Source organism: Bacillus cereus group sp. Bc061, from assembly GCF_027715825.1.
GTDB classification, from domain to species: domain Bacteria; phylum Bacillota; class Bacilli; order Bacillales; family Bacillaceae_G; genus Bacillus_A; species Bacillus_A paranthracis.
Map to the genome: position 1 here is coordinate 1 of NZ_JAQFTZ010000014.1, position 57,671 is coordinate 57,671.

Here is a 57,671-nt window from a genome sequence, read left to right on the forward strand (position 1 = left end):
CATCAGATGTACAACCAGAAACAACACCACTTTGTGTGGGAGTCATTATCGGGTTAACAACGTCAATTAAGATTTGTAAATAAAATAAAAAACCAAAACGAGAGGATGAATGAAATGTCAAAAGGATACAAGTTCACAAAAGAAGAGTTAGTAGAAGCGTGGAAAGATCCACAAGTAAGAGAGAAGTTAAAAGATTTACCAAACCACCCATCTGGAAAAGCGTTAAATGAATTAAGCGAAGAAGAACTAGCGGAAATTCAAGGGGCATCAGATGTACAACCAGAAACAACACCGCTTTGTGTGGGAGTCATTATAGGAATAACGGCATCAATTAAAATTTGTAAGTAGATAGGTTTCATTCGAAAGGGGTGTTCATCTCCTTTTGAATGAAACAGATTCCAATATTCGAATGTGAAAAATCGAATGTTGGAATCTGTTTCTCCTGAAGGGGGACCGATTTATTGGAATATGGATTTTAAAATAAGGAAGGGGATTAAATTATTATGTTAATTCACTCATATATAAATGAAAAGGCATTTGCGAAGAGTCTTAATTTGAAAGAGCGTTATAAAACGCTAATGAGTAGAAGAGATTTATTATTATCGGAAGATTTAAATTTGGCCCAATTAAATAAATGGATAGATAAAATGTTTAGAAGTAATAAAGCTGATTTTGATTTTAAATTAAAGATGAATGAAATGACAAAAGAAGATTTTGCGAGTTTAATTGAGAAAATTCCTGAATCCAAAGAGCATTTATATATAGATGAATTAAATGAACATGTGAATTTGCGCGTGTTAGAAATGGGAATAGAGTTGTGTGATAGTAAGCCATTAAGTGCAGAGGAAGATTTAGGGTTTATAGAATTTGTTAGGCCGTTTGCACTTTATGCAGCCGAAATGATAGATAGTTCGTTGAAATATAGATTAAATAAGATATGTTATGAGCATGAAGAAATTAAAGAAATGCTAGTACGATCTTTAGTAGAAGAGTTATTAAATAATGCGGTGCGCTCACTAGTCTTAGAATTTAATATTGCAAAACTAAGGGAGGAACTGATAGGGGAGACTCCAGAAGAGCGATTTCTTTCCTTTGTCAGAGAGAAAGCTAGGAATAAGGAGAATTTAATTGCGTTCTATGAGGAATACGCAACATTAACGCGAAGGTTAATTTTGAGAACAGAGTATTTTATACAAAATGTTCAAATGTTACTATTTCGTTTGAATGAAAATTGGCTACAATTACAAAAAGAATTTCAATTGCAGGATGCGTCATTAAGCGAAATTAAGGTTGGATTAGGAGATACACATCAAGAAGGAAAAACGGTTGTTCAGCTTGTATTCTCTTCAGGTAAAGAAATTTTATATAAGCCAAAGTCTATGGAAATTACGAAATCGTACCATGCGTTTTTAGAATGGATGAATGAGGTAAGTGGAAGTATACAACTTCCATCATATAAAGTTTTAGACTGTGGTGAATATGGATGGGAAGAGAAAATATTGTATAAACCGTGTTCTTCTAAAGAAGAGGTAGAGCGCTACTATTCACGTTTTGGTAAGTTGATTGGTTTAATGCATATGTTAAAGGGTGCGGATTTGCATTTTGAAAATATAATTGCTCATGGAGAGTATCCATACATTATTGATTCGGAGACGATTTTTCATCAATATCCAAAACTGAATTTTCCAGATAGTGCGGAAGTAAAATTGAAATATGAACAAAGCGACTCAGTGATAGGATCTGGATTGCTGCCGCAAGCTATGTTTCAAAATATCGATGGAAAAGGTATCGATTTAAGTGCTTTAAATGGAAAAGAGCAAGATTTGCCGTTTAAGGTGTTGGCTTTAAATCAAAATAGTAAAGATGAAATGGAATTTACTATGAAAGAAGCCAAAAGTCAAAGTGCTAAAAATCTACCGAAACTTGGAGTAGAAGAGATTTATGTAGAGGATTATTTGAACTTTATTATTGATGGTTTTCAGGAAATGTGTAAATTTTTTATTGAGTATAAGGATGAGATTTTATCAGAAAGAGGACCTTTAATTACATTTAAAGAAAATAAAATTCGCATTGTTGCTAGGGCTACTCAACAATATTGTAATTTCCTACAAGAGTCTACACATCCAGACTATATGAGAGATTCAATTTTATTGGAACAATTATTTGAAAGAGTATGGTATTACCCATATGAAAATAAGGAACTAGTCATTCATGAGATTCAAGACTTATTACGTGCGGATGTTCCTATATTTACGACTTTTACAGATTCACGAGATCTATATAGTAGTACAGGTGAAAAGATGGAAGATTTTTTTAAGGAGAGCGGTTATGAGCAAGTATATAATAGAATTTATCATTTTGATGAGAAGGAATTGGAAAAGCAACGAGGATGGCTGAAGTTGGCAATACAGGGAAATAGAGAAATTGATATTAAAGTGAGAAGGAAAGAGAGTTACAGAAGTGAATTATTAGAAAATCATCAGGAGACAATCTTGCAGGAAGCAATAAATATCGGAGAGTCTTTAGTAGAGAATGTAGTATTATCTGATGATAAAACAACAGCTTCATGGTTACAAGCAAATGTTATTCACGACAAGTGGTATGTTGCCCCTATGAAACAAAATTTATATGACGGTTTAGGTGGCGTAGCACTATTCTTATTGTATCTAAATAAAGTTACAGGAAACGAAAAATATTTAGAGGTTGCTCATAAGGCGTTGAAATCAGCGATGAACCCTTTATCGAAAGCGAAGGGGCTGCTATCGACCTTCTTGGGTAAATATTCATTGTTATATCCATTAGCACATTTTCAATCTATAAGTCCTAGAAAAGAATATCAGGATTTTTTAGAAGAAATAAAAGTAGAATTAAAAGAAAGGCTCAAAGAAGAAGAAGAGTTTGATTTGTTAAGTGGCTCAGCGGGAGTTATTCAAGTGGCCCTTAATGTATTTGAAATGACAAAGGATCAAGATTATTTAGATCTTGCTGATATGTATAGTAAGCATTTGGCGGAAAATGTATCAATATTAGAAAATGGAGTAGCGTGGAAGAATAAACATACTAACAGTTATTTAGGTGGTTTTTCTCATGGAACGAGTGGTATCGCTTGGAGCTTATGGCGTTCGGGGATTATGAATAGGAATCAAGAATATATTGATTTAGCTAAAAAAGCGCTTGCTTATGATCGATCATTGTTTGATAAAGAAGAAAGTGCGTGGAAAGACACGAGAGAGAGTGAGAAGAAGTGCTTACATCAATGGTGCCACGGTTCCACCGGAATAGGATTGAGCAGGGTTTTAGTAAGAAGCTATGAAGAAGATGTAGAAATGGACGAAGAAATTCGAGTAGCTGTAGATAATGTACGAAAGTATGGATTTAAAAATAATGATACATTATGCCATGGGAATATGGGGGACACGGAATTACTATTGGCTGTTTCACAGTTATATGGTAATAAAGAATTGTATGAACAGGCGATACAAATTGGCATACAAGTTATTAATAATTATAGAGAAACAGGTAGTTATCAATGTGATGCACCAGATGATATTCAATCATTCGGCATGTTTGTAGGAATAGCAGGAGTTGGTATGCAGTTATTAAGACTATTACAACCGAATGAAATTCCATCTGTTATGACATTAGAAAATGTAAAAGGATAAATGAAAAGACATTCTACCTTTTGGTAGAATGTCTTTATTATACATTTACATTTATTATACCTTTTCGAACAGCTTCAGCTAGCGCTTCAGAACGAGAACTCACCTTGAACTTTTTAAATAGTTTCGTTAAATTATATTCAACAGCCCTAGAACTCATATATAATTCATCTGCAATTTGTTTATTACTTTTTCCTTTCGCAATGGATTCAAGAATTTCTAATTCTTTTTGTGTAATTGTAACATGGCTTGATGCTCTTTTCGTATCTAAGTTATCAACAGTCATATCTTCAACTCGAAGTTGTCGCAATAGAGAAATTGGGATTAAAGTATACCCATTTAAGACAGCACGAATAGCCATTAATAACTCTTGTTGTGATGCTGATTTGCTAACAATACCGCTAATACCAGAATCTATTAATAAATTAAATTGAGATAAATATTCGAAGCCTGTGTAGAGAATGATTTTTGCATCTGGTTGTATGTGTAAAAGTTTTTGAGCCACATCAAGTCCACTATAATTAGGCATGTTCATGTCTAAAAGATATATGTCAAAAGGTGTTTTTGAACTTTGAGAAATTGCTTCCTGTTCGTTTAAAATGTATGTTGCCTGAATATCTGCTTCTAATTCGATCATATTTTTTGTGCCTTCACCAACTATTTGGTGATCGTCTACAATCAAAACGTGTATCATTTTATTCACCTCGGTATAGTAATATTTACTTGTAGTCCATTTCCAATTTCTGAAATAAGTTGAATTTCGCCTCCTATTCCTTGAACACGCCCTTTAATCCCAGATAAACCCATATGTTTATTTGAAGAATAGGGGACTTGTGTATTAAAGCCGATGCCGTTATCACGATAATCTAGATAAATACAATTATTCTCCTCCCATAAGAATATATTAATTAAAGTTGCATTAGAGTGCTTATCAGCATTGTTTAATAATTCTTGGATAATACGATAAATAGATAGAATTTTATCAAATTCGTAATGATTCTCCTGTATTGAGTCGTATTCAAATTGAATTCGGAAATTAGTACGTAGTTGCATTTGTGCTAATAGCTCTTTAAGCGCACCTATAAGACCAATTTCAGATAGAAGAGCAGGTTTTAATTCATTACAAGTGTCACGAATTTGTTGAATAACATCTAACATACCGAATTTTATTTTTTCTAATTGTCCCTGCAATTCACCTGGTACAGTATGCTCTTTTAATACGGTTTCTAGTTTACGATACCAGACAATTTGGTCTTGCAGGGCAGCGTCGTGAAGATCTGCAGCGAGTCGACGCCTTTCAGTCTCTGAGATTTGAAATAGTAGGCGTGAAAGAGTTGCTGAGTGTGTTTTATTTGCTAGGCTTTCTTTTTCTAAAGATTGAATGATTTGGTTAACTGAATTTAGGTTTTCATAAACGAGACGTACATATTTGACGATAGCGATAAACCAAGTCTTTTCATTGATATTAAATTTAATATTGTTGGTTTTATTTCCAACCCAAATGTAATGCTTTGTATTTTGAGTAGAATATAAATAAATACCGATACATCCGTCATCTTCTAATAAATCATTTATATATCCCGATTCCATTCCCCATTGTTTCTTTTTCGAAAGATTAAATTTTTCTGTTTCCCCGTAACTCTTATAACAATTATATGTATTTTGTTTTATATCAAATTCAATAAATTGTATAAAACACGGTTTTAGTAGGGAGATAATTTCATTCATAAATTTCTTCTCTAAATCTTTTACTTTCATAATGGAAGAAAGTTGTTGTGCGAACTGATCAATACTTACATGTAGATTGGTTTTGTTTCTGAATAATTGATTGCGAAATGTGAAATCTAATCGTTCCTTTATTACAAGAAACAGTATGTTTAAAGGGAAAATGATAATAAAATTTTGCATGAGTCTAATTAAGAAGCGTTCGTCAGGATTAATACCCCAGCTTATAATTAATGTAATAATGATAGTTGGAATTAATGAAAGCATAGAGTAGTAACGAACACGATCAAACATAAAATCAATATCAAAGATTTGCTTTGTTAATATTAAATAAAAGTAGCCAATTGGAATGCAAAATAGGAATAAGGCTGCAATATCAGCTCTAATCATGGCTGCATTTAATAATATCCTTGGAAGCGCATATAGCATGATAAATGGCCCGAAAGAAATACATTGGATAACTAACATAAATTTAAAAAAAGGTCTGTGTAAAGTATTTCTATATTTTATGTATCCTTTTAAAAGAAAATATACACTTAAAAGAATACTAAAGCATAAATAAGCTAAATCTGTGTAAGCAGAGACTTGTTGCAAATTTGGAAAAAAGGTAACGGATAATAAGCCAGTAGTAACAACGGTCATGTATAGACAAATGTGAAATCTAACCAAATTTTTATGTATAATAATAATTTCCTTCCGCTTAAACAGCTGATATAAAAATAAAGTAAGAAATAAAGATACACTTTGAAAAGAGATACTTATAATCAAGAGTCCGCCAAAATCAGATTTACTAGATATAGAAGAGGCGGAAAGGCTAATAGAGGTTGCTAATAAAAAAAGCATAAAATAACGCTCTTCTCGCCTTATAGCTTTATTTCTATAGAGAATAAAACATAAGCTTAGAATGGTTAGAGAAAAAATCATTGGTAGATATAATGTAATAAGTAGCTCTTCGTTGTCTGAAGTAGCTGCTGTACTATAAGTAGAAATCTTATCATTCTTTATAGATTGAATTTCGGTTGCATTTAAAAATTGATTTTGGTACCGCTTGAAAACCCCTAAATAAGGATTCTCCCCATCTACTTTGTAGATTTCATCGCCTACTTTTAATGCTGTTTTTGCAGCCCAACCCGACGTATCAATTTGACTGATTGTATATGTCTTCTCGTTTTCTTTAGAAGCGATAATGCCACTGTAAGGCTGATAAAATTTGTAGAGGATGTAACTTTGTATGATTAAGTAAAAAATTATTAATGAAATTACGAAATAAATTGGACGTTGTTTAATCATTGCTAGAAATACCTCACTATCATATATAATTTCGGAATCCCGCAATAGGATTGCGGATAATAGCAAAAGAATATGTAATAATATAAAGCTATAAAAATTGGTGGGGTGAACGATATATGATTAGGGAATTAGTTGAACGTATATTAGAAGATATTCAATTTAAAAATGTGTGTAGTCAAGGAACCATAGCCATTGATGGTATATCAAAACAAGAATTAGAAATTATATTAGGTACTTTAGATAAATCGACTTTACTTAGTAAAGCTGCTGAGACATGGAAGTAAACTAAATTAGAGTATCAATTAACCTATCCTTATTTGCTTGACTGATTGAAAGTTGTTCGATGTATCTTTGACATTTGTATACATATAGGTTTTGCATAACAGAGCAATACTCCATCGATCCACCGTATAGTAATATGTGTTTTAAAGTTTCTAATGTTTGATTATTTAATTCGTTATATTGTATCTCCTGATTAAAGAATTTTTTTATAAGTATAAAGTTATCATTTTTACTATTTAAATAATATAGTATTGGTAAAGTTTTCTTTAAATTAAGAAAATCATTTTTCTTATCCCATTGCATAATATCACGCATATCGTTTTTTATTTGATTAATAACGCCTATACATATTGCGTAGTTTTCAATTAAAGAACGCTGGATAGGGTTAATATTCCCTGTTCCTAATAAGCATGCAAGTTTAATTAGATACCCAGATTTGTGAGTTACCATATCAATATAGTCTTTCTCAGAATGGATTTCATTTTTAAGATCTAGCTGTTGTCCATTAATGGAGTTTAAAATACAAGAGTGTATTTCGTTTTTGAGCCAGTTTTTCATTTGAATTGAAAGGGAAGATTTGTCAACTTCTTGCAAACAAATAAGTAAAAATCCCATAATTATATTGAGATTTGTGGCAATTGGATGTTTTGTCCAAGGTCCTTCTAAGAAATCTTCATCTTGAATATCATCCATAATATCTAGAGAGAGCATAAGTAATTCTATAATTGTTAGCAGTAATTGTTTTTCTTCTTCATTTTGGTTATCTTGAAATATTTCATAATGTACGAGAGTGATGTTGGCAAAACGAGTAGAATCATTGAATTTGTATTCAATATATTCTGAAGAACATTGACGTAATGTAGATTCGAAAAAATGTCCATAAACCAGTTTTTTTGCACGCAAAATTAATTCATTTTGTAATGAATAAATCACTCGCAGCTCCCCTTTTGTAAAAATTCGGAATATTCCAATTGTAACATAAGAGGGAGATCTTCACAATTAAGCATATCGCAAATGCGATATGTTTTTTTTATGAAGATGTTGCGGAGAATCCCGCTAATTGGTTTGCGGTAACTACAACGTGCATTGCGGACAATAACGTTTAAAAGAAGGATATGATAGGAGTACAGATTAAGACAACACAGTTTAATAAACGAGAAAAAAATAATCTAATATGGATTGAGAATAAAGGAGGAGAATGATGAAGAAAGTTTTAAGTGATCGAGAAAAAGAAGTAGCTGTGTTGATTGCACGAGGTTTGAAGGATGTTGAAATAGCAAGGGAGTTATTTATTAGTAGAAGGAGGGTGGGGGAATTAGTAGCCTCAATTAAAAGAAAATTAGAGATACATTCAAGGGTCCAAATTGGAATAGCTGCATATTTTTTAGGATTAATTACATTTGAATTTAATTTTAATCATGGTAACCATGAGGGTGTTGCTATGATTAATAGTTAAAGAGATAGGGGGGAATAAAAATGGCAAAAGTGCCCTTTATAGAGCAGATGGAACATAGCGAATGTGGATTAGCCTCATTAGCGATGATTTTTAGTTTTTATGAAAAGCATGTTTCTTTAGCTGAATTACGAGAAGAGTTTGGTGTTCCAAAAGGTGGGACATCTTTATATCAGCTTATGCATATTGCTAGAAAAAATGGTTTTCATGTAAAAGGATATAAAGCTGAATATGAGGCTTTAAGTGAAGTTAAATTACCAGCAGTTATCCATTGGGAGCATAAACATTATGTAGTTCTGGAGAAATTGACAAAAAAGGGGGCTATAGTTATAGACCCTGCTTACGGAAGAAATAAAATCTCTAAAAAAGAAATGGAGGAAAAGTATTCTGGATTTGTATTAACACTGGAACCAGATGATTCATTTCAAAAACAAAAAGGTGTCTCTCATTTGCAATTCTTTTTATCGTTTGTGTTAGGGAAAAAGAAATTAATAGCTTTAATTGTATTAGCTTCTTTGATAATTCAGGCTTTTGCGCTGGTGATTCCATTTGTAACAAGTTGGATGACTGACCACGTAATTGTTCCGAGAGATCCGAGTTATATGAATATGATAGGTTACAGCATTTTAGTATTGCTAATAAGTTATCAAGTATTTGCTTCGTTAAGAGGCTTTCTAATAGCGAAATTGCAAACGGCAATTGATATGTCTTTAATGCAAAGTTTTATAGAAAAACTACTAAGTCTTTCTTATAACTTTTTTGAGAATCGATCCATGGGAGAACTGTTATTTAGAGCAAATTCCAATGTATATATTAGACAAATATTATCTACTAAGGTAATTTCCTTTCTTATAGATGGAATTCTGCTTTTCACTTACTTATTCTTCATGTTTCGTTATTCGACTTTATTAGGACTCGTTGTGTTAGCAGTTGGGATTGTTATATTCGCCTTACTTGTCATGAGCACGACTGTTTCTAAGAAGTTAGCTGATAAAGAGGTTTCGGCTCAAGCTCAAGTTCAAAGGATTTTGTCTGAGAGTATTAATGGGATTAGTGATGTGAAGGTTATGGGATTGGAAAAGCAAGTGTATAAAGAATGGAAAGAACGCTTTGGTTCTCAACTTATTCATGCAGAGAAGAGATCTATATGGACGGCATTGATGAATACATTAGCGGGTTCTATTCAATTTATCTTACCGTTGTTTCTACTTTGGTTCAGTGGACAACAGGTGCTAGCTGGAAATATGACATTAGGAAGTGTACTCGGCTTTAACGCGTTAGCGATTTCGTTTATAACACCGATTATTTCCATTGGGAGTGGCTATGGTGAATTGATTTATATTAGCTCTTATATTCAGCGGATTTACGATGTAATGCATGCGAGATCGGAGAGAGAGGTAAATCAATTTTCAGGAATTAAGAAACTGAATGGTGATATTGAGTTTGACAACGTTTCTTATCGTCACAATTATTTCAGTGAAGATGCAATTCAGAATGTTTCATTTAAAATCAAAGCTGGTGAGAAGGTCGCAATTGTTGGGGCGTCCGGTTCTGGAAAAAGTACAATTGTAAAGATGCTTCTCGGACTATATACACCAACGAAGGGGAAAATCCGATTTGATGGGATTGAAAGTGAAAAGTTAAATTTGAAATTTTTAAGGAAATCAATAGGCGTTGTTTTCCAAGAAGCGAGATTGTTTAACAAAACGGTAGGAGAAAATATTATTGCACAAAGGAAAGGTGTACCTCCAAATGGAGTAATTGAGGCATCAAAGCAAGCAAATATATTAGAAGATATTATGATGCTACCATTAAATTTTCAAACGATGGTATCTGAATTTGGAGTTAACTTCTCTGGTGGGCAAAGGCAAAGGTTAATATTAGCTAGAGCATTGGTAACAAACCCATCTATTTTAATATTGGATGAAGCGACAAGTGCACTCGATACATTGTCTGAAAGAGTTATTGATGAGAATTTAACTGATATGTTATGTACAAGGATTGTCATTGCACATAGATTAAGCACGGTTAAGAATGCAGATAAGATTATTGTTATGGATAAGGGAGCAATTGTAGAGATAGGATCACATACAGAGCTACTTGAGAAGCAAGGATATTATTATCAATTGTCAAAAGCTCAGGAAGTAAAAGGAGGGATTAAAAGTGAAAGATTGGCTTAAATATCGAAACACAATAGCGAAAATAGGTGCTGGAATTACTGTGGGATTATTATTAAACCTTCCTATAGTTGGAGTTAGTACGATAAGCGCTGAAGAAATGAAACATAATCAAATTAAAGAAAATTCGTATGTGTTTACATTGAGGCAAGGTGAAAATACGGATGAGATGATAAAGGAAATTAGAGATAAATATCCCGATTTAAAGCTAGAAGTAATAAAAGAAATTAAGATGCTGAATATTGAAGGTGATAATTTAGAAAGAGTACAAGAAGCGAAGCAGCATTTATTAAAAAATTATAAAGGGATAATTGAAAAAGCAGGTAGAGAGGATGTAGTGGAATTAAAGCCGCCCACTATAGTAAAGAATCCTTCAAATAAAATAAAATACGCACCTTCACAATTAGAACAAGAAGAGGCCGATTATAGCAAATGGAAATGGGATGTCGATAAGGTAACAGAAAATGGGGAGAGCTATAAAATTGAACAAGGAAATCATAGTGTAAAGATTGGTGTTATTGATAGTGGGATTGATGTAAATCATCCTGCGTTAAAGGGAAATATAGTTAGTCAGGGGAAAATTTTAGTTCCGAATGTAGAATCAATTGAAGATAATATTGGTCATGGAACAATGATTGCGGGGTTAATAGCTGCTGATGGGAAAATAAAGGGGGTAGCGCCCAAAATTGGGATTGTACCATATAAAGTATTTCAAGGTAGTTCTGCAGATTCAAGTTGGATTATTAAAGCTATTGTAGAGGCTGCAAATGATGGTATGGATGTTATCAATTTAAGTTTAGGAACATACAAGTCCATTAAAGACCCAGAAGAAGGAGCTGTGTATTTAGCTTACAAAAGAGCAATAGAATATGCGAATAGTAAAGGGAGTTTGCTAGTGGCTTCCTCTGGAACAGAAGGATTCGATATTTCAAATCCTTTTCAATTAGCTAAGCAAAGAGGATATGAAAACGACTTGCAACTTCATATGCCTGGGGGGTTACCGGGGGTAGTCACTGTTGCGGGAACAAATAAAGAGGATCGATTATCTTATTACTCTAATTATGGAACAAATGTTGATATTGCTGCTCCATCAGGAGATTATGGATCTTTGTGGGAAAGTGAAAAAGTGGGAGATGAAACAGCTATGGTATTAACCACGTATCCTACAAATCTTCCACAATCTCAACTAAGTGAATGGTTAGGATTTGATAGAGGATATGAGCTGATGATTGGAACGAGTCTAGCAGTTCCTAAAGTATCTGCTACAGCTGCACTTGTAATTGCGGAATATAAAGAAAAGTTTAGGCTGAAGCCTAGTAATGGATTTGTTAAAACGAGGTTATATCAGGGGGCTAAACCGGCATTGGGTGACGGGAAAAAATACTTTGGAAAAGGCATTGTAAATGCGAAGGGTGCACTTGATTTTCGAAATACAAATTTTAAAAAATGGGAGAGATAGGGATGAATTTTAAAAAGTTTTTACTTATGATTGGCGGAATTGCTTTAGGAATGGCAGTTATTTACTTTATTAAACAGTAAAAGGGGATGTTATATATGGCATTTGAAATTCAAGGTTTAAATAAAACATTTGGTGAATATAAAGCTGTTGATGATTTAAATATACGTGTAGAAGAAGGTGGAATTTTAGGGATGTTGGGCCGGAATGGTGCTGGTAAGACGACAACAATTCGTATGATCTTAGATTTAATCAAACCGGATAGCGGCCAAATTCTATGGAATAATCGCCCTTTTTCAAAGAAAGACTTGTCTATCGGCTATTTACCAGAAGAGCGTGGATTATACCCGAAAATGAATGTAGTGGAGCAATTAGTGTATTTCGGCAAGTTAGAAGGAATGCCAGCAAATCTTGCAAAAAGGCATGCGTTACAGTGGCTAGAAAAATTAGAAATGACACCACATTTAAAGAAGAAAACAGAGGAATTGTCAAAGGGAAATCAACAAAAAATCCAATTGATTTCAGCGATATTGCATAATCCGGAATTCATCATACTAGATGAGCCATTTAGTGGATTGGATCCTGTAAATGCAGAGATGTTAAAAAATGTTGTACTTGAGTTAATCGCGCAAAGAAAAACGATTATCTTTTGTAGTCATCAAATGGACAGTGTAGAAACGTTCTGTGAGGAAATTTGTATTATGAAAAACGGTCAAATTGTATTATCGGGTGCCTTGTCAGATATTAAGAAAAGTTATCAATATAAATATATGACGTTGCAAACGGAAGGGGATATTGAACCGATTCTTAAGAAGAAAAATTTCAATTTTGAAAAAGTTAATCGTACGTTCATGATTAAAGTTAATGATGGAGAGGATGCATTTTCGCTGCTTGAAGATATTAAAACGAAACAATATATCCGAGACGTTTCTATTAAAGAACCTTCTTTACATCAAATCTTTGTTGAAAAGGCGGGTGCATAAGTAATGAGGAATTTCTGGATTGTTTTAGGGCAAACGTACTGGGATCGTGTGAGGACGAAAATATTTATTGGGATGACATTGTTATTAATAGGAGGAGGGATATTCTTATTCTCTTTTCCAACTTTAGTACAAAAGTTTTCTGGAGAGAAAGAAAAAGCAAAGGTTGTATTTATTTCTGAAGCACCTAATGTTACGGTGGATCAATCTAATCTTAGTAAAGCTCTTCCGGAATGGGATTGGTCTTTAGGAGATGAAACAAAATTAAATCAATATAAGCAAGAATTGTTAGATAAGAAAATCGAAGCGCTCTTTATATTAAAAGAGGGCGTGGGCGCTGAACCAGTATTAGATTACTTTATGAAGCTGGATAATCCGAAGTTGATTCAAAGTGCACAGGTATTTGTACAAAATCAGTATTTTCAAAGTGCGGTAGTTAAACAACAGTTATCAGAAGAGGCTGTGAAATCACTGACGATGAACGTGCAAGCGAAAAAACAAAACTTAAATAACGAAGAAACAAGTTCGTTCTTACTAGTATATTTATTAGTAGCGATTATGTACTTAGCGATCACTTCATATGGAAATGCTATCGCGACAGCAGTTGCGTCAGAGAAGGCCTCACGTGTTATGGAAGTGATGGTCACAAAAGTATCTCCTGTCCATATGGTTTTCGGGAAAATTTTAGGAGTCGGTCTTGCTAGTTTGACACAGTTATTTATTTTCTTCCTTAGTATGGCGCTATATATTAAATCTGGAATTTTTAAGGTGTCGGATTCGTTTTTTGGAGTGAATATTGATGTGAATTTGATTACAGGTGAGCACGCTGCATATTTCTTGTTATATTTTGTTCTCGGTTACTTCGTTTATGCGGCACTTTTCGCAGTGTTTGGTTCGATGGTAAGCAGGCCAGAAGAATTATCCGGAACAACGATGCCAATCACCCTTATATTGATGGGAAGCTTAGTGGTGGAGTTATTAGTAGTACTTGATAACCCTGAAGGGCTAGTATCAAGGGTGACATCATATGTACCGTTTACAGCTCCGATTAGTATGGTAGTTAGGATTATTAATGGATCGGTTGGGAATTTAGAAATTATTACATCTATGGTTGTATTATTGGCTAGCATCAGCTTAATTGCTATGTTTGCAGCGAAGGTCTATCCAAAAGGTGTATTAAGAAGTGGTAAGAGCCTTAAATTTAGTCAATTGTTAAAAAATAATTAATTGTAGGGGGAATAAATAATGAGATTTTTTTCGAAAAGAAAACAAAAAATGATGGATAGTAGTGGCGAGAGAAGTGCGAAGAAAATAGTTGAGTTATCTGTGGAAGAGATGAGAGGAATTCAAGGAGCGTCTAGTGAATCGAACGATTATCTCTATGATTCCTATGTAATTAGGAATCAAAGTTCCTTAGCTTTAAATAAGAGGTTTCTTCCTTAATAGTAATCATAAAAGAGTAGTTAGGCATAGTGAAGAGTCACTATACCTAAACTGCTCTTTTTATTTTGGGATTGAAAAGAGATAAATTTAATGTTGTTATATATAAAATTAAAAGTTACTATTAGTACGTGGTAATAAAAAATAAGTTTAATATTTTCTTTCAATATTATTCAAATTTCGGTTGTAAGTTGTAAATCTCATTAATACATATAAATTAATAATATTTTGGAATGGGTGTCTGTGATAGCATTCTCCTTTTACCAAACTTATTGTACAATAGAAACAAGGGGGAGATTAGTTTGAAGGCAAGTCTTTTACAAGAACAAAGCTTACGTTTGGCAATGACACAAGAGTTAAGGCAAGCGATTACAATGCTCCAGTATAATGTACAAGAATTATCGGAGTTTTTGTATGAGCAATCGTTAGAGAATCCCCTTATTGAGTTAGGTGGTTTTGAGAGGGAGAAGAAAAAGAGCTCTAACACAAGTAAAAGTACCAGCAAACAAGTCGAGAATCAGATGGAAATCTACAGTGTGGATTCTACAACGATTCAGCAACATTTATTAAATCAAATACAGTATTATAAAATAGAGGAAGAAGAGCGAAAAGTAGCTTCTTTCATTATTATGAACATGGATGGAAATGGGTATTTACAAGAAACGAATGAAGAGTTAGCAAATCTTCTTTCCGTACCACTTCATGTAGTCGACCGCTCTGTAGAGCTTGTCCAATCACTGGAGCCAGCAGGGGTAGGAGCGCGTAATATTCAGGAATGTCTAACCTTGCAATTGAAGCGCTTACAAAGGCGGAATGGATTAGCAGAAGAGGTTGTAGAAGACCATTTCGCTTATTTCGTGAAGAAAGATTGGCGAAAGCTCGTTCAAGTGTTGAAGTGTAGTAATGAGGAATTGCAATCGGCGGTGAACTGTATTACGTCATTACAGCCGAAACCAGGTCTTGCGTTTTCTTCTGATAAACCACTTTATATTGTGCCTGATATGGCGGTGAAAAAAGATGGTGATCGTCTCGTTTTACAAATGAATGAGAGAAATATGCCGAGAATTGAAATTCATTCTGAATATAGTGCGCTTCTTAATAATAGTGAAAGTGAAGTAGCATCTTACGTTTCAGAAAAGTATCAGCATGTGCAGTGGATTATGCGTAGTTTGAAACAGAGAAAACAAACGCTTTTGCAAGTAATGACCATTATTATGGAAAAACAACGTGATTTCTTCTGGAAAGGTCCGGAGTATTTAAAGCCACTTGCTTTAAAAGAAGTAGCTGAAGAGTTAAGTGTGCATGAATCGACAATTAGTCGCGCAACGCGAAATAAATATGTGCAAACACCACACGGTTTATTTGAGATGAAATCGTTCTTTAGTAATGCCGTTTCGACTACTGAAGATGAAGCAGTCTCTACAAAGCGTGTAAAACAATTTATTCAAACGCTTGTTGAGGCAGAGAATAAGAAAAAGCCACTTTCAGATCAAAAGATTTCAAAATTGTTAGAAGAAGAGCATGAAATCGTTATTTCTCGAAGAACAGTGGCGAAGTATAGAGAGCAAATGCACATCCCAGCGTCGTCATTACGAAAAACGATCGGATAGGTGAAGAAGATGAAAGTTGTACTGTATACAAAAAATGATTGTGGCCTTTGCGTTAAGGCGAAACAAGTTTTACAGGAAGTACAATGTGAATATTCTTTTCAAATTGAGGAAATAGATATATATGAAGATAATGACCTTTTAGAAAAATATCATCTAATGATTCCGGTTGTAGAAATAGACGGAAAACAAGTAGAATATGGTAACATTCACAAAGGTGTCATAATAAACTATATAAAGAATGCAGTTAAGAGTTGAATAAGTTTCTATCTCCTGTTACAATAATACACGTAGCAGGGATTATTTTTTTAACCTATGTGGGACACAAAATGTCACTACGGGACGTAAAGTGACCATGAGGGAAAATGAACCGATGTAGTGAGGAGAAAAGATATGCGCTCATGGATTCAGAACACAAAAAAATTATTACCTGATCTGCTACCTGTTATGCAAACGAGAATGCAAATTCTTCAATACATTAGGCTTATGCAGCCGATTGGAAGAAGAAATTTATCAGCAAGTCTCGGTATGACAGAACGAGTATTGCGAAGTGAAGTTCAAGTTTTGAAAGAACAAAACTTAGTTCACGTCGCTTCTTCTGGAATGACTTTGACAGAAGAAGGAACAGCTTTAGTTCTTGCTTTGGAAGACTTTATGAAAGAAATTTCCGGGTTAAAGGTTTTAGAAAAGCAACTTAAGGAAACATTAGACTTGGATGAAGTTTTCGTTGTCCCTGGTGATAGTGATGAATCACCTTGGGTCAAACTGGAGATGGGCCGTGCTTGTGTGACTTGTATAAAAGACCGTCTGACAGCGAATAATATCGTTGCTGTGGCTGGAGGAACTACGCTAGCTGCTGTTGCGGACATGATGCAGCTTGATTGCAAAGATTTACATATGCTATTTGTCCCAGCACGTGGTGGAATTGGAGAAGGCGTCGAGTTAGAAGCCAATACTATTTGTGCCAAGATGGCGCAAAATACGATGAGTAATTATCGCTTATTGTATGTTCCAGACCATGTTAGCAGCGAAGCATATGCGTCTATTGTGACAGAGCCTTCCGTGAAAGAAGTTCTTGAGTTGATTCGATCTTCCAATATCGTCATTCATGGAATAGGTGATGCGTTAACAATGGCACGTCGCAGAAATACTTCAGAAGCAGATTGGTTAAAGATTCAGGCAAGCGAAGCAGTTGGCGAAGCTTTCGGTTACTACTTTAATGAACAAGGAAATGTTGTTCATAAAGTAAGAACAGTTGGTATGCAACTAGAGGATTTACAAAATGTATCTCACGTTGTTGCAGTCGCTGGAGGTTCTTCAAAGGCAAAGGCAATACAGGCTGTAATTAAACAAGGGCACACTTCAATTCTAATTACAGATGAAGGTGCAGCAAAACAGTTAACAAAGGGTATTACCCTTTAATATAATCCCCCAAGGAGGAAATTCAAATGACTAAAATTGGTATTAATGGATTTGGACGTATCGGACGTAACGTATTCCGCGCAGCACTTAACAACCCAGAGGTAGAAGTAGTAGCAATCAACGACTTAACAGATGCTAAAACTTTAGCTCACCTTTTAAAATATGACACAGTTCACGGAACTTTAAACGCAGAAGTATCTGCTAACGAAAGCAGCATCGTTGTTAACGGTAAAGAAATTAAAGTTATCGCTGAGCGTGACCCAGCACAATTACCATGGAGCGACTACGGAGTAGAAATCGTAGTAGAATCTACTGGCCGTTTCACTAAAAAAGCAGACGCTGAAAAACACTTAGGTGGATCAGTTAAAAAAGTTATCATCTCAGCTCCAGCTTCTGACGAAGATATCACTGTAGTTATGGGTGTTAACCACGAACAATACGATGCAGCTAGCCACAACGTAGTATCTAACGCTTCTTGTACTACAAACTGCTTAGCTCCATTCGCTAAAGTATTAAACGAAAAATTCGGCGTAAAACGCGGAATGATGACAACAATTCACTCTTACACTAACGACCAACAAATCTTAGACTTACCACACAAAGATTTACGTCGTGCTCGTGCAGCAGCTGAAAACATGATCCCAACATCTACTGGTGCAGCTAAAGCAGTAGCATTAGTATTACCAGAACTTAAAGGTAAATTAAACGGTGGCGCTGTACGTGTTCCAACTGCTAACGTTTCTCTAGTTGACCTAGTTGTTGAACTTGACAAAGAAGTAACAGTTGAAGAAGTAAATGCAGCATTCAAAGCAGCAGCTGAAGGCGAATTAAAAGGTATCCTTGGATACAGCGAAGAGCCATTAGTATCTATCGACTATAACGGATGTACAGCTTCTTCTACAATCGATGCATTATCTACAATGGTAATGGAAGGTAACATGGTTAAAGTACTTTCTTGGTACGATAACGAAACTGGTTACTCTAACCGCGTAGTAGACCTAGCAGCTTACATGACTTCAAAAGGTCTTTAATTCTTAATTATATAAGTTATCAATGACAAAACGAGGGAGAGGGTTTGTTCCCTCTCTCTCTTCTTTCGTTTTAAAAGCAAATGTGTTAAGCTTTTGAGTGGGTTTTGTCAATCCTAACTAGTAGTCGGAGGGAAATCCAATGAACAAAAAATCAATTCGTGACGTAGATTTAAAAGGTAAGCGTGTATTTTGCCGCGTTGACTTCAACGTACCTATGAAAGAAGGCAAAATTACAGATGAAACTCGTATCCGTGCAGCTCTTCCTACAATTCAATATTTAGTAGAGCAAGGTGCGAAAGTTATTTTAGCAAGCCACTTAGGCCGTCCAAAAGGTCAAGTAGTAGAAGAATTACGTCTTACTCCAGTAGCAGCACGTTTAGGCGAGCTTCTTGGTAAAGACGTTAAAAAAGCAGACGAAGCATTCGGACCAGTTGCACAAGAAATGGTTGCAGCAATGAACGAAGGCGACGTATTAGTTCTTGAAAACGTACGTTTCTATGCGGGCGAAGAAAAGAACGATGCAGAACTTGCGAAAGAATTTGCAGCTCTTGCTGACATCTTCGTAAACGATGCATTCGGTGCAGCTCACCGTGCTCACGCTTCTACAGCAGGTATCGCGGACTACCTACCAGCAGTATCTGGTTTACTAATGGAAAAAGAGTTAGATGTTCTTGGAAAAGCACTTTCTAACCCAGATCGTCCATTCACAGCTATCATCGGTGGGGCGAAAGTAAAAGATAAAATCGGTGTAATTCGTCATCTATTAGACAAAGTAGATAACTTAATCATCGGTGGCGGACTTGCTTACACATTCGTTAAAGCTTTAGGTCATGAAATTGGTCTATCTCTATGTGAAGACGACAAGATCGAACTAGCAAAAGAATTTATGCAACTTGCAAAAGAAAAAGGCGTAAACTTCTACATGCCAGTTGATGTTGTAATCACTGAGGAATTCTCTGAAACTGCAACAACTAAAATCGTTAATATCGATTCTATCCCTTCTAACTGGGAAGGCGTGGACATCGGTCCTAAAACACGTGAAATTTATGCAGATGTAATTAAAAACTCTAAGCTTGTTGTATGGAATGGACCAATGGGTGTATTCGAAATGACTCCATTCTCACAAGGTACAAAAGCAGTAGGACAAGCATTAGCAGATGCAGAAGGTACATACTCTGTTATCGGCGGTGGTGACTCTGCAGCAGCTGTTGAAAAATTCGGTATGGCTGATAAAATGAGCCACATTTCTACTGGCGGCGGTGCGTCATTAGAATTCATGGAAGGTAAAGAGCTTCCAGGTGTAGTTTGTCTTAACGACAAATAAGTAGCAGCCAAAGAAAAAGGACGGTGCAAAGCATGCGTAAACCAATTATCGCAGGTAACTGGAAAATGAATAAAACTCTATCTGAAGCAGTTAGCTTCGTAGAGGAAGTTAAAGGTCAAATCCCAGCAGCTTCAGCTGTTGATGCAGTAGTTTGCTCTCCAGCTCTATTCTTAGAGCGCCTTGTAGCAGCGACTGAAGGAACTGATTTACAAGTAGGTGCACAAAACATGCACTTCGAAAAAAATGGTGCATTCACTGGCGAAATTAGCCCAGTAGCACTTAGCGACTTAAAAGTAGGCTACGTAGTACTTGGCCACTCTGAGCGTCGTGAAATGTTTGCTGAAACAGATGAGTCAGTAAACAAAAAGACTATCGCAGCATTTGAACATGGTTTAACACCAATCGTATGTTGTGGTGAGACTTTAGAAGAGCGCGAAAGCGGAAAAACATTTGATCTAGTAGCAGGTCAAGTGACAAAAGCACTTGCAGGTTTAACTGAAGAGCAAGTTAAAGCAACTGTTATCGCTTATGAGCCAATCTGGGCTATCGGTACAGGTAAATCTTCTTCTTCTGCAGATGCAAACGAAGTATGTGCGCACATCCGTAAAGTTGTTGCAGAAGCTGTTTCTCCAGCTGCTGCAGAAGCTGTTCGTATTCAATACGGCGGTAGCGTAAAACCAGAAAACATTAAAGAGTACATGGCACAATCTGACATCGACGGCGCTTTAGTTGGCGGTGCTAGCTTAGAGCCTGCTTCGTTCTTAGGTCTTCTGGAGGCGGTAAAATGAGAAAGCCAACAGCTCTAATTATTCTTGACGGTTTCGGACTTCGTGAAGAAACTTACGGGAATGCTGTAGCACAAGCTAAGAAACCTAATTTTGATGGTTACTGGAACAAATTCCCTCACACAACGCTTACAGCTTGTGGCGAGGCAGTAGGTCTTCCAGAAGGTCAAATGGGTAACTCTGAGGTTGGTCACTTAAATATCGGTGCTGGCCGCATTGTATATCAAAGCTTAACACGCGTAAACGTTGCAATTCGTGAAGGTGAGTTCGATAAGAACGAAACGTTCCAAAGTGCAATTAAAAGCGTAAAAGAAAAAGGTACTGCACTTCATTTATTCGGTTTACTTTCTGACGGTGGTGTGCACAGTCACATGAACCACATGTTTGCTCTTCTTCGCTTAGCAGCTAAAGAAGGCGTTGAGAAAGTATACATTCATGCATTCTTAGATGGCCGCGATGTTGGACCAAAAACAGCACAAAGCTATATCGATGCAACAAATGAAGTAATTAAAGAAACAGGAGTAGGACAATTCGCGACTATCTCTGGTCGTTATTACTCCATGGACCGTGACAAGCGTTGGGATCGCGTAGAAAAATGTTACCGTGCTATGGTGAATGGTGAAGGACCTACTTATAAATCAGCAGAAGAGTGTGTAGAAGACTCTTATGCAAATGGTATCTACGATGAATTCGTATTGCCGTCTGTAATTGTTAACGAAGATAACACGCCAGTTGCAACAATCAATGATGATGATGCAGTTATCTTCTATAACTTCCGTCCAGACCGTGCAATTCAAATTGCTCGTGTATTTACAAACGAAGACTTCCGTGAGTTCGATCGTGGTGAAAAAGTACCTCACATTCCAGAATTCGTATGTATGACACACTTTAGTGAAACAGTAGATGGTTACGTGGCATTCAAGCCAATGAACCTTGATAACACTTTAGGTGAAGTTGTTGCGCAAGCGGGATTAAAGCAACTTCGCATCGCGGAAACTGAAAAGTATCCGCACGTTACATTCTTCTTTAGCGGTGGTCGTGAGGCTGAATTCCCAGGAGAAGAACGTATCTTAATTAACTCACCGAAGGTTGCAACGTATGACTTGAAACCTGAAATGAGCATTTACGAAGTAACGGACGCTTTAGTAAATGAAATCGAAAATGATAAACATGATGTTATCATTCTTAACTTTGCGAACTGTGATATGGTTGGCCATTCTGGGATGATGGAACCAACAATTAAAGCAGTAGAAGCAACTGACGAATGTTTAGGAAAAGTTGTAGAAGCGATTCTTGCAAAAGATGGTGTAGCACTTATTACTGCTGACCATGGTAATGCTGACGAAGAATTAACTTCTGACGGAGAGCCAATGACAGCTCATACAACTAACCCGGTTCCTTTCATTGTTACTAAGAACGACGTAGAATTACGTGAAGGTGGTATCTTAGGTGATATCGCTCCAACTATGCTTACACTTCTTGGTGTTGAGCAACCGAAAGAAATGACAGGTAAAACAATTATTAAATAATTTGCTTATATAAAAAGGAGAGAATTTATTATGTCAACAATTATTGATGTTTATGCTCGCGAAGTCCTTGACTCTCGTGGTAACCCAACTGTAGAAGTAGAAGTTTACACAGAAAGCGGCGCTTTCGGACGCGCTATCGTACCAAGTGGTGCATCTACTGGTGAACACGAAGCAGTAGAATTACGTGACGGTGACAAATCTCGTTACCTTGGTAAAGGTGTTGTTAACGCAGTAAACAACGTTAACGAAATTATCGCTCCAGAAATCGTTGGTTTCGACGTAACTGACCAAGCTGGTATCGACCGTGCTATGATCGAATTAGATGGCACTCCAAACAAAGGTAAACTAGGCGCTAACGCTATCCTTGGTGTATCTATGGCAGTAGCTCACGCAGCAGCTGACTTCGTAGGTCTTCCATTATACCGTTACCTTGGTGGATTCAATGCAAAACAATTACCAACTCCAATGATGAACATCATCAACGGTGGTTCTCACGCTGATAACAACGTAGACTTCCAAGAGTTCATGATCTTACCAGTTGGTGCTCCAACATTCAAAGAATCAATCCGTATGGGTGCTGAAGTATTCCATGCACTTAAAGCTGTATTACATGACAAAGGTCTTAACACTGCAGTAGGTGACGAAGGTGGATTCGCTCCAAACCTTGGTTCTAACCGTGAAGCATTAGAAGTAATCATCGAAGCTATCGAAAAAGCTGGTTACAAAGCTGGCGAGAACGTATTCTTAGGAATGGACGTTGCTTCTTCTGAGTTCTACAACAAAGAAACTGGTAAATATGACCTTGCAGGCGAAGGCCGTACTGGCTTAACTTCTGCAGAAATGGTTGATTTCTACGAAGAGCTTTGCAAAGACTTCCCAATCATCTCTATCGAAGATGGTTTAGACGAAAACGACTGGGATGGTCACAAATTATTAACTGAGCGTCTTGGAAGCAAAGTACAATTAGTTGGTGACGATTTATTCGTAACTAACACTCAAAAACTTGCTGAAGGTATCGAAAAAGGTATCTCTAACTCAATCTTAATTAAAGTTAACCAAATCGGTACTTTAACTGAGACTTTCGAAGCTATCGAAATGGCTAAACGTGCTGGTTACACAGCAGTTGTATCTCACCGTTCTGGTGAAACTGAAGATGCTACAATCGCTGACATCGCAGTTGCAACTAACGCTGGCCAAATCAAAACTGGTTCTATGAGCCGTACTGACCGTATTGCTAAGTACAACCAATTATTACGCATCGAAGACGAACTAGGCGAAATCGCTGTTTACGATGGTATCAAATCTTTCTACAACATCAAACGATAATTGTAGAAAATAACGACAGACCGTGAGAAATCACGGTCTGTTTTTTTATGCTAAAATTGTTCCCCCGTCATAAGTGACATGAAATGTTTAAAGAAACTGTTATAATCAAAATCAATTGCAATTTGATGACCCGGCCAATCAATAAATGGCTTTTGGTTCACTAAAGAACGAAATTCCCCTATGCTTGCTCCTTGTGCAGAGGATTCTGTCATGACAACGATAGGGGATTTGTGATACGTAAACATAGAGTTATCAAGTAAAGCGAGTATTGGCATTGTGTCATGGAAGGGGCTACCCTTTAAATGTGGTAGAGCATTTTTATAATAGCCGTAGTAATAATGATCGAATAACGGTTTGACGAGTGGGGCTTTTCCTTTTGCTTCAATATATTCAGCCATTTCTGGTGTAATGATGGAATATTGGGTGACGTTTAATGGATAGATGTACATGTTAGGTGAGGATTGAAGGACTATATTAGCGGCAGTAGGGTCACCATAAAAGTTTGCTTCAGAAATAGGGGTGACATTACCAGGATGTAAAAAGGCACCGCCCATTACGTAGTAAGATTTAATTTGTTTCATTAACTGTTTGCACATGATAAATAAAATTGCTAGAGAGGTAAGTCTTCCTAAACTTACAATAATTAATTCATCTTTATACTGTTCAATAAGAGGAATCACTTCAAAGAAATTCTCCATTTCTCCGTTAGTCACATTCCCATTTGGAATAATTGGCCCAAGTCCTTGTTTCCCGTGTACATCTGTAAAAAAAGCAGGCGGGGCACCAGTAAGAGGGCGTTCTGAACCACCAAATATCTTAATATTTCTATTCCTTGTTTCATTCTTAAGAAAATGAGCATTTTGTACGGCCATCTCTTTTGGAACATTGCCGTAATCAGCAACAATACCGATGATTTCTATTTCATCGATAAAGAATGCTAAGAGGAGAGCCATCGTATCATCAATGCCAGGATCACAAAAAATAAGAACTTTTTTGGGCATATGTTCACCACCTATCTTGTTTATCCCACTTTAATGGGCAGTAAGACCCCCACCTCAAAATTCAGCGAAAGCAAAGAATTTAGGTGGGGTCGGGCTGCCCATAAAAGTCCGATTGGTGAGGGCTGATAATCAGTGAGGGATAAAGAACTCCCCACTGATTAAAGTTTCACTTTATATATATGTAAGCTTAAAGGTAAAAAGATTATTTTATTGAAATAACAACCTTTAAAATTCAGAAAATAAAAACTTCTTATATTAGGTCAAGGTTTTTGACTTAATTTTCTTTTAGAAATGTAGTCATATCAAGGTTGTAAGCGTATAACATAGGCGTTTTTTGATGTCAAGTTGATAAATTGCAGCTTTTTACAATTTATACTATGATAAAGATATTAACAGAAGATCGTATAAACAAGAGGGATGATGAACATGAAATTTACAAAGATTCTTGTCCAAATTGCTGCTCTTTACGTTTTTTATATGGTTGGAACTTGGTTACAAGAAATGTTAAATATTCCGATTCCAGGAAGTTTGATTGGAATGTTCCTCTTACTTGTTTTACTTAGCCTAAAAGTTCTTCCAGTGAAATGGTTCGATTTAGGAGCAGAAACACTCGTTGCTATTATGCCGTTTTTATTAATTCCGCCAACGCTTGGCCTAATGAATTACGGTGCTTTTTTTATGAGTAAAGGAATTTCTCTTTTCATTACAGTTGTAGCGAGTACATTTTTAATCATTATTGTCGCAGGACATACAGGACAATATCTTGCGAATAGAAAGGAAAGAGAGTCGCGATGAGTCAAATATTAATCGGGATCGGTTGGGTTCTTTTTACGGTGCTATTATATCAATTATCTAAAAAAATCTATAAATTATTTCCAACACCATTCACCATTCCAATGCTTGTAGCAACAGGATTAATGGCTTTCTTATTGATCGTGCTTGATATACCATATCAACATTATATGGAAAGTGGTGGCGGCTGGATTGCAAAACTGCTCGGACCCGGTGTTGTAGCATTTGCAATTCCTCTTTATAAACAACGTCACGTTCTGCAAAAGTATGTTGTACCGATTGCCGGTGGTGTATTAGTAGGTACAACAGTTGCTATTGCAAGTGACTTTGCTATTGCCTCACTTATGGGAACAGATAAAAGCTTAATTTTATCTTCTTTACCAAAGTCAGTGACAATGCCAGTTGCGATGAGTGTTTCAGAGCAAGTTGGTGGTGTACCGTCATTAACAGCAGCTTTCGTTGTTATTGCAGGTATTACTGGAACAATTACTGGACCGCTTTTATTAAAATGGAGCCGTGTTACAAACTCAGTTGGTAAAGGGATCGGATTTGGATGTGCTTCTCATATTATGGGCGTGATGAGAGCGATGAAAAATAATGAACATGAAGGTGTTATTGGATCGGTAACAATGACATTAACAGCCATTTTGACATGTTTGCTCGGACCGTTATTTGCAATGATGTTTATGTAATGGAAGAAAAGCGAGAGCGCCTCTATAGCTCTCGCTTTTCTATAGAATTTATGCTACAGTTACAATAACTGAATCTTTGTAGGAGGTACGCCAAGTGCATACGTTATTATCCGTTTTACTTATTATTGTATCGATTTTAATGATTGTTATGGTACTTATGCAGTCTAGTAATAGCTCAGGCCTTTCAGGTGCAATTTCAGGCGGTGCAGAGCAATTATTTGGTAAGCAAAAAGCACGTGGAATTGAAGCGGTATTAAACCGTATTACAATTGTTTTAGCTGTATTGTTCTTCGCATTAACAATTGGTGTTACGTACTTAAACTTATAGAATTGAAAGAAGAAGCGTTAGTAGGATGTACTAATGGTTCTTCTTTTTTTGTTTTGCCATTTGAAAGATGTTTCTAATTAGATTATAGAAATATAAATATGGTACACTAGATATAGAAAGAATACGACTAGATTACAGAAGAGAAAGAGGAGAAGTACATGATGAAATTAGCATCTCCGAAACCATTTACATTTGAGGGTGGAGACCGCGCTGTTTTATTACTACATGGATTCACAGGAAACTCAGCTGATGTACGTATGTTAGGGCGTTTCTTAGAAAAGAAAGGCTACACTTGTCATGCGCCAATTTATAAAGGGCACGGTGTACCACCAGAAGAGCTTGTTCATACAGGTCCTGAAGATTGGTGGCAAGATGTAACGGAGGCATATCAGCTTTTAAAAGATAAAGGGTTTGAGAAAATTGCTGTCGTTGGATTGTCACTTGGCGGAGTATTTTCTCTAAAATTAGGTTATACAGTACCGGTTTTAGGTGTAGTACCAATGTGTGCACCGATGTATATTAAGAGTGAAGAAACGATGTACCAAGGTATATTGGCATATGCCCGCGAATATAAAAAGCGTGAGCAAAAATCACCAGAGCAAATCGAACAAGAAATGTTGGAATTCCAAAAGACACCGATGAATACATTAAAAGCATTACAACAATTAATTGCTGACGTACGTAACAATGTGGACATGATTTATGCACCAACATTTGTTGTACAAGCGCGTCATGATGAAATGATTAATACAGATAGTGCGAACATTATTTATAACGGTGTAGAATCAACGTTAAAAGACATTAAATGGTATGAAGACTCTACGCATGTCATTACACTTGATAAGCAGCGTGACGAGCTACATGAGGATGTATATAACTTCTTGGAGCAACTAGATTGGTAAGATCTAGTTGCCTCTTTTTTTCATAAGGAATTTTTTGTGAAAACTGTAAAAATCATAAGGGGAGTATTGAAGTTTCGCTTTATACATCCCCTATCTTTCGGATACACTAAATAATATAAGGTTTTAAAGGAGGTATTTTTGCTTGGAAGAAATCATACAAGAACATATTGATAAGTTGTTATTATTTATGAGAGAAGAAGCGTATAAACCGCTAACGATACAAGAGTTAGAAGAGGCATTTGGGATTGAAGGTTCTGAGGGCTTTAAAGATTTCGTAAAAGCACTTGTAACGATGGAAGAAAAGGGACTTGTTATTCGTACTCGTAGCAACCGTTACGGTCTTCCTGAAAAGATGAATTTAATACGTGGTAAGTTAATTGGACATGCACGTGGCTTTGCATTCGTTGTACCAGACGAAAAGAAAACAGGAGATGATGATCTTTTCATCCCGCCTACAGAATTAAACGGTGCACTTCATGGTGATACAGTATTAGCACGCCTTAGTTCCCAATCAAGTGGTTCGCGTCAAGAAGGTTCCATTGTACGTATTTTAGAACGCGGAACGAAAGAGTTAGTTGGTACATATACAGAATCGAAAAACTTTGGATTTGTTATACCTGACAATAAACGCTGGACAAGTGACATTTTCGTATTGAAAAGCGCATCAATGGGTGCTGTAGAAGGTCATAAAGTAGTTGTGAAAATTACGAGCTATCCAGAGAATCGTTTAAGTGCAGAAGGTGAAGTTATTCAAATTCTAGGTCATAAAAATGACCCAGGAGTAGATATTTTATCTGTTATCCATAAACATCATTTGCCTTTAGCGTTCCCTGAAGAAGTGATGGAACATGCAAACAGTGTACCAGAAACGATTTCAGAAGAAGATTTAAAAGATCGCCGTGACCTGCGTGACCAAATGATCGTAACGATTGACGGTGCAGACGCGAAAGATTTAGATGACGCTGTTACAGTAACGAAGCTTGAGAACGGTAACTATAAGCTTGGTGTTCACATTGCGGACGTAAGTCATTACGTTCAAGAAGGTTCTCCAATTGATGTAGAAGCAGCGGAAAGAGCGACGAGTGTATATCTTGTTGACCGTGTAATTCCGATGATTCCGCATCGTCTATCTAACGGTATTTGTTCATTAAATCCGAAAGTAGACCGTCTGACGTTATCTTGTGAAATGGAAATTAACAATTTAGGTGACGTTGTAAAACACGAGATTTTCCAAAGTGTGATTAAAACGACAGAGCGTATGACGTATGCTGACGTAAGAAGCATTTTAGAAGATGAGGACGAAGAGTTAATTAAACGTTATGAGCCGCTCGTACCGATGTTTAAAGAGATGGGGCAATTAGCACAAATTTTACGTGAAAAACGTATGCGCCGCGGGGCAATCGACTTTGACTTTAAAGAAGCGAAAGTATTAGTAGATGAAGAAGGAAAACCGACAGATGTTGTCATGCGTGATCGTTCTGTATCAGAGAAGTTAATTGAAGAATTTATGCTTGTTGCAAACGAAACAGTAGCAGAGCATTTCCACTGGATGAACGTACCGTTTATGTACCGTGTCCATGAAGAGCCGAAAGAAGATAAGCTAGAGCGTTTCTTTGAGTTTGTAACGAACTTTGGATATGCAGTAAAAGGACGTGCGAATGAAGTACATCCTCGTGCGTTGCAACAAATTCTTGAAATGGTTCAAGGGCAGCCTGAAGAAGTAGTTATTTCAACAGTAATGCTTCGTTCAATGAAGCAAGCGCGTTACGATGCGGATAGCTTAGGACATTTCGGTTTATCAACTGAGTTCTACACACATTTCACATCACCAATTCGTCGTTACCCAGATACGATTGTTCATCGATTAATTCGTGAATACATCATTAACGGTAAAGTCGACAATGAAACACAAGCAAAATGGCGTGAAAAATTACCTGAGATAGCAGAGCATTCTTCTAATATGGAACGCCGTGCTGTTGAAGCAGAACGTGAAACAGACGAGCTGAAAAAAGCAGAATATATGCTTGATAAGATCGGCGAAGAGTATGATGGTATGATTAGCTCTGTAACAAACTTCGGTTTATTCGTAGAGCTTCCAAATACAATTGAAGGTCTTGTACACGTTAGTTACTTAACGGATGATTACTATCGTTATGATGAGCAGCACTTCGCAATGATTGGAGAGCGTACAGGTAACGTATTCCGCATCGGTGACGAAATTACAATTCGCGTTATTAACGTAAACAAAGACGAGCGAGCAATCGACTTTGAAATCGTTGGCATGAAAGGTACGCCTCGTCGTAAGTTCAAAGATCGTCCAGTCGTGATCGAACAGCCAAGAACAGGCAGAAAGAAACGCGGCGGACGTAGCGAACGCAGTAATGAGCGCGGCGGAGAACGTGGCACAGGTAGAAAATTTGACCGTGGTGGCAAAGGTAAAGGAAGAGGATCTGCATCCGCGTCCGCTAGCCAACCAGGGAAAAAAGATGGTAACGGCAAGAAGAAAAAAGCATTCTTCGAAAACGTACCAGGATTCAAGAAGAAGAAGAAAAAGCGTAAGTAAGAAAAGGATGGCTTCGCTTTGATAAAAAGCGGGGCCTTTTTCTTTTTATTGGTGACTTGAGAGCGAGCCACTTTCGCTTTTTATGGAATCCAGCTCCAGTGGCTAGAATGTTCGGCGGCTTCGCTTCTTCTCTAGAGGCAAAGAACGCCTCAAGGTCAGAAGCTCCATCCATCTCACATTCTGGGCGAGCCACTTTCGCTTTTTGTATAATCCAGCTCCAGTGGCTAGAATGTTCGGCGGCTTCGCTTCTTCTCTAGAGGCAAAGAACGCCTCAAGGTCAGAAGCTCCATCCATCTCACATTCTGGGCGAGCCACTTTCGCTTTTTGTATAATCCAGCTCCAGTGGCTAGAATCTGTTGGCCATTTCACTCCCTCGGACGAAGCAAAAAGCGCTTCTCTGTCGGGAGTTCCAATGTCCAAAGATTCTAAGCGAGCCACTTTCGCTTTTTGTTTACATTTGTTACAATAGTAAAAATAGAGGAGGGACGTTATATGCCAAAAGGTTCAGGTAAGGTTATTGCACAAAATAAAAAAGCTTTTCATGATTATTTCATCGAAGAAACATACGAAGCAGGGCTTGTCCTTCAAGGAACGGAAATTAAGTCAATTCGCGCTGGACGAGTGAACTTGAAAGATGCGTTTGCACGTGTACATAATGGTGAAGTATGGGTTCATAATATGCATATTAGTACGTACGAACAAGGAAATCGTTTCAACCACGATCCGCTTCGTACGAGAAAGTTACTTCTGCATAAAAAAGAAATTGATAAATTAGCAGGAGCTGCAAAAGAAACGGGTTACGCACTAGTTCCACTTAGAATCTATTTGAAAAATGGATTTGCGAAAATGGCACTTGGTTTAGCAAAAGGTAAGAAACAATATGATAAGCGTCACGATTTAAAAGAGAAAGAAGCAAAACGTGAAATTGCACGCGCGTTCCGTGATCGTCAAAAGATGTAATACAGATATTTACATTTGTAAAACGGCGCGCGTATGTTATAATAACTTATGTAAGGTTGTTGCACATTGAAAAACAGCTCTTAGTAGCTATCACGAAATTTTCTTCGTATGCTCCATTTTTATCATGGGGACGTTACGGATTCGACAGGGATAGTTCGAGCTTAGGTTGCGAGTCGAGGGGATCGGCCTCGTTAAAACGTCAAAGCCTATAATTGGCAAACAAAACAATCTTTCTTTAGCTGCTTAATTGCACTAAAGGTTCCTCCCTCCATCGTCCATGTGGTAGGGTAAGGGACTCAAACTAAGTGGACTACGCCGGAGTTCGCCGTCTGAGGACAAAGGAAGAGAACAACCAGACTAGCAACTTGGAAGCCTGTCGATAGGCTGAAGAGTTCGCGAAATGCTAATATATCGACTACACTCGTAGAAGCTTAAGTGCCGATATTTTTGGACGTGGGTTCGACTCCCACCGTCTCCACCAATACATATTTGGTGGTTTTTTATTTTGTTGTGATTTGAACCATAATTTTGCCACTTTGGCAAAGTTATGGTTCTTTTGATTTATGGCAAACTTATGGTTCGAAAATAGAGCATATCTATTTCTATGTATGCAATTCATTTGAATTTTTTAATGAATATTTTTATCTTGATAAATCTCGATATTCCATGTAGGATAAAAAACTATACTATATTTTAGTATGAAATTAGAGGTGAATCAGTATGTATTTAGCTCCATTATTTGAAAACGATGTACCAGTAGCACTTTTCCGCTCTTAATAGAGAGAAAGTGACTACATCTCTCCGTTAGGGGCTTTATAGACCTATAGAAAAAGCGGAGGGTACAAAAAATGAAAAACACCTTATTAGGTTCTTTATATTTAATTTTAGCTTCTAGTATTTGGGGCGGCATGTATGTTGTTGTTAAAGTATTAGTATCGGTCATTCCACCATTAGAACTTGTATGGTTGCGCTATTTAGTGGCTATTGTTGCGCTTCTTATTATTGGATTTGTAACAAAACAAAAATGGCGCATTGAAAAGCGTTACTTTTTAATAATCATAACAATTGGTGTAATTGGTTATGCTATTTCGATTGTTACTCAAGAAACGGGTACAATGCTTTCTTCAGCACAGATGGGAGCCGTTATAACTTCTTCAACACCAGCGTTTATGGTGTTGTTTGCTTGGTTAATACTTAAAGAACGTTTGACTTTTAAAAAAGGTATATCTGTTTGTTTAGCGACAATTGGAGTCATTATTATTGTCGGAATTGGTGACTTGAATACGTCAAGTGTGCTTGGCGGTATTTCTCTTCTTATTGCGGCTTTAACTTGGGCGCTTATGTCTGTTCTTGTAAAACGTCTGCCAAGTGATTATTCGCAAATTGTGGTAACCACTTATTCCACCTTGGTAGCTTTAATTGTGTTAACTCCTTTTGTTTTACCAAGGTTACATGCAATTGATATCTCTCAGCTCACTCGACCAACTATTTGGGGAGGACTTTTATATTTAGGAATTATCTCAACAGCCGTTGCATTTTTACTTTGGAATCGAGGATTACAAATGCTCAATGCTTCAAGTGGAGGATTATTTTTCTTTTTCCAACCTGTTGTTGGAACATTACTTGGATGGCTTATTCTTGGAGAAAAGATAGGTGCAACATTTTGGGTAGGTTCTGCCTTAATTTTGATAGGAGTTCTATTAGTTATTAGAGAGAAACAAAATTAATTAAAGATTACTTCATTAATAAATAATTGTTTGTAGAATGATAATTTTTCAGGAGGAATAAATATGGCAACCTTTGATGATTTCCAAAAATTAGATATGCGTGTAGGAGAGATTATCCGTGCAGAAGAATTCCAAAAAGCAAGAAAGCCATCATACAAGCTTTGGGTTGATTTTGGGGATGAAATAGGAATTAAACAAAGTAGTGCGCAAATAACTGAATGTTATGAGCTATCCGATCTTATTGGTAAACAAGTACTTGGTGTAGTAAATTTCCCACCAATGAGGGTTGCTGGTTTTAGTTCGGAAGTATTAGTGATGGGTGTTTATGCAGAACAAGGTGTTGTACTGATAGAACCTCAACAAAAAGTAAAAAAAGGGGACCGATTGGGTTAAATAGCTGTCACATTTATGTGTGTTAACATGACGTTTCTAGGTAAATAGTAAACAAAAAGGACAAACTTATACTAATTAGAGTTTGTCCTTTTTTATTTTTTAATCTGTCTGTAATTAGAGACAGATTAAAAAGCAATTTGGATTCCTTAATGAAAAAGGAAAATATCATTACTTTAATTCGCATTATTTTTTAGGCAAACTTATGGTTCCAAAGATAGGAATCCAATAGTGAAAATGCATACCTTTATTTTATTAGCTTGATAGCGATATGATGCTATCCTTACATGTTCTGAATAAGAATAAGTAAAAAAAGAACCCTAAGGTTCTTTTTTTGTTTATGTTATTGTTTGTTATTTATAAGTAGAATTATTTTTTATTTAAAAAGCATTGGCAAAAAACCTAAAATATCGAAAACAAAGTGGCAAATCCAACTTACCCAAACACTCTTTGAATTTTTCCATATATAATTTAGTGCTAATCTAGCTGGGATTATAGTTATTAATAACTGCAGTGGTACGAAACCATAGGCAGGAATATGCCACAAAGCAAATAAAACACTACATATTATTGATGCTGTACCAAATTTCAATCCTAATTTTTGTAATGCAATAATTATATTCGTGCAAATCAACTCTTCGCCCATTAACATAAATGGTACACGGAATAAAATCATAGAAATACTTATTACTTCAGCGACAGAATTTTGAGTTGCAGGTTCAAAAAGGTAGTTGAATATTGAGGTGGAACCCATACCCACGATAATCGTTAAAGGTATCCCCCAAAGTAATGTCTTAAAATTAAAATGTTTAAATTGCTCTAATGATATTTTACCTAAAAAATAGTATCCAATAATTCCACATAATATAAGATTCCATGAAGCTTCAATAATCATTCTTAATAATCCAGGTATACCCCCTACAAATGAAAAAAGTTGATATACAATGCCGGAAATGATTAATAACTCCAAAGCCAAAAGAGATTTTGAATCAATTTTCTTCTCAGTTTCTATAATCCTTGTTTCCACAATAACACCTTCTTTCTTATTGTTTTGTGAATTACAAATATATAGTAACATATATCCCTCCTAATTAATGGTGATTACAACGAGTACAATAATTTTTGTTTAATATCGTTTTATAATTGCGATAAATTTATGGTTCTAAATTCAAACAATTTTTCACTTCAGTATACAGCTACTATAAAGTTAAGGATTTCTTAAGAAAAACAAAAAAAAATAATAAGAAGATTATTTTATTATGAAAAAAAACGAAATGAGGATTATTCATTGTGCAAAAAGAAAGAATTAGAATAATAGATGCTTTAAGAGGTTTTAGTTTATTAGGGATTTTATTAGCCAATGTTGTAATTTACAGTTATGGTCTCTTAGATACACCTAATGATCAAGTAAAAAAAATTATTATGATTCTAACGGAAGGTAGTTTCATGCCGATTTTTACATTTCTATTTGGATATTCCCTTATAAAACTAGTGGATTCTTTAAAAAGAAGAAACAAGCATGTAAGATGGCATTTAACCAGAAGATTTGCAATGCTAATATTACTAGGTATCCTTCACGCTACTCTATGGCAGGGAGATATTCTTCTCACGTATGGTATCATTGGCTTTTTGCTGTTGTTCATAATTGAAAAGAAACCAAGAACTTTAATAATTATCGGAATTTCTTTATTTTTACTATCAATACTTATTTATTCACAAACAATGCCACTATTCTTATTTGGCATGGCTGCTGCAAAAAAGAATGTATTTGTGTGTTTAGAACAAGAATATGTATGGTATAAAAGAGGACTTATTTTAATTCCAATCGCTTTGAGTATGAAATATGTTAGTATTATGATTTTTGAAAATAAGTGGTCATTATACGTATTAAATATTGGATCATTACTTTTAGCAATAGGCTATATTGCAGCTTTTTCTTTGATATTTATTCATTTCTCTAAAATGAAAATTTTTAAATGGTTTGAAAATGTCGGAAAAACTTCATTAACAAATTATATTATGCAAACTGTTATTTTTGTATGTGGATATCATATTGGGCTATTCAAAAATTTAGATTCAATCAGTTTGATTTTTGTTGCGTTCATAATCTATTCTATCCAATGTTCTATTAGCTCATTATATGTAAAGAAATATAAATATGGACCATTGGAGAACTTACTTCGAAAATGGACTTATTGGTCGTGGAAAACATCATCTAAAGTTTCTTAATTAATAGAAGAGATCTTTAAATTGATGCTACGTTAAAAACAAAATATATATCTGAAACAAAAAGGTGAAATTCGGATAAAGAATTTCACCTTTTTATTTTGTAACCCTAAGGTGAGATACTAACATTTTTGCACCAAAGGTGAACTTATGCCTAATAAATGTTTTCTGACAATGCTATCTTCAAATGATACAAGTTGGTTCTTATAAGGTAGAGTTGTATATTCTTTTAAGAAAATCTTAAGAATCCTCCTCGATATTTGTTAAGAAATAAAATTTATACTGAAATCTACTTCACACCAAATCAAATGATCGAGGAGATAGAGATGCAATTTATTACATTTTTAAGTGAATTTATAAAACACCCAAAAAACACAGGTGCAATTGCACCAAGCTCTAATATATTAGCAAAAGCAATGGTAGATGCAATCGATTTTGAAGTGGCAAAATGTATTGTAGAATTAGGGCCCGGAACAGGATCTTTTACGAAAGAGATTATGAAGAGGAAAAAGAAAAGAACAACATTTATTCTAATTGAAATTAATGAAGTATTTTTCAAAAAGTTACAGAAGCAATATGAGGATGATACAAGTGTCGTAGTCATACATGGGTCAGCTGAAAATATTCAAAGGTATGTGGAAGAGTTACAAATAAAAGGTGTGGATTATGTATTATCAGGATTACCTTTCACTTCCTTGCCAAAAGAAGAATCATCACGTATTTTAAATAACGTAATGGAGTCGTTACGTGAGAATGGTAGGTTTATTACCTTTCAATATTCACTTGTCAAAAAAGGATTTATTGAAGACTTTTTTCCAGATATCCAATTAAAAAAAGTTTGGTTTAACTTCCCACCAGCCTATGTCTTTAGCTGTAAAAAATCGGTGAGGGGAGCATATGCATAATGGAATTACATGAATTATTGTCTTATATTGAGCAGTATGGTTATACCGCTTTATTCTTCTGTTTATGGCTCGGCATTGTTGGTATGCCAATTCCAGATGAAATGATTGTTATGAGCGGTGGTTTTGTATCATCAGTGGGTATATTAAGTGTAATTCCAGCCTTTTTGTTAACTTATTTAGGAGTTGTCTCTGGACTTTCTTTAGGTTATCTATTGGGCAAAGTATTCGGTACCAAGGTACTTGATAAATTAATGAAAAAGAAAAAGGCAAAGTATTTGCTACAATCACAAAAAATGATTGATAAATACGGACATTATGCATTAGTAACCAGCTACTTTATACCTGTCGTTAGACACATTATCCCTTACTTAGTAGGCATGAACAACATGTCCTATAGAAAATATGCTCTATATTCATATACCACGGGGTTTGTGTGGACACTTGTTTATTTTTTACTTGGTTCCTTATTTGGAAATCATATAGACACAATTGTAAAAATCACAACAGAATACGGTATTTATTTTGGTGGTATTGTCCTTATCGTTGCTTGTATTTGGTATGTATATATACAAAAACGAAGTACTACGGTAAGTAAATAGAGAAAAGCATAAGTTTTGGAAATTACATCGGAGGAGATTTTATGAGTAAAGAAACAATAATGGTAGTGGATGATGAGAAGGAGATTCGAGAACTCATCGCCATCTATTTAAAAAATGAGGGCTATAGGGTCTTGCAAGCTGAAAATGGAGAAGAAGGGTTAGAACTACTAAAGAAAAACGAGGTGCACTTAATTGTCCTTGATATTATGATGCCCAAAATTGATGGTATCCACATGTGTATGAAGGTGCGAGAAATAGCAGAAATGCCTATTATTATGTTATCTGCAAAAACGCAAGATATGGATAAAATTTTAGGGCTAACAACGGGTGCAGATGACTATGTTACAAAGCCTTTTAATCCATTAGAACTCATTGCTCGAATTAAGTCACAGCTTAGAAGATACATGAAAATGAATGGTGGAATAAGCGTACAAAATGAAAACGAAGTTGAAATTGGAGATATGAAAATCAATATAACGACACATAAAGTAACTATCGCCGATCAAGAGGTAAAATTAACTCCGAGGGAGTTTGCTATTTTAGAATTACTTGCTCGCAATCAAGGGATGGTAATGAGTGCAGAACAAATTTATGAAAGAGTGTGGAAAGAGGAAGCTTTTCAATCTGATAATACCGTAATGGTACATATTCGGAAAATACGTGAAAAAATTGAAGAAAACCCGAGAAAACCTCGGTACGTTAAAACTGTTTGGGGAGTAGGATATAAAATTGAAAAAGATATTTAAATTATTTCATCCTTTGAATAATAACATTAAAAGGATGTTTAAAAAATTGCAATGTTATATTTTAAAAAGTATTAGAATACAGCTCATTACAACCTTTTTTCTCTGTGCATTACTAGGGTTTGTTGTATCAAGGGCCGTAGCTCCACTTGCTGAAGGGGCAAATTCAACAGCTTATGTTGACTACAGTACGGGTATGCAGAATATTAACTTTCAAGCAAAGCAAATTGCTGAAAAAGCAATAAGTGAGAATAAAATAAATAGCCTGCAAGAAATAATTAATAGTAAGGCTGAAGAGGATACAACTCCTTTAAAAGTATTAATTACAGATGAAACTGGAAAGGTTTTATATAAAACGAAGCAGGCACAAGAAGTAGAAATTAATTTGCATAATACAATTAGTAATGTAATGAATTTTGCAGTAAATCAAGTTGAATTTAATAAAGATGCTTCAAATACAGAGGAAATACGTAAAGAGTTCCTCACCTTTTATCCAATTACGGTTGAAGGTAAAAATTTATATATGTTTGTAAGTGGGATCCCAAAAGGATCTATTACTTATGATATAAAAGAGGGAGTTTTCCCAACACTTTTGGGAGTTATTGTATTTATTTTTTCTTTCTTTTATATTACTAAGAAAAAAATGAAAGAGATTGAAGTGATGGTACAAGGTGTAAATGAAATTGCAAAAGGAAACTTAGCATATCGAATTGAAGAGAAGGGACAAGACGAGATGGCTTTGTTAACAAAAAATATTAATCAAATGGCCGAAGGACTTATGGTGAATATAGAAAAAGAGAGGGAAATTGAACGACAAAAAAATGAATTGATTACAAATGTCTCGCATGATTTACGCACACCGCTTACTTCCATAATGGGATATTTGCGTTTATTACAAGATGCAAAGTATGAAAACAGAGAACAATATGATGAGTATATAAAAATTGCTTTTTCAAAATCTGAACAACTCAAAAATTTAATAGAAGATTTATTTGAGTATACAAAATTAACGAATGAGAATATTGTGTTAGAAAAACAAGAGATATGTATCAATGAAATGTTAGATCAATTAATTGAAGAATTGGTTCCACAAGCTGAAGAACATGGTCTTTCAATTACGAAAGAGTTTCCAGAAGAACGAATACATGCTGTAGTTGATCCAGAGAAAATTGTTCGTGTATTTGATAATTTATTAATGAATGCAATTAAATACAGTAAGGATGAAGGAGAAATTAAAGTTTCTCTACAACGACAAAAAGAAACAATTCAGATTTCTGTGAAAAATCCAAGTGAAGAATTTACAAAAAAAGAGCTGGAACATTTATTTGAACGCTTCTATAAGAAGGATCAGTCAAGAAGTAGAGTCTCGGAGGGGTCTGGCCTTGGACTAGCGATTGCTAAAAGCATAGTTGATATGCAGGGTGGGGATATTCGAGCTGAATATGAAGATGGACTGGTACAATTTATTATTACGTTACCTATTGCTGCAGAATAATATCGTTTTTTTATTTTTTTCAAGAAAACCGAAACACATTAAATATGTAATTGTATTAAAAAAAAAGAGCCCTTATAAAAAGGGTTCTTTTTTTAAAATGTGAAATTTTTTGTTAAGAAAAACTTAAGAAGCTACCTCACTTTTTGTTAAGAAACGCTCTTTATACTAAAAAATGTGTTACAGAGTATATCCATTCTAAAAGAATAGATGATATCAAAATAAATCATATAAGAAAAGAAAGGTGGAAAAGAAAATGAAAAAAGCATTGCTTGCAGTTTCAGGATTAATTGTTGTAGGAGGTGGATTATTAACTTATGTAGGAGGAGATACAATAGATAGATTTAATCCACTAGTGAAAGAAAAAGATGTATACGTTCATACAGAAGGTGAAGCGAAACCTGATCCTGAACACGATGGTCAAAGATTCTATTATGCCATAGACGGGGTTGATGAATTAGGAGATGTAAATACCATCAAAGTAGGGGTGGGCGCTAAGGATGAATATGTAAATTCTTATTTAAAAGTACATGTAAAAGGAAAGTATGTTTATAAAATTGAGGAAGTAAAGGAAGAAAATGTTCCTGAAAAAGCAAAAGAAAGATTAAAAAATAAATAATAGATATTTCAAGTGAAAAGAAAAGGTAGGAGAATGTGATGAGTAACTCAGTTGTAAACGTAAAAAATGTTCAAAAAGTGTACGGTAAAAAAGGTGAGAATCAATCACAGGCATTAAGAGGGGTCTCATTCTCAATTCAAGAGGGCGAATTTGTTGGGATTATGGGGCCATCAGGTTCGGGGAAAACAACATTATTAAATGTTATTTCAACATTGGATCAAGCAACAGAGGGGATTGTTGAAATTGCTGGTATCGATATCACGAAAATGAAACAAGGAGAACTTTCAGATTTCCGTTCTCAAAAATTAGGTTTTATCTTTCAAGATTTTAACTTACTCGAAAATCTATCAATTTATGAAAATATTGCGTTACCATTATCATTGCAAGGTATTTCTTCTAAAAAGATTGGACCAAAAGTAGAAAAGGTAGCGGGAATGTTAGGGATCTCAGAAATACTTCAAAAATATCCATCTGAGGTATCTGGTGGACAAAAACAGCGTTCAGCAGCGGCTCGTGCACTTGTACATGAACCAGCAATTATTTTAGGAGACGAGCCAACAGGAGCGCTTGATTCTAAAAATGCAACAAGTTTGTTGGATGCAATGAAAAACTTAAATGAAAAACAAGGTGTATCCATTATGATGGTCACGCACGATCCATATAGTGCAAGTTACTGTCAACGTATTTTATTCATTCAAGACGGTGAGCTATATAAGGAAATTCACCGTAGTGGTACACGCGAATCGTTTTATAAAGAAATTTTAGATGTACTTGCAGACTTAGGTACAAAAAAGGGATAAGAAAGGAGGTTTACCATGTTATTTAAGCTTTCTATGTCAGGACTAAAGAGTAAGATGAAAGACTATACCGTTTTACTTATTGGTCTTGTTATGTCAATTTCAATTTTTTACATGTTTCAAACATTGGCTTTAAATAAAGCATTTGTTGAAGCGAATACTACTATTCGGTCAATTGGCCCTGTTTTCCAAGCTGGCTCGGTTCTATTAGCAATCATTACATTCTTCTATGTTCTATATGCAAATTCTTTTTTGATGTCTCTTCGCCAAAAAGAATTTGGAATGTATATGATGTTAGGGGCAAAAAAGCATAAGGTCACAACCCTTATGTTTCTGGAAACAATTGTAATCGGTGCGGTATCTTTAGTAATTGGACTTACAATAGGGATAGGATTATCGCAAGGAGTAGGTAAACTCCTTATGAAGCAATTGGATTTCACCGCGGATGGTTATCATGCGTTTTATATACCATCGATGCTAGTTACTTGTATGTTTTTCTTGGTGATATTTATACTATCTGCCATTATGAATAGTGTGAAATTATCAAGAATTTCTGTTCTGCAACTTGTACATGCAGACGCTTCAGCAGAACGCACAATAAGCAATGGAAAGCGGACTTGGATAATTTCATTCTTAGCTATTCTTTTATTAGCAATTGGCTATGCTTCCATGATGAATATGAATAAATTAAAAGAGCAGGGTCCTTTCATTGCAATGTTAACAACTACAGCAGGAACATATATGTTATTTGCTTCTGTTCTTCCGCTTATTATTAAGAAGTTGAAAAGCAATAAAAATTATAGTGAAAAAGGCCTTAATGCTTTTACATTTGCCCAATTAAACTTCCGTATTAATAGTTTAACAAGGGTACTTGCTACAGTAGCAATGTTGGTAGCACTTGGTGCCGGAGCAATTTCCGGGGGGATGGCTTTCAAAAATGACGTAATGAAATCTACTGATAACCTTGAGATATATGATGTAGTCATTCATAATCCAACAACAGAAGAAAAGAACATTTTAGATGGTATTACATTTAAAGAAAAGAATGAATATCGTTATAAAGTAGATGAGAAATATATATATAATCTAAAAGAAGATTTAGAGAAAAACCGTCCACTTGTTCAAGTTGAAACAGAAAAAAAGGGTAAATATAAAGAAAAACGTATTTCTGAGAATCTTCCTGTAAGAGCAATTTCAGTTTACGGTACAGAAAATAAGGAGAATATAAGTGTCATTCCAGATGAGTGGAATCAAGCCTTAAACCGCATTCATCCAGGTTATTTAGGTAATAATGACAAAATAGATAAAATAGTAGATCAAAAAACGTACGATCAAATACAAGCAAAAGAGAATGTAGCGTTAATTGGGAAAACGGATGATTTTGTATCATATTTAGACAAGTGGAAAAAAATTGATGAATTACAGTTAATTAAATATAAAAATGTTACAGCTGAGGACATCTTCAGTAAATATCAAATATATAATGGGCTATACGCTAGTGCGAGTGGAACAGTATTTATGGGATTCTTCTTAGGTATTGCTTTCCTTGCGATGATGGCAAGTTGTTTAATGTTTAAGATTCTTTCTGGTGCTTCAAAAGACATTGTACGCTATGAAATGCTACGAAAAATTGGTGTCCGTCATGAATTATTAACAAAGTCTATCTATAAAGAGCTATTCTTTGTATTCTTATTCCCAGCTATAGTAGGAATTGTACATGTTCTACTAGGTATGAATATATTTGGATTTATATTAATCGATCCATACTTCCGTATTTGGTTACCAATTCTAATTTTTGTGGTTATTTATTCCATTTACTATTTCGTAACAGTTCAATTATATAAAGGAATTGTTCTTCCGAAAGAACGATAGCAAAAAATACCGAGTATATCCTACTCGGTATTTTTATGGTTGGAGGTGACAGAATAACAGTATTGTTTTATTGTACTTGTGGTAATTTTTGGGTAGAGTTACATTTTGTATGATATGAACTATAACTTTGCCAGGTTGGTGAGGTTATAGTTCTTTTTGTTTTTAGAAGTAGAAAAACGTGTATCTCACTACGCAACAGATATATTTTTATATTCTTTCCCAATTAGTTTAGAGAAAATTACGGTTGATTTTTCTTTTGCACCACCCAGTCAAATGTTTGTTTTTTAGTTTTCTGCAACGGGGCTGGTTTCTTGAAATAGAAAATGAAGAAATGGTTATTGATGGTAAGCAGGTAGATACTATAGCTGATCGTAAACGCTCGATTGGTGAGTTTCTATCAATAAAATCAATTTATTCAAATCTTAATATGTTTTGTGTTTCTATCTATACCTATTGTAAGATTATATAGAGTTCTCCTAATAAACTGTTTTAATGGATTTTTTAGGGGTTTAATATTTATAAATCTTAAATAATTTTTTATGTAACTAAGTTATATTGAAGTAGAGGTGAACCATCGGTGAGGCAGGTGTTAGTAATTAAAAATGAACGGTCTTTAGCAAAGAAAATCGTAAGCGGTTTAACGGAAGAAGGCCATTTCATTTTAAAACTTCACAATGAAAACGAAGGTTTAAATATAGCATATGAACAAGATTGGGATATTATTATATTAGATTGGGATTCATTAAGTATATCTGGACCAGAAATTTGCAGGAAAATACGACTTGTTAAAATGACACCCATCATTATTGTGACCGACAATATTTCTAGCAAGGATTGCGTAGCAGGGTTACAAGCTGGAGCTGATGATTATATAAGAAAACCATTTGCGAAAGAAGAATTAGTAGCTAGGGTGCAAGCTATTTTAAGGAGAAGTAACTGTAACCAGCAAAATGAGATAACCTTTTATCAGTTTAAAGATCTCTTTGTTGATGCATCTAGCAATATTGTGAAAAAAGGTGGTAAAAATCTCTCGCTTACGAAGCGTGAGTACGATTTACTTGTATTTTTAATCAAGAATAAAAATACAATATTGAGCCGTGAAATGCTTTTGAACCAAGTTTGGGGACATAACGTAGTCGTAAATCCAAATGTAGTAGACTTATATATTGGGTATGTAAGAAAAAAGTTAAAGTGTGAGAAGAAAAATAGATATATTCAAACAATACATGGCAGAGGCTATTCAATGGTTGAATGATAAAAATAAGATCATAAAGTAGTTTCTGTGAAATATGAAAAGACAGAAACTATAAAAAGAAGATTGCTATCAGGAAATAGTCATTTTTTTGCAGTAAAAACCATGTTTTATAAGGTGTGGGGGATGGATCTGCTGCGCATTAGTTGAGACCGTATCAAATTTATTTTTAATTTTATTAACTCACACCATTCACAAGATTTTCACATAATTAATGACTATACTTATTTACAGGATATTCAAATGAAAATGATTATCAATATTGATTTAGGTGAATAGCAGTTATTATCTAATTCAATCTTTGGAAGTCATCATTTTCGAAATAAATTACATAATAAGGAGTATACGTATGAAAAAAACTATGCTTTTAAAATTAGTAAGTATTCTAGCAATTTTCACTTTAATGTTAGTAGCTTGCTCAGATTCAAGTAAAGAAACTTCGAAGGCTACTAAAGATAATGGTAGTGATAAGCCAAAAACGGTTGAAATCACTGATGCGCATGGAAAAGTTACTGTTCCTGTAAATCCAAAGAATGTAGTTGCTTTAGATAATAGAACGTTTGAAACTTTAGCTGATTGGGGAATTAAATTAGCGGCTGCTCCAAAGGATATCATGCCTGCTGATTCAGCATATAAAAAGGATGAAAAAGTTCAAAATATTGGGAATCACCGTGAGCCAAATCTTGAAATTATTGCCGCTGCAAACCCTGACCTTGTAATTGTTGGTCAAAGATTTGCTAGCCATTACGAAGAAATCAAAAAATTAGTACCAAATGCAGCAGTTATTGATCTTAATGTTGATGTTTCTGAGAAGGCTACTAAGCCTGGAGAAAACTTAGTAAAAGGACTTAAAGATTCTACTGTTACTTTAGGAAAAATCTTTGATAAAGAGAAAGAAGCTAAAAAATTAGTAGCTGATTTTGATAAATCTATTGAAAATGCAAAATCTGCTTATAACGGAAAAGATAAAGTTATGAGTGTTATCGTTACTGGTGGTAATATCGGTTTTGCTGCGCCGCACTCTGGCCGTGTTTGGGGACCAATGTATGAAATTTTCGGTTGGACTCCAGCATTAGAAGTTTCTAATTCTACTGCAGGTCATAAAGGTGACGACGTTTCTGTTGAAGCTATTGCACAAACAAATCCTGATTGGCTGTTCGTATTAGATCGTGATGCTGCAACATCTGATGCAGCTAAGTCAGCTCCTGCTCAGGATGTTATTTCTAAATCACCAGCTCTTCAAAACACAACTGCTGTTTCTAAAAAACAAGTTATTTATGCACCAGCAGATACTTACACAAATGAATCAATTCAAACTTATATAGAGTTATTTGGAAATCTTGCAAAAACTTTAGCTAAGTAGTGTAAAGGAGTACGAAGCAGTGTCAAAAAATATAATTTCTAGGGTTGAGAATATTTCTCAACCCCAGTTTTATAATCACAATAAATTATGGACAAAATCTTTTATAATAGCGATTATAGTTGTTATAATTTTAGGGATTATATCACTGTTTACTGGCGTTTATGATATACATGGACAAGAGGACGGAATGGAGATGTTTTTCATCACTCGTGTTCCGAGAACAGTTGCATTAATGCTTACTGGAGCTGCAATGGCGATGGCAGGGCTCGTCATGCAACTTATTACACAAAATCGATTTGTTGAACCTACTACAACGGGGACTATTGAATGGTCAGGCTTAGGCCTGCTTTTTGTGTATTTACTATTTCCTGCCCCAACTTTAGTTCAAAGAATGACTGGTGCAATCATTTTTTCTTTTATAGGAACTATGATTTTCTTTCTATTTTTAAGAAGAGTTAAGCTCCGTTCGTCTTTAATTGTCCCGATTATTGGATTGATGCTTGGAGCAGTTATTTCTGCAGTGTCTACTTTTTTGGGACTCCTTTTTCAAATGACGCAAAGTATTGAAACTTGGTTTGTAGGTTCATTTGCTAACATTCAGGTGGGAAGATACGAATATTTATGGCTGATTGTTATCGTTACTTTGCTTATTTTTATGTATGCGAATAGATTGACTTTAGCTGGACTAGGAGAAGATGTTGCAACAAGCCTTGGAGTTAATTACAACCGAATTGTTCTTTTTGGAACGGCCCTTATTTCTTTTGCCGTTGGAATTGTTGCAGCTGTTATTGGAAATTTACCTTTCTTAGGGTTAATTGTTCCAAATATTGTTTCCATGTTTAGAGGTGATGATCTTAGAAGTAATTTACCTTGGGTGTGTCTGATCGGAATGGGGACAATAACTGCCTGTGATATCATTTCTCGAACAATTATAAAACCTTTTGAATTACCTGTTTCTTTAATACTTGCATCAGTAGGAGCAGTCGTGTTTATTACTATTTTATTGAGAAAAAGAAAACCAAGGAGGCTACGATGATCACATTAGATTATAGAAATAAAGAAAATGTCGAAGTCGATTCTAGCCTTCATAATGAAAGTAGATCAGCTAGCGCTTTTCGTTCTAAGAAGGAAGCAAGACGTTATTGGATTGTACTGATAACATTGATTGCTTTAGGCCTCCTTTCTTCATATGGACTTTTAGTGTATAACAATCCAGTTCCGATAGATTCACCTTCTTTTATCCCAGTTGTTAAGAGAAGGATTGTAGCTATTGTTGCAATGATTATTGCAGCTGTTTGCCATAGCTTGTCGACAGTTGCTTTCCAATCCATTACGAATAATAAGATTATTACTCCTTCGCTTTTAGGTTTCGAATCACTTTATTCAGCAATTCACACGAGCACAATATTCTTCTTTGGTGCTAGTGCATTGATCAATTTTAATGGAATTGGATCATTTTTATTTCAAGTCGTTGTTATGGTCCTCATGAGTTTGATACTTTATGGATGGCTACTTTCCGGTAAATACGGGAATTTACAACTTATGCTTTTAGTCGGGATTATCATTGGCACTGGACTAAATTCTATGTCAACTTTCATGAGAAAACTACTTGCGCCTTCAGAGTTTGATATTTTGCAAGCGAAATTATTTGGCTCTGTTAATCATGCAGATCCTGCCTATTTTCCTATTGTAATTCCGATGATCATAATTGTAGCAGTATTAATTTTTGCTCATTCTAAGAATTTGAATGTTTTGTCGCTAGGAAAGGATGTTGCTACTTCTTTTGGAGTTAAATATCAACCTAGTGTAATTTATACGCTTGTATTAGTAGCTATTTTAATGTCTATTTCAACAGCTCTAATTGGGCCACTTACTTTCTATGGATTTTTAGTAGCAACTTTGAGTTATCAGGCGGCATCGACGTATGATCACAGATATATTTTCCCAATGGCTTTTGCAATCGGATTTTTAATAATGACGAGCGCATACTTTTTAATGTATCATGTATTCCATGCTCAAGGTGTAGTTTCAGTTATTATTGAATTATTTGGTGGAATTATATTCTTAACTATAGTTTTAAGGAAGAGGGCTTTATGATAAAAATTGATAATGTTAAAAAGTTCTATACGGATAAGGTAAAAATAGGACCTTTGGATATTGAAATACCAAAAGCAGGCTTTACTTCTTTAATCGGACCAAATGGCGCTGGAAAGTCAACGACACTTTTGATGATAGGAAGACTTTTAGATATGGATGAAGGTCAAATCCAAGTAGCAAATATGGATGTTTCTGAATCCAAATCAAAAGACTTAGCAAAAGTTTTGACTATATTGCGACAAGAAAATCATTTTGTAACGAGGCTTACTGTTAGACAATTAGTTGGATTTGGGCGCTTTCCTTATTCAAAGGGAAGATTAACGAAAGAGGATGAAGTTATTATTTCTAAATATATCGACTTCCTAGATTTAACGAATTTAGAGAATAGATATTTAGATGAGCTTTCTGGTGGTCAAAGACAAAGGGCATATGTAGCGATGGTATTGTGCCAAGAGACTGAATATGTACTTTTGGACGAGCCGCTAAATAACCTTGATGTTGCTCGTTCTGTTCAAATGATGGAGCATTTGAGACGTGCGGCTAATGAATTTGGAAGAACAATTTTGACTGTTATGCATGACATAAATTTTGCAGCTAAATACTCTGACAAAATTTGTGCGATGAAAGATGGACAAATTGCTGCTTTTGGAACAGTAGAAGAAGTTATGGACTCAACACTTTTGACAGATATTTTTGAAACAAGAATAGAAATTATTAATGGTCCTTATGGGCCGATCGCTGTTTATTAGTTATAAAATGTATACTGTAGCTGCTGTCTATATTTTGTAGGCAGCAGTTTTTTTATCTGAAGAATTAACAAATCTTTTATCAGCGCTTCAAAAACTAACGAAGGTAATTGAAGAGCTGTAGTGGTTGTTACATGTAAAAAGAAGCATAAGCTGACCGTTTTGGTCAGCTTATGCTTCTTCATGTTCTAAATATCAAATATAGATTTTTAATCAAACAAATTAAAAACTAAATTGTGGTTTCATATCACCTGTATAAGGTTCATGTTCAACAAATACAGTGATGTCTTTCCCTGCTTGGTCTTTACCAGTTCTTTTATAAGTAAATTTCTTATTATTTAGTTCAGTAAGTTCAAGAGCCGCACCATATTTATTATTTCCAATTGAAACATGAGCTCTTATTTTATTTTCATGCACAACATCGAAGTAGCCATAGTCACCGCGGCTTTGGCCTGTTTCGCTATTGAAGAATTCATATTTATTAGATTTGTCATCGAATTTTGCTAGACTTATAAAATTCGAATTAAACTGTGTTACATCATTACCAGCTTCATCTAATACTTTTGTTCCGTGCCAAAGGGTTCCGCCTAAAATTTTATCTCCATCAACGTTTTTAACGATATCGCCTGTAGTTGTGTTCAGCTGCTTGTCCGGATCAGTGAAAGAAAGCTCTTTTTCTTTATATGGAACATGTTCAACGAAAACTTCTACATCTTTACCGTTAGCATCTTTCCCCATTCGTTTATAAGTAAATATATTCTTATTTAGCTTTGTCATATCAACAACAGCTTGATATTTCATTGATTCTGAAATTAATATTCTCTTCTTCCCATCATTTGTGATAAAGAAAGTTCCTTTATCGCCACGACTTGCACCTGTTTTAGCATCAAAAAATTCATATCTTCCAGACTTTGCATCATATTTTGCAAGACCAATGAAGTTTGCATTTTCTTTTGTTAAGTCATTTTTATCTTTATCTAATACTCGTGTACCTTGCCAATTTGTGTCGCTAAGAATGTTAGCCATTTTTTGGCCTTTCGTTAACTTGTTTTCCTTTTTTGTTTCTTTAGCAGCTTGTTCTTGTTTCGGCTTACTATGATTTTCTTCGGCTTTCGTACCAACGCACCCGGTTAGTGCGATTGTGAGTCCGAGCAATATAGATGATAGTGCTTTCGTTTTTTTATTCATTTTTATCGTCTCCTCATTTTATAAATGTAAGTTGTACGGTTTGTGATTATAGTAATAGTTACTATGTTTATTATGTTAATATTCGAGTATAAACTGCCTCTAAATAAAACATTAAAAAAAGATAAACTAATTCCTAAAAAATTTTCATATTTATAAAAAAATCTTTTACATGAGGTGAATGTAAATCTCTCATTTTGAAAACGACGTAATTAAATGGGCGGATTCATATTATGCTTACAGTGCGATTTTAGATGTGATGCTATACTGTGTATAGGATTTTATGTGTGTATGTTGTGTCGTTTTTTGTCGGTAAGTCGATATATTATGAAAATCGCTGATATAAATTGGATTGCGACGATATATTTCGAAAATCGCCGATATAATTTGAGTTGCGCTGATATATTTGAAAAATCGCTGATATATTTTGGAGGGGAATAAAGATGATTGTGAAAGAACGGAAAATGTCCGTACATTTGCTTCAATTAGAAGCTTTACTTAGAAGATTGCCTGCTCATCATCCAAAAAGAAATGTGGTGGTTGAAAGTCTAGCGAAATTTATGGCTGGCTATAAAGGAGAGCAGGCAATTGAATATCCGCTTAGTTTTCTATCTGAAACAAAATATAGCATTTTACATGACATCAGATTGTTTGATCAGAAACATTATTTTCAAATGGATGCCCTCATAGTTTCCTCATGTTTTCTTCTTTTTCTTGAAATAAAAAATATCATTGGTACGTTAATTTTTGATGCAAAGTTTAATCAACTCATTCGAATCGCAGATGGTACTTCAGAAGAGGGTTTTCCAGATCCGCTTTTACAAGTGAAACGGCAAGAGATGCAGCTGAGAAAATGGCTGAGTTTGCATGGTTTATATAATATTCCGATTGAATCTCTCGTTGTAATTAGTTCTCCTCGTACAATTATTAAAACTTCAGATGAAATGCTTCCTAATAAAATTATCCACGGTGCAAATTTACCTAATAGAATTAAGCAAATGGAAAGTCAATATAAAGAAGACGTAATTGATAATGTAGATGGACTTATAAATCAAATTATGAATGAGCACATTCCGCAGCGACAAAATATTCTTGCACAATATAAAGTGAAAAAAGAGGAATTGCTAAAGGGCGTGCAATGTGAGGAATGTTTTACAATGGCAATGTTAAAAGAAAAACAGGGATGGCGCTGCTCAAACTGTAATAGTACGTCTAAAAATGCTCATTTACGTGCTGTACAAGACTACACACTTCTGTTTGGAATGATAACTACTAATAGCAAGTTGAGGGATTTTCTTAATATGCAATCTAGTTCTGCGGTTAAAAGACTCCTCCAAACAATGAACATCCCACACACCGGCACCAACAAAGGACGAACCTATGATTTAACCCACCTCCAATTATAATTTTGCTATAATGAATAAGTACTTATACGAAGGGGAGTTTAATGAGAAAATGAAATCATTCAATATTGATCATTTTATCGCGAGTGTTTTACAGTGGATATTAAATATAGCGCTAATTATATTATCCATTGTCTTATCTATCTTTTTAATTAATGAGACGATTACTTTTATTCAATACATATTTTCAGCGAAGAAGTATACGTCATATAAATTAGTTGAAAGTATCATCGTCTATTTCTTATACTTCGAGTTCATAGCATTAATCATTAAGTATTTTAAATCGAATTATCATTTCCCGTTACGTTATTTCATTTATATCGGAATTACGGCGTTAATTCGATTAATTATTGTGTCTCATGAGGAACCGATGGAGACGTTATTATACGCAGGAGCAATTCTTATTTTAGTTATCGCTTTATACATATCAAATATGAGAGATTTGAGAAAAGAGTAGTAGTGCAGACATAAGTTTGCACTACTTTTTATTTGCAATTTGTCATCTTATTATTTTGGGGCTGTAATCAAATGAATAGTGTCAGGACATTCTAATTTATAATTTACTTTATTATCTTCAATATCTTTCTTTATCTTTTGACATGTATTATTTGAATATTGAATCTCTTGATTTTCATCATGTTTCTCATTTGTTTTTGTGTAGTCGACATCATAATAGATGGAAGTAGAATCTTTTTCTTTTTTCATAGTTAAATCAATAATAATAGGCTCGTTCTCGTTATTAAACTTAGTAATTCTAACTGAATCGCCTTGATTTAAATTATAGCTTTCTACAAAATTATCTAATTTCTCTATGTTATAAACTTTATTGTTTTTTTCAATAATATCACCACGTTTTTTGGAATCCTCAAAAGTATATGTCTCGTTTGTATTGTTTTTTTTCTCATTATTAGTACAACCAATAAGAGTAAATAAGGCTAGGGAGATTACAGATAACGCATACTTTCTATATTGTATTTTCATAGATTTAGCTCCTTTTCTTAATTTTTAGAAAAACGTTCACAATAATATTTTAGCCTACATGGATCTAGGGGAGGTTAAGGATAATTTGTTTTTTTATTAACTTACCGTAAATATCTGCATTTTTTTCATTTTTTCGTTAATAAGTTGTAAATTTCGACATGGAATTTTTATATTAGTTTATGATGTTTTTGTAACAAAAAAATCTAAAAAGGAGTGATGTGATTCATGTTTAACAAATTTTTGAGAAATTCAAGGGCAAAAAAGATTTGTGGAATTGGGGCATTAGCAACTTTTATAGGTTTTTCGTCTTTAGGGTCGGTTAGTGCAGGTAGTTATGTTGATAAATATAAACAGTATAATGTTGGATCAAGTGGTGGTTCTTATACAAATAGTGCCGGTTTTTCTGGCGGTGGTGGTAGTGGGAATTTATCAATGACAAGTACTATTAGTAAAGACAAACGTTTAATAGCGATAAAGTTACGAACCAGTATTGAATCTGGTGACCCTTATATACAAAGTTTTTGGGCGCAAAGTAAAACGAGTTCTAATGTGCACTATCCTTTAAGTGCTTATAATAAAATGTTACGAAATAATCCAGAACCATTTTGGGGACTTAATTTACCTAATGCAACATCTTCTAACTTGCATATAAATACAGATGCTCGTAGTTCTGGAGCTGGTAATGGAGTTCAATACAGATATGTGCAGATTTTTAAATATTAAATTTATATTATGAAAAGGTGGAGATCTAAATGAAATTTAATAAAAAGTTACTAGCTGTGATTTTATTTAGCGGATTAGCTACTAGTATGTGTTTAGTCAGTGGAATGGAGGACAAGGTACAGGCTAGTGAAGAAAAAGTAGAAGCATATGCTTTAAATACAGATAGGGAATTATATAAGTCGGTATCTAAAGATGTAAAGCTTCCTAAGAAAGTAATCTTTAGAGATGAACAAAAAAATCAAGGTATGTTAGAAAAAATAAATTATGGCATTACAAATTTTATGGATAATAAAGCTGGAGAATATATAGCAACATCTCTATCTGAGTCTTCAGAGGGAACAAAATTTTATACTCACAGATACGAGAATAATGATGCTTCTCAAAGAATAACTTTTAATGTAATAGGGACTGAAACAAACATTGATACGACGGGTTATGATACGGAAATTGTAAGATTGAGTAATGGTATAGAAGCAACATATGCAGAAGGTGATGCAGCTCAAGTCCTGGCATTCAATAGTCCAAAAGATAATTTATATTATGCTTTAATAGGTGAAAAAGATGTAGGTAAGTTTACTACTGAAGAGTTGATTGGAATTGCTAACTCGATAGAATAATAAAAAGAAACAAAATAAAGAATACCCTGGATTATAGGTGCTTAAAAAAACTATAATTCGGGGTGTTTCTATTTTTATGGGATAGTTTTATTTTTTAGCGAGAAGGTCTATAGAAATGCAGTTTAAAACTGGTCTAATCTATGTGGATTTTCTAACAATTCAATTAAGCTCCTTGTCTGTATTGATTTATCTTATTAATTGTTAAGTATTTCAGGTCGAACTATCATTTCCCGTTACGTTATTTCATTTATATCGGAATCACGGCGTTAATTCGATTGATTATTGTGTCTCATGAGGAACCGATGGAGACGTTATTATACGCAGGAGCGATTCTTGTTTTAGTTATTGCTTTATACATATCAAATATGAGAGATTTGAGAAAAGAGTAGTAGTGCAGACATAAGTTTGCACTACTTTTTTACATCTTGACCTTCAAGTTACTTAAAGGTTTACAATAAAATTAGGGCGTTTGAAATTGAAAAAAATTGAGAAATTAAGTGAAGAGGTTTCTTTTACTTGGAGGTTATAGAAATGAATCAGGAATTGAAATTGCGTCCATTAGAGCGAGAAGATTTAAAGTTTGTACACGAACTTAATAATAATGCACATATTATGTCATATTGGTTTGAAGAGCCGTATGAGGCATTTGTGGAGCTGCAAGACTTATACGATAAACATATACATGATCAAAGCGAACGCCGATTTATCGTTGAAAAAGACAATGAAATGGTTGGATTAGTCGAGTTAGTGGAAATCGATTATATTCACCGTAGAACAGAATTCCAAATTATTATTGATCCAAATTATCAAGGATATGGTTATGCAGCGGAAGCGACGCGTTTAGCGATGGATTATGCTTTTTCTGTATTAAATATGCATAAGATTTATTTAGTGGTGGATAAGGAAAATGAAAAAGCTGTACATGTTTATAAAAAGGTTGGATTTATGGTGGAAGGTGAACTGTTAGACGAGTTTTTCGTTGACGGTAACTATCATAATGCGATAAGAATGTGTATGTTCCAAAAGGCATACTTTGGCACAAAATAACCGTTTGGAAGAGCTATAGTAGGGAACTCGTTAATTGGAATAAAACACTCACCATGAAATAGAAACATACGATATGGAAGAAAAATAATAAGTGAGTTGAATCATAATGAATCATTATTTTTATAGTGGTAGACAAGTGGGAGCAGCTATTACGCTCGCTGGGGCGCAGGAGACCATTCATGCTATGAATCAAGCGATTCAAATGCAGCAACAAGCATATTTGGCACAAATGATGCAAGGACAGTATATGCCATACTCACAATTTCCGATGCAAAGTGTGAATTATGATGTGTATCCAGCTAGTTTCTTTTCCATTCCATATGGTGGGACTTATTTCTTATGAAAGAAAGCGACTGATAAGAGTCGCTTTCTTTTTTATATTCCGCCTAGCTGCATTCCAAGGAATGCGAAGAGGATACCAATTATGTAAGTAGCGCTTAAATATAAAAGGAATGTGCTAAAGCTTTTACGATTGAGAAGCTGAACAGATTCTAGTTTAAACGTTGAAAATGTTGTGAATGCACCCATAAATCCAGTACCTAATAATAACTGCCAACCTGTAGTGACTCCGTTGCCAATTATATATCCGAGTAAAAACGCTCCTGTTATATTAATGAGAAATGTAGCAATTGGAAAGGAAGTTTTATTTCTTTTTTTAAACCAATTGCTAATTGCAAATCGCGTAATCGCACCGAAAAATCCTCCTGTTGCGACTAATAAAGCTTCTATCATAAGTGATCACCTTCCGTAAGATGTTTCTTAAGTAAGAAATTACCTAGTGTATAGCCAAGTCCAGACATAATGAGGCCACCAAGTATGCTGCATGATACATATAAGAAGGCTATGCTCCACTCGGAATGATTGATCAATTGAATAGTTTCTACACTAAATGTTGAAAACGTCGTAAAAGAACCAATGAATCCTGTCCCGATGCCTGTGATTACATCTGAAGATAAGATGTTGAGCTTAGCGATATACGTAGTCAGCCACGCTAATAAGAAGCAGCCGACTAAGTTAATCAGTAATGTAGCTAGTGGAAATGTATAATGCCAAGATTCATGAATAGTAAGACCTAAATAATAACGAGAAAGGGCCCCTAATATACCGGCAATGCCGACGATAATATAAATCAATTTTCTCACCTCTTTAAATAGCTTGCTCAAAAAAATAGACTCCTACCAGTAGTTATACTGGTAGGAGTCATTAGCTAAGCAGCGTTTATGGCGAACTCCATCGCCTATGATTATTACATATAGTGTACTAAACATTGCGCTTGATTTCCAGTGAAGGAGTTAGGGGATTTTGTATTTTTGATAATGTAAGAGCAAGAGTTATTGTTTATAAACTAAATATAGTGATATAAGGTTTTTGATATGATAAAATATTTCTTATGTCTGTCATTCAGTTTTAGTTAACTGAAAATAAAGATAATTAAGTTATGTGTTTTAGAAAAGGGGCGTTTATTTGAAGAAATTATTAAAAATAGTACTTATATGTATTTTAGTAGGATTGGGAGTTGTAGGTGGTTTTTTAGGGTATATGACACTTACTAAAGAACAGCCTGCGGATAGTGTAAGTTTGAAGGTGGAAAATAATAAAGAGCGCGTATTAGCGACAGGAAATGAATTTAAAGTTACAACATTTAATATTGGATATGCTGGATTAGATAAGGAGCAAGATTTCTTTATGGATGGGGGAAAGGGATCTGGTTCAAGTAGTAAAGAGCAAACGAAAGTTAACCTAAAGAATATGCTTTCGTTTTTACAAAATGAGAATAGTGATTTTGCGCTACTACAAGAAGTTGATATAAAATCACTTCGATCATTTGATGTGAATGAACATGAATTTTTGAAAAAAGGATTACCTGATTATGTTTCGTCATTTGGCAAGAACTACGATACGAAATGGGTTCCAGTGCCAATAACAAATCCAATGGGATATGCGGAGGCTGGGTTAAGTACGTTTTCTAAATACACTGTTCAAGAAGCGAAGAGATTCCATCTTCCTGGAATGGAGCCTTGGCCGAAGCGTTTATTTGATTTAGATCGGGCGATTGTTGAACATACAATCCCTGTTAATAATGGAAAGCATGTTAGACTCGTAAACTTACATTTGTCTGCGTACGATGAAGGCGGGAAAATTAGAAAACAGCAAGTAGAGTTTTTAAAAGAATATATGAACAAGCATTATAAAAATGGTGATTACGTAATAATGGGCGGAGATTGGAATCAATTAGTTTCTGATGTTCAATTAAGTGATCCGAAGTTTGTGAAGGAGCGTCCTGAGTGGTTAGTAGAGTTACCGAAGGACTTTACTGATGGTGGCTTTAAATGGGCTGTAGACCCGTCTGTTATGACAGTGAGAGACGATGTGAAGAAATATGTAGAAGGTGAAAACTTCGTCACGATTATTGATGGCTTTATCGTTTCACCGAATGTTGAGATTGTAAATGTGCAAGGAAAAGATTTAAAGTTTGAAAATAGTGATCATAACCCAGTGAGTGCGGTATTTAAGCTGAAGTAATTAAGTGCAGAAGGTGGGACTATATATGGAATGGTTAAAGAAAACTTGTTTTTCTAACCTTGAGAAAGAATCACAGAAAAATCATTTATTGCTGTTTATTACGATTTGTAGTTTCTTCCTTGGAATCATCGCAATTGGGTATTACGGATATATTTTTACAGAGAGAGCAATCGCGTTTTGGGTTTGTGGCATTTCTGTCGTTGTATTTGGAACACTTCTTACTTTTATAAAAAGCATGGAAACGACGTATAAATATATCATGACATTTATGTTGCTTATGATGTCTTTCATTATGGTACAAGCTTTTAATGAAAGCCCAGCTGTATTTCAAATGGTCTATTTTACACTAGCAGTTTCACTTATTTATTTAAGTGAACGTCTCGTTGTAATTCTAGGCGGAGTGGCAGTTGTAATCACATTTATTCTTTGTAGTTATTGGCCAGAGAAATTTTTTGCTTATACAGCTGCATCTGAAGCTGCAAACTTCGCAAGTTTGTTAGCGATTGTTACGATTGCAATGTGGGGCGTCACGAAGATTGGCTCTAACTTGCTGGCTCGTTTAAGTGATGAGAAGCAAGAAGTAATGAGAAAAGCTCAGGAATTAGAAGAAACGCAAAGACTTATTGAGGAAACGGTTGTAAAACTAGATCGTAATTTCAATTATTTAAGACAAAATATGAATACATCGATGGAGTCAATGAGTGAAATCAATTTCGCTTTTGAAGAGGTTGCGGTTGGTACGCAATCACAATCAGAGATGATGTATCGTTCGGTAGAAGTATTGAATGATATGGAGGGAAATATTGAACAAATCATTTCTCAAGTAAGAAATGCATCGATTCGTATTGATGAAAGCTTAGAAATTTCAAAGGGTAGTGTACATACTTTAAGAAACTTTGAAGTAAATATGAAAAGTTTAAATGATGTTGTTTCACAATCAGGAGTTATATTTAGAGATTTAATGATGCAGTCGAAGCAAATTAATGAGATTGTAGATGTAATAACGAATATTTCAAGTCAGACGAGTTTACTAGCTTTAAATGCAAATATTGAAGCTGCAAGAGCAGGTGAGCATGGGAAAGGATTTGCGATTGTAGCGAATGAAGTATTAAAGCTTGCAGAAGAATCGAATCGTTCTGCGGGAAGAATTCAAGGGATTTTGAAGGATTTTAGTAATCAAGCAAGTAAGGTAGAAGTGCAAGTAGAGAAATCAGAAAGAGTACAAGAAGAATGTAATGAAATGCTAGTAAGTGTTTTAACAAATGTAACGGATTTAGGGAAATTTATTGATGAAATTAATGATGTAATGAGAGAAATCGTCGGTCATCAAGAAAGTTTCCAAGTTAAAACGACGAATATCGTAAAGGATGTTACACATGCTTCCAATGTAATCCAGCAAACTTCTGCGGCTACAGAAGAAGTGTTAGCAAGTGTGGAAGAAGAAAAACATCGAAATGATACATCTGTGAAGACATTACATACTGTTAGCGAGCAAGTGAAATTGTTAGAAGATATTTTAGAAAAGTAATATCACTTAAAAAGGGCACAACGTTTGTGCCCTTTTTTCATTTAAACGAAGACTTGCTCGGATTTTAATTGCTTTTCTGCTCGTTTTCTGCCAAGCTTAAGAAGATGAAATT

The 57,671-nt window shown here is 34.9% G+C and carries 56 protein-coding genes, 1 other RNA gene, 1 pseudogene and 1 riboswitch; of the genes and pseudogenes, 48 read left to right on the top strand and 10 right to left on the bottom strand.

Annotated features, from left to right (window positions below; all coding sequences use genetic code 11):
- Positions 1-114 precede the first annotated feature (114 nt).
- Positions 115-348, top strand: coding sequence for a mersacidin family lantibiotic (locus PDQ40_RS25685; RefSeq protein ID WP_000033705.1), 234 nt, complete (start codon positions 115-117; stop codon positions 346-348).
- A gap of 155 nt (positions 349-503) precedes the next feature.
- Entirely contained in the window at positions 504-3,662 is a 3,159-nt protein-coding gene (locus tag PDQ40_RS25690) for a type 2 lanthipeptide synthetase LanM family protein (RefSeq protein ID WP_000905307.1), read from the top strand.
- A gap of 37 nt (positions 3,663-3,699) precedes the next feature.
- On the opposite strand, the gene PDQ40_RS25695 is transcribed toward PDQ40_RS25690, so the two are convergent.
- Together PDQ40_RS25695 and PDQ40_RS25700 are read right to left on the bottom strand one after the other, a co-directional pair.
- Positions 3,700-4,353, bottom strand: coding sequence for a response regulator (locus PDQ40_RS25695; RefSeq protein ID WP_000582193.1), 654 nt, complete (start codon positions 4,351-4,353; stop codon positions 3,700-3,702).
- Between the two features lie 5 nt (positions 4,354-4,358).
- A complete protein-coding gene (locus tag PDQ40_RS25700; protein ID WP_000595468.1) occupies positions 4,359-6,674 on the bottom strand; it encodes a sensor histidine kinase in 2,316 nt (771 codons plus the stop codon).
- A 116-nt stretch (positions 6,675-6,790) separates the two neighbouring features.
- Here PDQ40_RS25700 and PDQ40_RS25705 point away from each other — a divergent pair, with 116 nt between their 5' ends.
- Positions 6,791-6,958 (top strand): hypothetical protein, encoded by a 168-nt coding sequence (locus PDQ40_RS25705; RefSeq protein ID WP_000617613.1) that lies wholly within the window; start codon positions 6,791-6,793, stop codon positions 6,956-6,958.
- 1 nt (position 6,959) lies between these two features.
- Here the strand turns inward: PDQ40_RS25705 and PDQ40_RS25710 are convergent, their stop codons facing one another.
- A complete protein-coding gene (locus PDQ40_RS25710) occupies positions 6,960-7,889 on the bottom strand; it encodes a polyprenyl synthetase family protein (RefSeq protein WP_000640555.1) in 930 nt (309 codons plus the stop codon).
- 268 nt (positions 7,890-8,157) lie between these two features.
- Between PDQ40_RS25710 and PDQ40_RS25715 the strand changes: the two genes are divergently transcribed.
- The 14 genes from PDQ40_RS25715 to eno all read left to right on the top strand — a co-directional run bounded on the left by PDQ40_RS25715 (position 8,158) and on the right by eno (position 23,486).
- Positions 8,158-8,412, top strand: a complete 255-nt coding sequence (locus tag PDQ40_RS25715; protein ID WP_000757186.1) for a response regulator transcription factor — start codon at positions 8,158-8,160, stop codon at positions 8,410-8,412.
- A 20-nt stretch (positions 8,413-8,432) separates the two neighbouring features.
- Complete coding sequence (locus PDQ40_RS25720) at positions 8,433-10,589, top strand: peptidase domain-containing ABC transporter (protein WP_001151547.1); 2,157 nt, start codon at positions 8,433-8,435, stop codon at positions 10,587-10,589.
- Positions 10,573-12,045 carry a S8 family peptidase gene (locus PDQ40_RS25725; RefSeq protein ID WP_000656162.1) on the top strand — a complete coding sequence of 491 codons (1,473 nt, stop codon included), beginning with the start codon at positions 10,573-10,575 and terminating at the stop codon, positions 12,043-12,045. Before PDQ40_RS25720 ends, PDQ40_RS25725 begins: the two co-directional genes overlap by 17 nt.
- 95 nt (positions 12,046-12,140) lie before the next feature.
- Positions 12,141-13,025 carry an ABC transporter ATP-binding protein gene (locus PDQ40_RS25730; RefSeq protein WP_000863488.1) on the top strand — a complete coding sequence of 295 codons (885 nt, stop codon included), beginning with the start codon at positions 12,141-12,143 and terminating at the stop codon, positions 13,023-13,025.
- A 3-nt stretch (positions 13,026-13,028) separates the two neighbouring features.
- On the top strand, positions 13,029-14,249 hold the full coding sequence (locus tag PDQ40_RS25735) for an ABC transporter permease (protein WP_001243603.1): 1,221 nt from the start codon (positions 13,029-13,031) through the stop codon (positions 14,247-14,249).
- Positions 14,250-14,267: 18 nt separating this feature from the next.
- Positions 14,268-14,465, top strand: coding sequence for a hypothetical protein (locus tag PDQ40_RS25740; RefSeq protein ID WP_001210631.1), 198 nt, complete (start codon positions 14,268-14,270; stop codon positions 14,463-14,465).
- Positions 14,466-14,764: 299 nt separating this feature from the next.
- Positions 14,765-16,072 (top strand): RNA polymerase factor sigma-54, encoded by a 1,308-nt coding sequence (gene rpoN, locus PDQ40_RS25745; RefSeq protein WP_000647985.1) that lies wholly within the window; start codon positions 14,765-14,767, stop codon positions 16,070-16,072.
- Positions 16,073-16,081: 9 nt separating this feature from the next.
- Entirely contained in the window at positions 16,082-16,327 is a 246-nt protein-coding gene (locus tag PDQ40_RS25750) for a glutaredoxin family protein (protein WP_000869738.1), read from the top strand.
- 135 nt (positions 16,328-16,462) lie between these two features.
- Complete coding sequence (cggR, locus tag PDQ40_RS25755; protein ID WP_001258187.1) at positions 16,463-17,491, top strand: gapA transcriptional regulator CggR; 1,029 nt, start codon at positions 16,463-16,465, stop codon at positions 17,489-17,491.
- A gap of 26 nt (positions 17,492-17,517) precedes the next feature.
- Positions 17,518-18,522: a type I glyceraldehyde-3-phosphate dehydrogenase gene (gene gap, locus PDQ40_RS25760; protein WP_000161231.1), complete on the top strand. Its 1,005-nt coding sequence runs from the start codon at positions 17,518-17,520 to the stop codon at positions 18,520-18,522.
- A gap of 139 nt (positions 18,523-18,661) precedes the next feature.
- A complete protein-coding gene (locus PDQ40_RS25765) occupies positions 18,662-19,846 on the top strand; it encodes a phosphoglycerate kinase (protein ID WP_001036343.1) in 1,185 nt (394 codons plus the stop codon).
- A gap of 32 nt (positions 19,847-19,878) precedes the next feature.
- Positions 19,879-20,634 carry a triose-phosphate isomerase gene (gene tpiA, locus PDQ40_RS25770; RefSeq protein ID WP_001231036.1) on the top strand — a complete coding sequence of 252 codons (756 nt, stop codon included), beginning with the start codon at positions 19,879-19,881 and terminating at the stop codon, positions 20,632-20,634.
- The gene (gene gpmI / locus PDQ40_RS25775) at positions 20,631-22,160 is read left to right on the top strand and encodes a 2,3-bisphosphoglycerate-independent phosphoglycerate mutase (protein ID WP_001231150.1); all 1,530 of its coding nucleotides are present in this window, start codon (positions 20,631-20,633) and stop codon (positions 22,158-22,160) included. The genes tpiA and gpmI overlap by 4 nt, the downstream gene beginning before the upstream one ends.
- 30 nt (positions 22,161-22,190) lie before the next feature.
- Positions 22,191-23,486 (top strand): phosphopyruvate hydratase, encoded by a 1,296-nt coding sequence (gene eno / locus PDQ40_RS25780; protein ID WP_000103957.1) that lies wholly within the window; start codon positions 22,191-22,193, stop codon positions 23,484-23,486.
- Between the two features lie 50 nt (positions 23,487-23,536).
- Here the strand turns inward: eno and PDQ40_RS25785 are convergent, their stop codons facing one another.
- On the bottom strand, positions 23,537-24,487 hold the full coding sequence (locus PDQ40_RS25785) for a nucleoside hydrolase (RefSeq protein WP_001125027.1): 951 nt from the start codon (positions 24,485-24,487) through the stop codon (positions 23,537-23,539).
- A gap of 426 nt (positions 24,488-24,913) precedes the next feature.
- Here PDQ40_RS25785 and PDQ40_RS25790 point away from each other — a divergent pair, with 426 nt between their 5' ends.
- The 5 genes from PDQ40_RS25790 to rnr all read left to right on the top strand — a co-directional run bounded on the left by PDQ40_RS25790 (position 24,914) and on the right by rnr (position 29,764).
- A complete protein-coding gene (locus PDQ40_RS25790; RefSeq protein WP_042511855.1) occupies positions 24,914-25,282 on the top strand; it encodes a CidA/LrgA family holin-like protein in 369 nt (122 codons plus the stop codon).
- On the top strand, positions 25,279-25,971 hold the full coding sequence (locus PDQ40_RS25795) for an LrgB family protein (protein ID WP_000078306.1): 693 nt from the start codon (positions 25,279-25,281) through the stop codon (positions 25,969-25,971). Before PDQ40_RS25790 ends, PDQ40_RS25795 begins: the two co-directional genes overlap by 4 nt.
- Positions 25,972-26,065: 94 nt before the next feature.
- Positions 26,066-26,299, top strand: a complete 234-nt coding sequence (gene secG / locus PDQ40_RS25800) for a preprotein translocase subunit SecG (RefSeq protein WP_000557262.1) — start codon at positions 26,066-26,068, stop codon at positions 26,297-26,299.
- Between the two features lie 161 nt (positions 26,300-26,460).
- Entirely contained in the window at positions 26,461-27,201 is a 741-nt protein-coding gene (gene estA / locus PDQ40_RS25805) for a carboxylesterase (protein ID WP_000761976.1), read from the top strand.
- Positions 27,202-27,343: 142 nt separating this feature from the next.
- Positions 27,344-29,764 carry a ribonuclease R gene (rnr, locus tag PDQ40_RS25810; protein ID WP_270691729.1) on the top strand — a complete coding sequence of 807 codons (2,421 nt, stop codon included), beginning with the start codon at positions 27,344-27,346 and terminating at the stop codon, positions 29,762-29,764.
- Here the strand turns inward: rnr and PDQ40_RS25815 are convergent.
- Positions 29,736-29,957, bottom strand: coding sequence for a hypothetical protein (locus PDQ40_RS25815; protein ID WP_270691730.1), 222 nt, complete (start codon positions 29,955-29,957; stop codon positions 29,736-29,738). The genes rnr and PDQ40_RS25815 overlap by 29 nt on opposite strands.
- A gap of 299 nt (positions 29,958-30,256) precedes the next feature.
- Between PDQ40_RS25815 and smpB the strand changes: the two genes are divergently transcribed.
- From smpB to PDQ40_RS25835, 4 genes are all read left to right on the top strand, one after another.
- The gene (gene smpB, locus PDQ40_RS25820; RefSeq protein WP_001123902.1) at positions 30,257-30,724 is read left to right on the top strand and encodes an SsrA-binding protein; all 468 of its coding nucleotides are present in this window, start codon (positions 30,257-30,259) and stop codon (positions 30,722-30,724) included.
- Positions 30,725-30,850: 126 nt separating this feature from the next.
- Positions 30,851-31,205, top strand: a transfer-messenger RNA (tmRNA) gene (gene ssrA / locus PDQ40_RS25825).
- A gap of 367 nt (positions 31,206-31,572) precedes the next feature.
- Positions 31,573-32,451, top strand: coding sequence for a DMT family transporter (locus tag PDQ40_RS25830; RefSeq protein ID WP_242301646.1), 879 nt, complete (start codon positions 31,573-31,575; stop codon positions 32,449-32,451).
- Between the two features lie 63 nt (positions 32,452-32,514).
- Positions 32,515-32,844, top strand: coding sequence for a tRNA-binding protein (locus tag PDQ40_RS25835; RefSeq protein ID WP_270691731.1), 330 nt, complete (start codon positions 32,515-32,517; stop codon positions 32,842-32,844).
- A 373-nt stretch (positions 32,845-33,217) separates the two neighbouring features.
- Here PDQ40_RS25835 and PDQ40_RS25840 read toward each other — a convergent pair whose 3' ends face one another.
- Positions 33,218-33,868, bottom strand: coding sequence for a CPBP family intramembrane glutamic endopeptidase (locus tag PDQ40_RS25840; RefSeq protein ID WP_242301657.1), 651 nt, complete (start codon positions 33,866-33,868; stop codon positions 33,218-33,220).
- Between the two features lie 263 nt (positions 33,869-34,131).
- Between PDQ40_RS25840 and PDQ40_RS25845 the strand changes: the two genes are divergently transcribed.
- The 13 genes from PDQ40_RS25845 (at position 34,132) to PDQ40_RS25905 (ending at position 47,555) form a co-directional block, all read left to right on the top strand.
- The gene (locus tag PDQ40_RS25845; protein ID WP_270691732.1) at positions 34,132-35,070 is read left to right on the top strand and encodes a DUF418 domain-containing protein; all 939 of its coding nucleotides are present in this window, start codon (positions 34,132-34,134) and stop codon (positions 35,068-35,070) included.
- Between the two features lie 323 nt (positions 35,071-35,393).
- Entirely contained in the window at positions 35,394-35,972 is a 579-nt protein-coding gene (locus tag PDQ40_RS25850; protein WP_242301640.1) for a class I SAM-dependent methyltransferase, read from the top strand.
- Positions 35,972-36,571 carry a DedA family protein gene (locus PDQ40_RS25855; protein WP_143880680.1) on the top strand — a complete coding sequence of 200 codons (600 nt, stop codon included), beginning with the start codon at positions 35,972-35,974 and terminating at the stop codon, positions 36,569-36,571. The genes PDQ40_RS25850 and PDQ40_RS25855 overlap by 1 nt, the downstream gene beginning before the upstream one ends.
- 41 nt (positions 36,572-36,612) lie before the next feature.
- Positions 36,613-37,317 carry a response regulator transcription factor gene (locus PDQ40_RS25860; protein WP_242301635.1) on the top strand — a complete coding sequence of 235 codons (705 nt, stop codon included), beginning with the start codon at positions 36,613-36,615 and terminating at the stop codon, positions 37,315-37,317.
- A complete protein-coding gene (locus PDQ40_RS25865; RefSeq protein ID WP_391509480.1) occupies positions 37,301-38,809 on the top strand; it encodes a sensor histidine kinase in 1,509 nt (502 codons plus the stop codon). Before PDQ40_RS25860 ends, PDQ40_RS25865 begins: the two co-directional genes overlap by 17 nt.
- A gap of 253 nt (positions 38,810-39,062) precedes the next feature.
- Positions 39,063-39,425: a YxeA family protein gene (locus PDQ40_RS25870; protein ID WP_242301633.1), complete on the top strand. Its 363-nt coding sequence runs from the start codon at positions 39,063-39,065 to the stop codon at positions 39,423-39,425.
- Between the two features lie 38 nt (positions 39,426-39,463).
- Positions 39,464-40,225, top strand: a complete 762-nt coding sequence (locus PDQ40_RS25875; RefSeq protein WP_242301631.1) for an ABC transporter ATP-binding protein — start codon at positions 39,464-39,466, stop codon at positions 40,223-40,225.
- Between the two features lie 15 nt (positions 40,226-40,240).
- Positions 40,241-42,094, top strand: coding sequence for an FtsX-like permease family protein (locus PDQ40_RS25880; protein ID WP_144533444.1), 1,854 nt, complete (start codon positions 40,241-40,243; stop codon positions 42,092-42,094).
- 577 nt (positions 42,095-42,671) lie between these two features.
- Positions 42,672-43,349, top strand: a complete 678-nt coding sequence (locus PDQ40_RS25885; protein ID WP_001250243.1) for a response regulator transcription factor — start codon at positions 42,672-42,674, stop codon at positions 43,347-43,349.
- A gap of 346 nt (positions 43,350-43,695) precedes the next feature.
- Complete coding sequence (locus PDQ40_RS25890; protein ID WP_000753457.1) at positions 43,696-44,709, top strand: siderophore ABC transporter substrate-binding protein; 1,014 nt, start codon at positions 43,696-43,698, stop codon at positions 44,707-44,709.
- Positions 44,710-44,728: 19 nt separating this feature from the next.
- Entirely contained in the window at positions 44,729-45,745 is a 1,017-nt protein-coding gene (locus tag PDQ40_RS25895) for an ABC transporter permease (protein ID WP_270691733.1), read from the top strand.
- Positions 45,742-46,806: an iron chelate uptake ABC transporter family permease subunit gene (locus PDQ40_RS25900; RefSeq protein WP_000631129.1), complete on the top strand. Its 1,065-nt coding sequence runs from the start codon at positions 45,742-45,744 to the stop codon at positions 46,804-46,806. The genes PDQ40_RS25895 and PDQ40_RS25900 overlap by 4 nt, the downstream gene beginning before the upstream one ends.
- Positions 46,803-47,555: an iron ABC transporter ATP-binding protein gene (locus tag PDQ40_RS25905; RefSeq protein ID WP_000590069.1), complete on the top strand. Its 753-nt coding sequence runs from the start codon at positions 46,803-46,805 to the stop codon at positions 47,553-47,555. Before PDQ40_RS25900 ends, PDQ40_RS25905 begins: the two co-directional genes overlap by 4 nt.
- A gap of 219 nt (positions 47,556-47,774) precedes the next feature.
- Here the strand turns inward: PDQ40_RS25905 and PDQ40_RS25910 are convergent, their stop codons facing one another.
- Positions 47,775-48,740, bottom strand: coding sequence for a DUF4822 domain-containing protein (locus PDQ40_RS25910; protein WP_076868885.1), 966 nt, complete (start codon positions 48,738-48,740; stop codon positions 47,775-47,777).
- Between the two features lie 440 nt (positions 48,741-49,180).
- Between PDQ40_RS25910 and PDQ40_RS25915 the strand changes: the two genes are divergently transcribed.
- Complete coding sequence (locus PDQ40_RS25915) at positions 49,181-50,143, top strand: nuclease-related domain-containing protein (protein ID WP_270691734.1); 963 nt, start codon at positions 49,181-49,183, stop codon at positions 50,141-50,143.
- Between the two features lie 49 nt (positions 50,144-50,192).
- Positions 50,193-50,597, top strand: coding sequence for a phosphate-starvation-inducible protein PsiE (gene psiE / locus PDQ40_RS25920; RefSeq protein WP_000834703.1), 405 nt, complete (start codon positions 50,193-50,195; stop codon positions 50,595-50,597).
- 50 nt (positions 50,598-50,647) lie between these two features.
- Here psiE and PDQ40_RS25925 read toward each other — a convergent pair whose 3' ends face one another.
- Entirely contained in the window at positions 50,648-51,121 is a 474-nt protein-coding gene (locus PDQ40_RS25925) for a DUF4362 domain-containing protein (RefSeq protein ID WP_270691735.1), read from the bottom strand.
- A gap of 240 nt (positions 51,122-51,361) precedes the next feature.
- On the opposite strand from PDQ40_RS25925, the gene PDQ40_RS25930 reads away from it, so the two are divergent.
- From PDQ40_RS25930 to PDQ40_RS25950, 5 genes and pseudogenes are all read left to right on the top strand, one after another.
- Positions 51,362-51,844: a hypothetical protein gene (locus tag PDQ40_RS25930; protein WP_237711990.1), complete on the top strand. Its 483-nt coding sequence runs from the start codon at positions 51,362-51,364 to the stop codon at positions 51,842-51,844.
- A gap of 29 nt (positions 51,845-51,873) precedes the next feature.
- Positions 51,874-52,461, top strand: coding sequence for a DUF4367 domain-containing protein (locus PDQ40_RS25935; protein ID WP_270691736.1), 588 nt, complete (start codon positions 51,874-51,876; stop codon positions 52,459-52,461).
- Positions 52,462-52,646: 185 nt separating this feature from the next.
- Positions 52,647-52,850: pseudogene (locus PDQ40_RS25940) on the top strand (phosphate-starvation-inducible PsiE family protein); the annotation flags it as partial.
- Between the two features lie 142 nt (positions 52,851-52,992).
- The gene (speG, locus tag PDQ40_RS25945; RefSeq protein ID WP_001071086.1) at positions 52,993-53,508 is read left to right on the top strand and encodes a spermidine N1-acetyltransferase; all 516 of its coding nucleotides are present in this window, start codon (positions 52,993-52,995) and stop codon (positions 53,506-53,508) included.
- Between the two features lie 103 nt (positions 53,509-53,611).
- Positions 53,612-53,851, top strand: coding sequence for a DUF3947 family protein (locus tag PDQ40_RS25950; protein WP_033671843.1), 240 nt, complete (start codon positions 53,612-53,614; stop codon positions 53,849-53,851).
- Positions 53,852-53,883: 32 nt separating this feature from the next.
- Here PDQ40_RS25950 and crcB (PDQ40_RS25955) read toward each other — a convergent pair whose 3' ends face one another.
- Both crcB (PDQ40_RS25955) and crcB (PDQ40_RS25960) read right to left on the bottom strand, forming a co-directional pair.
- Positions 53,884-54,240 carry a fluoride efflux transporter CrcB gene (gene crcB, locus PDQ40_RS25955; RefSeq protein ID WP_270691737.1) on the bottom strand — a complete coding sequence of 119 codons (357 nt, stop codon included), beginning with the start codon at positions 54,238-54,240 and terminating at the stop codon, positions 53,884-53,886.
- On the bottom strand, positions 54,237-54,641 hold the full coding sequence (gene crcB / locus PDQ40_RS25960; RefSeq protein ID WP_000639336.1) for a fluoride efflux transporter CrcB: 405 nt from the start codon (positions 54,639-54,641) through the stop codon (positions 54,237-54,239). The genes crcB (PDQ40_RS25955) and crcB (PDQ40_RS25960) overlap by 4 nt, the downstream gene beginning before the upstream one ends.
- 54 nt (positions 54,642-54,695) lie before the next feature.
- Positions 54,696-54,755, bottom strand: a riboswitch (Fluoride riboswitch).
- 217 nt (positions 54,756-54,972) lie between these two features.
- On the opposite strand from crcB (PDQ40_RS25960), the gene PDQ40_RS25965 reads away from it, so the two are divergent.
- Positions 54,973-56,031: an endonuclease/exonuclease/phosphatase family protein gene (locus tag PDQ40_RS25965; protein WP_270691738.1), complete on the top strand. Its 1,059-nt coding sequence runs from the start codon at positions 54,973-54,975 to the stop codon at positions 56,029-56,031.
- Positions 56,032-56,056: 25 nt separating this feature from the next.
- Positions 56,057-57,559, top strand: a complete 1,503-nt coding sequence (locus PDQ40_RS25970; protein ID WP_076868883.1) for a DUF4077 domain-containing protein — start codon at positions 56,057-56,059, stop codon at positions 57,557-57,559.
- Positions 57,560-57,671: the final 112 nt, after the last annotated feature.

Bases quoted from the DNA above. Each gene is read 5' to 3' on its own strand.
- PDQ40_RS25790 (WP_042511855.1), top strand. From the start codon at position 24,914: ATGAAATTTACAAAGATTCTTGTCCAAATTGCTGCTCTTTACGTTTTT.
- PDQ40_RS25925 (WP_270691735.1), bottom strand. From the start codon at position 51,121: ATGAAAATACAATATAGAAAGTATGCGTTATCTGTAATCTCCCTAGCC.
- PDQ40_RS25905 (WP_000590069.1), top strand. From the start codon at position 46,803: ATGATAAAAATTGATAATGTTAAAAAGTTCTATACGGATAAGGTAAAA.
- cggR (WP_001258187.1), top strand. From the start codon at position 16,463: ATGCGCTCATGGATTCAGAACACAAAAAAATTATTACCTGATCTGCTA.
- smpB (WP_001123902.1), top strand. From the start codon at position 30,257: ATGCCAAAAGGTTCAGGTAAGGTTATTGCACAAAATAAAAAAGCTTTT.
- gpmI (WP_001231150.1), top strand. From the start codon at position 20,631: ATGAGAAAGCCAACAGCTCTAATTATTCTTGACGGTTTCGGACTTCGT.
- PDQ40_RS25730 (WP_000863488.1), top strand. From the start codon at position 12,141: ATGGCATTTGAAATTCAAGGTTTAAATAAAACATTTGGTGAATATAAA.
- eno (WP_000103957.1), top strand. From the start codon at position 22,191: ATGTCAACAATTATTGATGTTTATGCTCGCGAAGTCCTTGACTCTCGT.
- psiE (WP_000834703.1), top strand. From the start codon at position 50,193: ATGAAATCATTCAATATTGATCATTTTATCGCGAGTGTTTTACAGTGG.
- PDQ40_RS25715 (WP_000757186.1), top strand. From the start codon at position 8,158: ATGAAGAAAGTTTTAAGTGATCGAGAAAAAGAAGTAGCTGTGTTGATT.
- PDQ40_RS25835 (WP_270691731.1), top strand. From the start codon at position 32,515: ATGGCAACCTTTGATGATTTCCAAAAATTAGATATGCGTGTAGGAGAG.
- PDQ40_RS25890 (WP_000753457.1), top strand. From the start codon at position 43,696: ATGAAAAAAACTATGCTTTTAAAATTAGTAAGTATTCTAGCAATTTTC.
- PDQ40_RS25910 (WP_076868885.1), bottom strand. From the start codon at position 48,740: ATGAATAAAAAAACGAAAGCACTATCATCTATATTGCTCGGACTCACA.
- PDQ40_RS25915 (WP_270691734.1), top strand. From the start codon at position 49,181: ATGATTGTGAAAGAACGGAAAATGTCCGTACATTTGCTTCAATTAGAA.
- PDQ40_RS25685 (WP_000033705.1), top strand. From the start codon at position 115: ATGTCAAAAGGATACAAGTTCACAAAAGAAGAGTTAGTAGAAGCGTGG.
- gap (WP_000161231.1), top strand. From the start codon at position 17,518: ATGACTAAAATTGGTATTAATGGATTTGGACGTATCGGACGTAACGTA.
- PDQ40_RS25970 (WP_076868883.1), top strand. From the start codon at position 56,057: ATGGAATGGTTAAAGAAAACTTGTTTTTCTAACCTTGAGAAAGAATCA.
- PDQ40_RS25695 (WP_000582193.1), bottom strand. From the start codon at position 4,353: ATGATACACGTTTTGATTGTAGACGATCACCAAATAGTTGGTGAAGGC.
- PDQ40_RS25720 (WP_001151547.1), top strand. From the start codon at position 8,433: ATGGCAAAAGTGCCCTTTATAGAGCAGATGGAACATAGCGAATGTGGA.
- PDQ40_RS25935 (WP_270691736.1), top strand. From the start codon at position 51,874: ATGAAATTTAATAAAAAGTTACTAGCTGTGATTTTATTTAGCGGATTA.
- PDQ40_RS25765 (WP_001036343.1), top strand. From the start codon at position 18,662: ATGAACAAAAAATCAATTCGTGACGTAGATTTAAAAGGTAAGCGTGTA.
- PDQ40_RS25750 (WP_000869738.1), top strand. From the start codon at position 16,082: ATGAAAGTTGTACTGTATACAAAAAATGATTGTGGCCTTTGCGTTAAG.
- crcB (WP_270691737.1), bottom strand. From the start codon at position 54,240: ATGATAGAAGCTTTATTAGTCGCAACAGGAGGATTTTTCGGTGCGATT.
- PDQ40_RS25785 (WP_001125027.1), bottom strand. From the start codon at position 24,487: ATGCCCAAAAAAGTTCTTATTTTTTGTGATCCTGGCATTGATGATACG.
- PDQ40_RS25735 (WP_001243603.1), top strand. From the start codon at position 13,029: ATGAGGAATTTCTGGATTGTTTTAGGGCAAACGTACTGGGATCGTGTG.
- PDQ40_RS25850 (WP_242301640.1), top strand. From the start codon at position 35,394: ATGCAATTTATTACATTTTTAAGTGAATTTATAAAACACCCAAAAAAC.
- PDQ40_RS25690 (WP_000905307.1), top strand. From the start codon at position 504: ATGTTAATTCACTCATATATAAATGAAAAGGCATTTGCGAAGAGTCTT.
- PDQ40_RS25860 (WP_242301635.1), top strand. From the start codon at position 36,613: ATGAGTAAAGAAACAATAATGGTAGTGGATGATGAGAAGGAGATTCGA.
- speG (WP_001071086.1), top strand. From the start codon at position 52,993: ATGAATCAGGAATTGAAATTGCGTCCATTAGAGCGAGAAGATTTAAAG.
- PDQ40_RS25705 (WP_000617613.1), top strand. From the start codon at position 6,791: ATGATTAGGGAATTAGTTGAACGTATATTAGAAGATATTCAATTTAAA.
- PDQ40_RS25830 (WP_242301646.1), top strand. From the start codon at position 31,573: ATGAAAAACACCTTATTAGGTTCTTTATATTTAATTTTAGCTTCTAGT.
- PDQ40_RS25880 (WP_144533444.1), top strand. From the start codon at position 40,241: ATGTTATTTAAGCTTTCTATGTCAGGACTAAAGAGTAAGATGAAAGAC.
- estA (WP_000761976.1), top strand. From the start codon at position 26,461: ATGAAATTAGCATCTCCGAAACCATTTACATTTGAGGGTGGAGACCGC.
- PDQ40_RS25700 (WP_000595468.1), bottom strand. From the start codon at position 6,674: ATGATTAAACAACGTCCAATTTATTTCGTAATTTCATTAATAATTTTT.
- PDQ40_RS25855 (WP_143880680.1), top strand. From the start codon at position 35,972: ATGGAATTACATGAATTATTGTCTTATATTGAGCAGTATGGTTATACC.
- PDQ40_RS25870 (WP_242301633.1), top strand. From the start codon at position 39,063: ATGAAAAAAGCATTGCTTGCAGTTTCAGGATTAATTGTTGTAGGAGGT.
- PDQ40_RS25740 (WP_001210631.1), top strand. From the start codon at position 14,268: ATGAGATTTTTTTCGAAAAGAAAACAAAAAATGATGGATAGTAGTGGC.
- PDQ40_RS25795 (WP_000078306.1), top strand. From the start codon at position 25,279: ATGAGTCAAATATTAATCGGGATCGGTTGGGTTCTTTTTACGGTGCTA.
- tpiA (WP_001231036.1), top strand. From the start codon at position 19,879: ATGCGTAAACCAATTATCGCAGGTAACTGGAAAATGAATAAAACTCTA.
- PDQ40_RS25875 (WP_242301631.1), top strand. From the start codon at position 39,464: ATGAGTAACTCAGTTGTAAACGTAAAAAATGTTCAAAAAGTGTACGGT.
- PDQ40_RS25900 (WP_000631129.1), top strand. From the start codon at position 45,742: ATGATCACATTAGATTATAGAAATAAAGAAAATGTCGAAGTCGATTCT.